Source organism: Streptomyces sp. KPB2 (assembly GCF_003950055.1).
GTDB classification, from domain to species: Bacteria; Actinomycetota; Actinomycetes; order Streptomycetales; family Streptomycetaceae; genus Streptomyces; species Streptomyces salinarius.
In genome coordinates this window covers 5,309,599-5,367,269 of sequence record NZ_CP034353.1, presented here as the reverse complement: position 1 = coordinate 5,367,269, position 57,671 = coordinate 5,309,599, and the positions used below count along the sequence as shown (strand labels likewise).

Annotated in this window: 45 protein-coding genes, 1 tRNA gene and 2 pseudogenes (1 of these 48 running past the window's edge); 29 read left to right on the top strand and 19 right to left on the bottom strand. The window is 74.7% G+C overall.

All coding sequences use genetic code 11. The features are described 5' to 3' along the window. Positions 1-141: 141 nt before the first annotated feature. The 7 genes from D1J63_RS24165 to D1J63_RS24135 all read left to right on the top strand — a co-directional run bounded on the left by D1J63_RS24165 (position 142) and on the right by D1J63_RS24135 (position 11,955). Positions 142-1,515, top strand: coding sequence for a hypothetical protein (locus tag D1J63_RS24165; protein WP_125635758.1), 1,374 nt, complete (start codon positions 142-144; stop codon positions 1,513-1,515). An 83-nt stretch (positions 1,516-1,598) separates the two neighbouring features. Next, positions 1,599-2,642: a glutamate ABC transporter substrate-binding protein gene (locus tag D1J63_RS24160; RefSeq protein WP_125631600.1), complete on the top strand. Its 1,044-nt coding sequence runs from the start codon at positions 1,599-1,601 to the stop codon at positions 2,640-2,642. Positions 2,643-2,719: 77 nt separating this feature from the next. After that, positions 2,720-4,057 carry a hypothetical protein gene (locus D1J63_RS24155; RefSeq protein ID WP_125631598.1) on the top strand — a complete coding sequence of 446 codons (1,338 nt, stop codon included), beginning with the start codon at positions 2,720-2,722 and terminating at the stop codon, positions 4,055-4,057. A 420-nt stretch (positions 4,058-4,477) separates the two neighbouring features. Next, positions 4,478-7,189: a serine/threonine-protein kinase gene (locus tag D1J63_RS24150; protein WP_125631596.1), complete on the top strand. Its 2,712-nt coding sequence runs from the start codon at positions 4,478-4,480 to the stop codon at positions 7,187-7,189. A gap of 3 nt (positions 7,190-7,192) precedes the next feature. Then, on the top strand, positions 7,193-8,584 hold the full coding sequence (locus D1J63_RS24145) for a PP2C family serine/threonine-protein phosphatase (RefSeq protein WP_125631594.1): 1,392 nt from the start codon (positions 7,193-7,195) through the stop codon (positions 8,582-8,584). Between the two features lie 115 nt (positions 8,585-8,699). Then, the gene (locus D1J63_RS24140; protein ID WP_125631592.1) at positions 8,700-10,046 is read left to right on the top strand and encodes a VWA domain-containing protein; all 1,347 of its coding nucleotides are present in this window, start codon (positions 8,700-8,702) and stop codon (positions 10,044-10,046) included. Between the two features lie 46 nt (positions 10,047-10,092). Beyond that, the gene (locus tag D1J63_RS24135; protein WP_125631590.1) at positions 10,093-11,955 is read left to right on the top strand and encodes an FHA domain-containing protein; all 1,863 of its coding nucleotides are present in this window, start codon (positions 10,093-10,095) and stop codon (positions 11,953-11,955) included. A 29-nt stretch (positions 11,956-11,984) separates the two neighbouring features. Here the strand turns inward: D1J63_RS24135 and D1J63_RS24130 are convergent, their stop codons facing one another. Continuing rightward, positions 11,985-12,959: a methyltransferase domain-containing protein gene (locus D1J63_RS24130; protein WP_125631588.1), complete on the bottom strand. Its 975-nt coding sequence runs from the start codon at positions 12,957-12,959 to the stop codon at positions 11,985-11,987. A gap of 99 nt (positions 12,960-13,058) precedes the next feature. On the opposite strand from D1J63_RS24130, the gene D1J63_RS24125 reads away from it, so the two are divergent. From D1J63_RS24125 to D1J63_RS24110, 4 genes are all read left to right on the top strand, one after another. After that, positions 13,059-13,472, top strand: a complete 414-nt coding sequence (locus tag D1J63_RS24125; RefSeq protein ID WP_061444711.1) for a globin — start codon at positions 13,059-13,061, stop codon at positions 13,470-13,472. Positions 13,473-13,629: 157 nt separating this feature from the next. Next, complete coding sequence (locus D1J63_RS24120) at positions 13,630-16,944, top strand: ABC transporter permease (RefSeq protein WP_125631586.1); 3,315 nt, start codon at positions 13,630-13,632, stop codon at positions 16,942-16,944. Positions 16,945-17,365: 421 nt separating this feature from the next. Then, entirely contained in the window at positions 17,366-20,098 is a 2,733-nt protein-coding gene (locus D1J63_RS24115; RefSeq protein ID WP_164712948.1) for an ABC transporter permease, read from the top strand. 125 nt (positions 20,099-20,223) lie between these two features. Beyond that, a complete protein-coding gene (locus tag D1J63_RS24110; protein WP_125631584.1) occupies positions 20,224-21,198 on the top strand; it encodes an ABC transporter ATP-binding protein in 975 nt (324 codons plus the stop codon). Positions 21,199-21,223: 25 nt separating this feature from the next. Here the strand turns inward: D1J63_RS24110 and D1J63_RS24105 are convergent, their stop codons facing one another. From D1J63_RS24105 to ettA, 3 genes are read right to left on the bottom strand one after another with little or no spacing between them, the layout of a single operon-like run. Beyond that, positions 21,224-21,955, bottom strand: coding sequence for a hypothetical protein (locus D1J63_RS24105; protein ID WP_206436783.1), 732 nt, complete (start codon positions 21,953-21,955; stop codon positions 21,224-21,226). Continuing rightward, positions 21,952-22,362: a thioesterase family protein gene (locus tag D1J63_RS24100; protein WP_102931604.1), complete on the bottom strand. Its 411-nt coding sequence runs from the start codon at positions 22,360-22,362 to the stop codon at positions 21,952-21,954. The genes D1J63_RS24105 and D1J63_RS24100 overlap by 4 nt, the downstream gene beginning before the upstream one ends. A gap of 2 nt (positions 22,363-22,364) precedes the next feature. Beyond that, on the bottom strand, positions 22,365-24,029 hold the full coding sequence (gene ettA / locus D1J63_RS24095; protein ID WP_102931603.1) for an energy-dependent translational throttle protein EttA: 1,665 nt from the start codon (positions 24,027-24,029) through the stop codon (positions 22,365-22,367). Between the two features lie 241 nt (positions 24,030-24,270). Here ettA and D1J63_RS37315 point away from each other — a divergent pair. From D1J63_RS37315 to D1J63_RS24075, 5 genes and pseudogenes are all read left to right on the top strand, one after another. Next, positions 24,271-24,470 (top strand): annotated as a pseudogene (locus D1J63_RS37315) (hypothetical protein); the annotation flags it as partial. A 266-nt stretch (positions 24,471-24,736) separates the two neighbouring features. Then, the gene (locus D1J63_RS24085) at positions 24,737-25,669 is read left to right on the top strand and encodes an alpha/beta hydrolase (protein ID WP_125631582.1); all 933 of its coding nucleotides are present in this window, start codon (positions 24,737-24,739) and stop codon (positions 25,667-25,669) included. Positions 25,670-25,685: 16 nt separating this feature from the next. Further along, a complete protein-coding gene (locus D1J63_RS37310) occupies positions 25,686-25,889 on the top strand; it encodes an HTH domain-containing protein (protein ID WP_241235600.1) in 204 nt (67 codons plus the stop codon). Beyond that, positions 25,838-26,404 carry a WYL domain-containing protein gene (locus D1J63_RS24080; RefSeq protein WP_241235599.1) on the top strand — a complete coding sequence of 189 codons (567 nt, stop codon included), beginning with the start codon at positions 25,838-25,840 and terminating at the stop codon, positions 26,402-26,404. Before D1J63_RS37310 ends, D1J63_RS24080 begins: the two co-directional genes overlap by 52 nt. Positions 26,405-26,654: 250 nt before the next feature. Further along, entirely contained in the window at positions 26,655-28,469 is a 1,815-nt protein-coding gene (locus D1J63_RS24075; RefSeq protein WP_125631581.1) for an IS481 family transposase, read from the top strand. Positions 28,470-28,765: 296 nt separating this feature from the next. Here D1J63_RS24075 and D1J63_RS24065 read toward each other — a convergent pair whose 3' ends face one another. The 4 genes from D1J63_RS24065 to D1J63_RS24045 all read right to left on the bottom strand — a co-directional run bounded on the left by D1J63_RS24065 (position 28,766) and on the right by D1J63_RS24045 (position 35,518). Then, positions 28,766-30,172, bottom strand: a complete 1,407-nt coding sequence (locus D1J63_RS24065) for a Cys-Gln thioester bond-forming surface protein (protein ID WP_125631576.1) — start codon at positions 30,170-30,172, stop codon at positions 28,766-28,768. A gap of 263 nt (positions 30,173-30,435) precedes the next feature. Next, positions 30,436-30,927 carry a single-stranded DNA-binding protein gene (locus D1J63_RS24060; RefSeq protein ID WP_125631574.1) on the bottom strand — a complete coding sequence of 164 codons (492 nt, stop codon included), beginning with the start codon at positions 30,925-30,927 and terminating at the stop codon, positions 30,436-30,438. A 223-nt stretch (positions 30,928-31,150) separates the two neighbouring features. Continuing rightward, complete coding sequence (locus D1J63_RS24055; protein ID WP_125635752.1) at positions 31,151-33,223, bottom strand: YfjP family GTPase; 2,073 nt, start codon at positions 33,221-33,223, stop codon at positions 31,151-31,153. Between the two features lie 687 nt (positions 33,224-33,910). Continuing rightward, on the bottom strand, positions 33,911-35,518 hold the full coding sequence (locus D1J63_RS24045) for a dynamin family protein (RefSeq protein WP_125631572.1): 1,608 nt from the start codon (positions 35,516-35,518) through the stop codon (positions 33,911-33,913). A gap of 329 nt (positions 35,519-35,847) precedes the next feature. On the opposite strand from D1J63_RS24045, the gene D1J63_RS24040 reads away from it, so the two are divergent. After that, positions 35,848-35,923, top strand: a tRNA-Arg gene (locus D1J63_RS24040). A gap of 82 nt (positions 35,924-36,005) precedes the next feature. Here D1J63_RS24040 and D1J63_RS24035 read toward each other — a convergent pair. Both D1J63_RS24035 and D1J63_RS24030 read right to left on the bottom strand, forming a co-directional pair. Next, complete coding sequence (locus D1J63_RS24035; RefSeq protein ID WP_125631570.1) at positions 36,006-36,635, bottom strand: DsbA family protein; 630 nt, start codon at positions 36,633-36,635, stop codon at positions 36,006-36,008. 61 nt (positions 36,636-36,696) lie between these two features. After that, a complete protein-coding gene (locus D1J63_RS24030; protein ID WP_125631568.1) occupies positions 36,697-37,551 on the bottom strand; it encodes an NmrA/HSCARG family protein in 855 nt (284 codons plus the stop codon). Positions 37,552-37,660: 109 nt separating this feature from the next. Here D1J63_RS24030 and D1J63_RS24025 point away from each other — a divergent pair, with 109 nt between their 5' ends. Further along, complete coding sequence (locus D1J63_RS24025; protein WP_125631566.1) at positions 37,661-38,578, top strand: LysR family transcriptional regulator; 918 nt, start codon at positions 37,661-37,663, stop codon at positions 38,576-38,578. Between the two features lie 88 nt (positions 38,579-38,666). On the opposite strand, the gene D1J63_RS24020 is transcribed toward D1J63_RS24025, so the two are convergent. Beyond that, entirely contained in the window at positions 38,667-39,881 is a 1,215-nt protein-coding gene (locus D1J63_RS24020) for an MFS transporter (RefSeq protein ID WP_125631564.1), read from the bottom strand. A gap of 121 nt (positions 39,882-40,002) precedes the next feature. Between D1J63_RS24020 and D1J63_RS24015 the strand changes: the two genes are divergently transcribed. Further along, positions 40,003-40,431, top strand: a complete 429-nt coding sequence (locus D1J63_RS24015) for a GNAT family N-acetyltransferase (RefSeq protein WP_125631562.1) — start codon at positions 40,003-40,005, stop codon at positions 40,429-40,431. 73 nt (positions 40,432-40,504) lie between these two features. Beyond that, on the top strand, positions 40,505-41,491 hold the full coding sequence (locus D1J63_RS24010; protein ID WP_125631560.1) for a D-2-hydroxyacid dehydrogenase family protein: 987 nt from the start codon (positions 40,505-40,507) through the stop codon (positions 41,489-41,491). A 7-nt stretch (positions 41,492-41,498) separates the two neighbouring features. Here the strand turns inward: D1J63_RS24010 and D1J63_RS24005 are convergent, their stop codons facing one another. After that, the gene (locus tag D1J63_RS24005; RefSeq protein WP_125631558.1) at positions 41,499-42,137 is read right to left on the bottom strand and encodes a DUF2087 domain-containing protein; all 639 of its coding nucleotides are present in this window, start codon (positions 42,135-42,137) and stop codon (positions 41,499-41,501) included. Between the two features lie 262 nt (positions 42,138-42,399). Here D1J63_RS24005 and chpF point away from each other — a divergent pair, with 262 nt between their 5' ends. Continuing rightward, complete coding sequence (gene chpF / locus D1J63_RS24000) at positions 42,400-42,675, top strand: chaplin ChpF (protein ID WP_125631556.1); 276 nt, start codon at positions 42,400-42,402, stop codon at positions 42,673-42,675. Between the two features lie 93 nt (positions 42,676-42,768). On the opposite strand, the gene D1J63_RS23995 is transcribed toward chpF, so the two are convergent. The 6 genes from D1J63_RS23995 to chpG all read right to left on the bottom strand — a co-directional run bounded on the left by D1J63_RS23995 (position 42,769) and on the right by chpG (position 46,741). Next, positions 42,769-43,635 carry a tyrosinase family protein gene (locus D1J63_RS23995; protein ID WP_125631554.1) on the bottom strand — a complete coding sequence of 289 codons (867 nt, stop codon included), beginning with the start codon at positions 43,633-43,635 and terminating at the stop codon, positions 42,769-42,771. Beyond that, complete coding sequence (locus tag D1J63_RS23990; protein WP_125631552.1) at positions 43,619-44,239, bottom strand: tyrosinase family oxidase copper chaperone; 621 nt, start codon at positions 44,237-44,239, stop codon at positions 43,619-43,621. Before D1J63_RS23990 ends, D1J63_RS23995 begins: the two co-directional genes overlap by 17 nt. Before the next feature lie 119 nt (positions 44,240-44,358). Next, entirely contained in the window at positions 44,359-44,874 is a 516-nt protein-coding gene (locus tag D1J63_RS23985; protein ID WP_125631550.1) for a hypothetical protein, read from the bottom strand. 110 nt (positions 44,875-44,984) lie between these two features. Continuing rightward, positions 44,985-45,287, bottom strand: coding sequence for a hypothetical protein (locus tag D1J63_RS23980; protein WP_102931516.1), 303 nt, complete (start codon positions 45,285-45,287; stop codon positions 44,985-44,987). Between the two features lie 244 nt (positions 45,288-45,531). Then, positions 45,532-46,227, bottom strand: a complete 696-nt coding sequence (locus D1J63_RS23975) for a hypothetical protein (protein ID WP_125631548.1) — start codon at positions 46,225-46,227, stop codon at positions 45,532-45,534. A 274-nt stretch (positions 46,228-46,501) separates the two neighbouring features. Next, positions 46,502-46,741, bottom strand: coding sequence for a chaplin ChpG (gene chpG, locus D1J63_RS23970; RefSeq protein WP_030179666.1), 240 nt, complete (start codon positions 46,739-46,741; stop codon positions 46,502-46,504). Between the two features lie 290 nt (positions 46,742-47,031). Here chpG and D1J63_RS23965 point away from each other — a divergent pair. The 8 genes and pseudogenes from D1J63_RS23965 to D1J63_RS23930 all read left to right on the top strand — a co-directional run. Then, positions 47,032-48,180 (top strand): annotated as a pseudogene (locus tag D1J63_RS23965) (glycosyltransferase); the annotation flags it as partial. Between the two features lie 524 nt (positions 48,181-48,704). Then, positions 48,705-50,201, top strand: a complete 1,497-nt coding sequence (locus D1J63_RS23960) for an exopolysaccharide biosynthesis polyprenyl glycosylphosphotransferase (RefSeq protein ID WP_125631545.1) — start codon at positions 48,705-48,707, stop codon at positions 50,199-50,201. Between the two features lie 5 nt (positions 50,202-50,206). Then, positions 50,207-51,523: an O-antigen ligase family protein gene (locus D1J63_RS23955; protein ID WP_125631543.1), complete on the top strand. Its 1,317-nt coding sequence runs from the start codon at positions 50,207-50,209 to the stop codon at positions 51,521-51,523. Positions 51,524-51,930: 407 nt separating this feature from the next. Beyond that, positions 51,931-53,535: a lipid II flippase MurJ gene (locus tag D1J63_RS23950; protein WP_164713223.1), complete on the top strand. Its 1,605-nt coding sequence runs from the start codon at positions 51,931-51,933 to the stop codon at positions 53,533-53,535. A 49-nt stretch (positions 53,536-53,584) separates the two neighbouring features. Further along, the gene (locus D1J63_RS23945; protein ID WP_125635748.1) at positions 53,585-54,274 is read left to right on the top strand and encodes a polysaccharide deacetylase family protein; all 690 of its coding nucleotides are present in this window, start codon (positions 53,585-53,587) and stop codon (positions 54,272-54,274) included. A 10-nt stretch (positions 54,275-54,284) separates the two neighbouring features. After that, positions 54,285-55,451 carry a glycosyltransferase gene (locus D1J63_RS23940; protein WP_125631541.1) on the top strand — a complete coding sequence of 389 codons (1,167 nt, stop codon included), beginning with the start codon at positions 54,285-54,287 and terminating at the stop codon, positions 55,449-55,451. Next, the gene (locus tag D1J63_RS23935; protein ID WP_125631539.1) at positions 55,448-56,167 is read left to right on the top strand and encodes a lipopolysaccharide biosynthesis protein; all 720 of its coding nucleotides are present in this window, start codon (positions 55,448-55,450) and stop codon (positions 56,165-56,167) included. The genes D1J63_RS23940 and D1J63_RS23935 overlap by 4 nt, the downstream gene beginning before the upstream one ends. Next, positions 56,164-57,315 (top strand): GNAT family N-acetyltransferase, encoded by a 1,152-nt coding sequence (locus tag D1J63_RS23930; RefSeq protein ID WP_125631537.1) that lies wholly within the window; start codon positions 56,164-56,166, stop codon positions 57,313-57,315. Before D1J63_RS23935 ends, D1J63_RS23930 begins: the two co-directional genes overlap by 4 nt. Before the next feature lie 37 nt (positions 57,316-57,352). Here the strand turns inward: D1J63_RS23930 and D1J63_RS23925 are convergent, their stop codons facing one another. Further along, on the bottom strand, positions 57,353-57,671 hold the end of the coding sequence (locus tag D1J63_RS23925; RefSeq protein WP_125631535.1) for a glycosyl hydrolase. 941 nt of this gene lie beyond the right edge of the window; the window shows 319 of its 1,260 coding nt (coding positions 942-1,260); the start codon falls outside the window, past its right edge — the gene reads right to left on this strand; its stop codon occupies positions 57,353-57,355.

The window sequence follows — 57,671 nt, the reverse complement described above, 5'->3', positions numbered from 1 at the left end:
GTCGGTACGGGCAGCGATACTTGCGGCGACGGATGACCATGGGGGAGGTCAGCAGTGACTCAACCGCCGAAGGGCAGCGCGGCACCGCCGCCGGGCACGGGTGCGTCCGGCCCGCCCGCCGTGCCGCCGCCCTCCGCGCCGGTGCCGGCGCAGCGTTCGGGCGGTGCGCCCGCCGCTCCCCCGCCGTCCGCGCCGCCCCGCAGGCGCACCGCGTTCGCCGAGGGTGTGGACCGGCTGCGCGCGGCTGCGGTCACCGAGCCGGGGCGGCTGCGGATCATCGGCGCGCTGCTCGCCGCGCTCGTGATCGCCTTCGGGGCCGTCACCGCCTGGCAGATGAACGAGCGGACCGCGGCGGCCGACGACGTGCTGACCCGCAGCCAGCCGCTCAGCTCCGCCGCGGCCGGCATCTACCGTTCCCTCGCCGAGGCCAACACCGCCGCCTCCAGCGGCTTCCTGGCCGGCGGCCAGGAGACGGAGGACTCCCGCACGCGGTACGACAACGGGATCCGCGCCGCCGCCGAGGGCCTCGTGACGGCCGCCGCCAACTCCGAGCCGAAGTCCCCGGCGGCGAAGACCATCGCCGAACTCAACCGCCTGCTGCCCGAGTACAAGGGCCTGGTCGAGCGCGCCCGCACCTACAACCGGCAGGGCTTCCCGGTCGGCGGCGCCTATCTGCGCTACGCCAACGAGAAGATGCAGAAGGAGATGCTCCCGGCGGCGGAGGACCTGTACACCAAGGAGAACCAGCGGCTGAGCGCCGACTACGCCGACGCCAAGCCCTACCCCTGGGCGGCGATCGCCCTCGGCGTGGTCCTGCTCGCCACGCTGGCCTGGGCCCAGCACCGGCACTACCGGCGCACCAACCGGGTGCTGAACCACGGTCTGGTCGCCGCGACCGCCGCCTCCGCGATCGTGCTGCTCTGGCTGGTCGTCGGCCACGGCGTCGCCCGCTCGAACCTGACCGACTCCTACGAGCACGGCGTGCGCTCCCTCAACGCGCTGAACGAGGCCCGCATCGCCTCCCTCAAGGCCCGGGGCAACGAGAACCTGACCCTGGTCTCCCGCGGCGCGGAGACCACGAAGGTGGACGGCAAGACGTACGACGCCTACGACCTGGCCTTCGGCAAGAACATGGACGCCCTCGGCAAGGCGCTGGCCGAGGCGGGGCGCCTCGCCGACGACGCGGCCGGCGAGCAGCCGGTCGGCACGGCGAACGGCAACATGGCGGAGTGGAAGAAGCGGCACTCCTCGGCCCGTGAGCAGGACGAGAACGGCAACTACCAGCAGGCGCTGGACCTGGTGATCGGCGGCGACGGCGCCACGGTCGAGTGCTTCGACGGCGTGGACGCCGCGCTCGCCACCGCGCTCGACCACGAGAAGGCGGAGTTCGAGCAGGCGGCGGGGGACGGCCTGGACGCGATGGGCTATCTGCCGCAGGGCGCCGGGGTGCTCGCCGGGCTGGGCGCGGCCGGCGCGCTGATCGGCATCGGCCGCAGGCTGTCGGAGTACCGGTGAGACGGGGTGCGGGCCCCGCGGGCCGGTGGGAAGGGGAGCCGGTGCGGCCCATGGAGACAGTGCCCGGGGCAGGGGGCGTGAGGATGCGTGCTGGGCGGTTGCGGACCGGTCTGAAGGGCTGGGGCGGTGTGGCGGCGATGGCCCTCGCCTGCGCCCTCGCGGTGCTGGCGGCCCTGCTCCTGCCGATGGTCCACGCGCACGGCGGGGGCGACGGCACGGACGACGGCGGTCACGGCGTCGCCCACGGCAGTCAGGCGCGGGCCGCGCAGGAGTGCACGGACCCGGAGAAGCAGACCCTGGCCCCCTCCGGCGACGACGGGCCCACCATCGACGAGATCCGCTCCCGCGAGGGCGAGAAGCGCAAGCTGATCGTCGGCGTCGACCAGAACAGCTACCGCTGGGGCTACCGCGACCCGAACAGCGGCGGCGACGCCGAGTTGGAGGGCTTCGACATCGATCTGGCGCACCGGATCGCCGAGGACATCCTGGGTGACGCGGACGCCGTGCAGTTCAAGGCGATCCCCACCGACCAGCGCATCCCCGCCATCCAGGACGGCCGGGTCGACATGGTGGTCCGCACGATGACGATCAACTGCGACCGGCTGGAGGACGTCGCGTTCTCCGCTCCCTACTTCCGGACCGGCCAGCAGGTCCTGGCGCCCAAGTCCTCGAAGATCACCGGCTACGACGGCACCCTGGCCGGCAAGGAGATCTGCACGGCGGCGGGTTCGACGGCGTTGAGCACGCTGGAGCAGGACCGGGCGGACGGCACGCTGCCCGACGGCGTCGACCTGCGCACCACGGTGCCCAACCAACTGGACTGCCTGGTACGGCTCCAGCTCGGCGAGGTCGACGCGGTCGTCACCGACGGCGCCCTCGCCGCCAGCCAGGCCGCGCAGGACCCGACGGTCGAGCTGAAGGGCGACGCCTTCACCACCGAGTACTACGGCGTGGCGATGAAGAAGGACGCCGACGATCTGGTACGCCGGGTCAACCGGGTCCTCGAGCAGTGGCGGGCGGACCGGGCCGGGGGGTGGCAGCACTCGTACGACCAGTGGCTGTCGGAGACCATGGACGACGCGGCGAAGTCGCTGCCGCCGACCCCGCAGTACCTGCGCAAGAACTGAGGAGCGGCGGGCGCGGCGCAGGCCAGGAGAGAGCACACGCACGGCACAGGAAAGTCCGCTACGGCGAGAGGTGATCGATGGGCGACACGGGACCCACCGGGCCGGTGATGGACCGGGACGAGGTGGACCGTGCGCTGGCGCGGCTCGGCGCGGAGCACGAGGCGATCGAGACCTCGCTCCTCGCCCTCCAGGACCACGCGGGCCGCAGACTCCTCGAGGGCGCCGAGCTGACCGGCGTCACCGCCGAGCGCTGGAGTGCCGCGGAGGCGTCGATCACGCTGCTGTGGACCTACTTCGACGCGTACACGGGCGCGTTGCGCACCGCCCGGGAGATCCGTTCCCGGCGGCGCTGGTCCAGCCGCGAGGACCTGGTGGAGCTGACGGAGCTGCTGCGCGGCGAGGCCGTCACGGTGTCCGGCGGCGCCGCGGCCGCCGCCAACGCGCCCACCCTGCACGGCGGTCCGGGCCGGCTCAGCGAGCGGTACACGCTGGCGACGCTGGTGGACCGGATGAACCAGCTCTACGCGACCTCCCTGGACATGGTGGTCGCCGCCGACGCGGTGTGGTCGGCGCTGCCCGCCCGGATCGATTTACTCGCCGCCGAGCTCCGGCGCACCCGCAAGCTGGCGCACTCGGTCGGCGTGCGCCCCGGCGAGCACCCGTCCGGGGACGACCTGGAGCGGATCACCCGCACCCTGACCCGGCTGCGCGAGCAGGTCGTCTCCGACCCGCTGGCCTTCTGGACCCCCGCCGAGGGCAGTTCGGCGCCGGGCGGCGGCCGTCCCGACACCACGGTGTACGACCGGGAGGCGCGGGCGCTGGAGGAGGTGCGCCGGGAGATCGACGCGGTGCTGGCCGTGCGCCAGGACGCGGAGCAGCGGATCCTGCGGCTGCGGGACGTGCTCTCGCGCGCGGACCGCACGCTGGCCGAGGCGCGTACCGCGCGCGGCGAGGTGCTGGCGAAGATCGCCGCGACGGAGGTGCCGGTGGTCGGCGGCCCGCCGATCGTGCTGCAGGAGCAGCTGGCGGCGGCCGCCGAGTACCGCAGACACGCCCAGTGGCACCGCCTGTCGCCGCTCCTGGAGTCCCTGGAGGAGAAGGCGGAGGACGAACTGCTGCGGGCCCGCGAGTCGTTGACGGCGGTCACCGCGCCGCTCGCGGTCCGTGCCGAGCTGCGTGGCCGGCTGGACGCGTACAAGGCGAAGATGGCCCGGCTGGGGCACGCCGAGGACCCGGAGCTGGCCGAGAAGTACGAGAGGGCGCGCCGCATGCTGTGGAGCGCGCCCTGCGACCTGCGCGTCGCCGAACAGGCCGTACTGCGCTACCAGCACGCGGCGGCCGAACTGCTCGCCACCACCGCCCCCCGCGTACCCGGCCAGGCCGGCCCGGCGGACCGGACGGGGCCTGGCACATGAGCGAGAACCGGGTGGGAGCGAGAACCGGCGCGGCGGCGAGGACCGGGGCAGGAGCGACGGCCGGCACGGGAGCGGGAGCCGGCGCACGAGAGGTTGCCGGCGCGGGAGTGAGAACCGGTGCAGGAGCGGGAGCCGGCGCACGAGCGGTGGCCGGCACGGGAGCGGCAACCGGCGCGGGAGCGAGGACCAGCGCGAGAGCGGCGGCCGGCGCGGGAGTGAGAACCGGTGCAGGAGCGGGAGCCGGCGCACGAGCGGTGGCCGGCACGGGAGCGGTGGCCGGCGCCGGAGCGAGGACCAGCGCGAGAGTGGCGACCGGCGCGGGAGCAAGGACCGGTGCACAAGCAGCGGTCTGCGCGGGAGCGGCAACCGGCGTGGGAGTAGTGAGGACCGGCGCGGGAGTGAGCAGGGGGAGGCAGCGTCATGAGTGAGGCAGGGCGGACGTGTCAGCGTCCCGGCTGCGGCGGGACCTACGAGGACATGGGCGGCGGCGAGCTGTACTGCGACACGTGCGGTCTCGCGCCGGTCGTCGCGGCGGGCGGCGCGCTCGGCTCCACGCCGACCGGCATCACCGGAGGCGGGGGCGCGGGCGCGGGCCGGGGTTCGCGCGGCTCGTCGGGCAGCGGCGGTTCCCGCTCCTCCCGCAGTTCCCCTACGTCGTCGCAGTCGTCGAGGTCCCGGCGCTCGGTGTCGGGCCGGCTCTCGCGCGCCGTGTCGGGCCGTTCCACGGGGCGTTCGGTGTCGGTGCGCAGCTCGGGTTCGGGCGCGGGTTCCACCGGGCGCGGGCGCCTCGGCGTCGGTCTGGTCGAGGTGCCGGCGGTGCCGCGGCCCGACCCGCGCGAGATGGTCATGGACCGCCCGGAGGTGCCCGAGCGCAAGCGGTTCTGCTCCCGCTCGGACTGCGGGGCGCCGGTCGGGCGGTCGCGCGGCGAGCGGCCGGGCCGCACGGAGGGCTTCTGCACCAAGTGCGGCCACCCGTACTCGTTCGTGCCCAAGCTGAAGTCCGGGGACGTGGTGCACGGCCAGTACGAGGTGGTGGGCTGCCTCGCCCACGGCGGCCTGGGCTGGATCTACCTCGCCGTCGACAGGGCGGTCTCCGACCGCTGGGTGGTCCTCAAGGGCCTGCTGGACACCGGCGACCAGGACGCGATGGCGGCGGCGATCTCCGAGCGGCGCTTCCTCGCCGAGATCGAGCACGCCAACATCGTGCGGATCTACAACTTCGTCGAGCACCTCGACCAGCGCACCGGCTCCCTCGACGGCTACATCGTCATGGAGTACGTCGGCGGCAAGTCGCTCAAGGAGATCGCCAACGCCCGGCGCTCCCCACAGGGCCGGCGCGACCCGCTGCCGGTCGAACAGGCCTGCGCGTACGGCATCGAGGCGCTGGAGGCGCTCGGTCACCTGCACAGCCGCAAGCTGCTGTACTGCGACTTCAAGGTCGACAACGCCATCCAGACCGAGGACCAGCTCAAGCTCATAGACATGGGCGCGGTCCGCCGCATGGACGACGACGAGTCGGCCATCTACGGCACGGTGGGCTACCAGGCCCCGGAGGTCGCCGACGTCGGCCCGTCGGTGGCGTCCGACCTGTACACGGTGGGGCGCACCCTCGCCGTGCTGACCTTCGACTTCCAGGGCTACACCACCGTCTACGCGGACTCCCTGCCGGACCCCGACAACATCGACGTCTTCCGGCGGTACGAGTCGTTCTACCGGCTGCTGGTGCGGGCCACCGACCCCGATCCGGCCCGCAGGTTCGCCTCCGCCCAGGAGATGGCGGAGCAGCTGACGGGTGTGCTGCGCGAGGTGGTCTCGCTCCAGACGGGCCGGGCCAGGCCCGCCGTCTCCACCCTGTTCGGGCCCGAGGTGCGGGTGACGGACACGGAGCTGTTCCCGCGCCTGGACGGCGAGGTGTCGCGGCTCGGCGCGAGACCGGTCCGTGCGCGGGGCCGCCGGGGCGGCTCGGGTGCGGCACCGGCCCCGGCCGGCGGTCCGGGCCCCGCGCTGCCGGGCGGGACCGGGCCCGCCGTGGGCGCGCCGGGCGGGACCGTCGCACACGCCCCGCCGACCGGCCCCGTGGGCACGCCGGGCACGCCGGGCACGACGACGGGGGCGCCGGGCGGCCCGAGCGCGTCGCTGCCGGGTGCCGTGAGCAGCGTCGGCGGTCTCGGCACCGCGGCCTCCGGCCTGGTCAAGGCGGCCGACGCGCCCACCGCCACGCTCGCGCTGCCGGTCCCCCGGGTCGACGCCGCGGACCCCAACGCGGGCTTCCTGGCGGGCCTGATGGCGTCCGCGCCGGCCGAGCTGCTGACCGCGCTGGCCGCCGCGCCGGCGCCGTCGACCGAGACGCGGCTGCGGGAGATCCGGGCCCGGCTGGAGAACGGCGACGCGTCGGGTGCGCTGGCCGTCCTCCGGGACCTGGAGGACGAGCGCCCCGACGACTGGCGGGTGGTCTGGTACCGGGGCCTGGTCACCCTGGTGACCGGCGCCCACGAGGACGCCGCGCTGGCCTTCGACGCGGTCTACGACGCCTTCCCGGGCGAGATCGCGCCCAAGCTGGCGCTGGGCCTGTGCGCGGAGGTGCTGGGGCAGTTGGACAACGCCGCCGAGTACTACCGGCTCGTGTGGGCGTCCGACCCGAGCCATGTCAGCGCGGCGTTCGGGCTGGCCCGGGTCCAGCTGGCCGGCGGCGACCGGACCGGTGCCGTACGGACGTTGGAGTCGGTGCCGGAGTCGTCCGTCCACTGCACCGGAGCGCGCGTGGCGGCCGTACGGGCGCGGCTGCGGCAGCGCACCGCGGCCGCGGGCGACCTGGAGTTCCTGGACGATCTGGTCGCCGCCGCGCGGCAGGTCGAGGCGCTGGACGTGTACGGTCTGGATCCGGCGCGGCGCGAGCAACTGTCGGCCGAGGTCCTCGGTTGCGCGCTGGACTGGGTACTCTCCGGAGGTCGGGGTTCCGTCCCTCCCGCCGCCGGGGGACGGACGCTGCTCGGCAGCGGCCTGGACGAACGCGGACTGCGCTTCGGCCTGGAGCGTTCGTACCGCACGCTGGCCCGGCTGGCGCGGGGCGGCGAGGAGAGGATCGACCTGGTGGAACGTGCCAATCGTTACCGCCCCCGGACGTGGGTGTAGTTGATGTCGCAGATGCCCCAGCAGGCCGCTGTGTCGAAGTGCCCGAGCTGCGAGGAACCCCTCGAGTCGGGTGACCGTTTCTGCGGTGCGTGCGGATACGACCTGTCCGTCGTGCCCGCGCGGCCCGAGGACAGCCCCACCCTCGCCGTCAACGGCGCGGTGCCCGCACCGGACGGCGTGGACTGGCCCGTGGCCCGGGACTCGGACGGCCACGGCCGGCCCGCCCCGGTGCACGCGGCGGCCGAACTCCCGGGCACCGACTCGGGCGGCTCGCCGCTGCTGCCGCCGCCCCCGCCCGCCCCGCCGGCGGCACCGCCCGCGGCACCGTCGGCCGCCGCGGAGTCCTCCGCGCCCGGCGTGCGCTTCGACCGGCCGGACGAGCCCGACGAGTACCCCCTGCAGGCGCCCGACCCGCGGCTGACCGCCGAACAGGACGCCGCCGCCCCGGTGCCGGCCCCGCCCGCCGGGCCGCCCGCCGCCGAGAAGGTGTGCGTCGCCTGCCGCGCGGGCCGGGTCGACGACGACGGCTACTGCGAGAACTGCGGGCACGCCCAGCCCCGCGAACGCGACCACATGGAGCAGGAGTCGGGCCCGATCGCCGCCGTCAGCGACCGCGGCCTGCGCCACCACCGCAACGAGGACGCGTTCTCGGTGGGCTGCACCGCGCTGCCCGACGGCGCCCCCGCCTCCATGGCGATCGTCTGCGACGGCGTGTCCTCGGCGACCCGCCCCGACGACGCCTCGCTCGCCGCGTCCCGGGCGGCCGGCGAGTCGCTGCTGGGCGCCCTGCCGCGCGGCACGCACCCGCAGCAGGCCATGCACGACGCCATCCTCGCCGCCTCGCACGCGGTCAACGCGCTGGCCGACGAGCCCGCCACCGCCCGCGAGCAGGCCCCGCACCAGAACGCGCCCGCCTGCACCCTGGTCGGCGCCGTGGTCACCGCAGGTCTCCTGGTCGTCGGCTGGGTCGGCGACAGCCGCGTCTACTGGGTGCCGGCCGACCGCTCCACCCCGCCCGCCCGGCTCACCGAGGACGACTCGTGGGCCGCGCAGATGGTCGCCGCCGGTCTGATGAACGAGGCCGAGGCCTACGCCGACGAGCGCGCCCACGCGATCACCGGCTGGCTGGGCGCCGACGCCTACGAACTGGAACCGCACACCGCGTCGTTCAAGCCGGACCGGGCCGGCGTGGTCGTGGTCTGCACGGACGGCCTGTGGAACTACGCGGAGTCCGCCGAGGAGATGGCCGACGCCGTGCCCCTCGACGCCGCCGCCCGCCCGCTGCACGGCGCCCGCGTATTGGTCGGCCACGCCCTGGACGGCGGGGGCCACGACAACGTAACAGTGGCCCTCCTGCCGTTCCCCGCCCCGCCGCAGGGGGCAGGATCGGCCTGAGGCCCCCGCACGGGTACGGGTTTCAGGGGTGGCCTCGCGGACCGCAGGGGGCGGTCCGCGCACAAGGAGCCAGGACCCCCCGCTGGGGGGGACGTAGAGGGGGATGCGATCCGGCATGGCCAATTTCTCGAAGTCGAACGTGCCGCAGTTCGCGGTGGACGTCTACCAGAACGAGTACCTGCCCGAGGGCGGCCGCGAGGTCAACGCCATCGTCACGGTCACCGCGACCGGCGGCGGCACGATCGGGAGCGCGGTCGCCGCGCCCCACCTGTACTCGCCGGGCCAGGGCCCGTCCGCCGCCGTGGCGTTGATGGTCGACTGCTCGGGCTCGATGGACTATCCGCCGACCAAGATGCGCAACGCCCGCGACGCCACGTCCGCCGCGATCGACACGCTGCGCGACGGCGTCCACTTCACGGTCGTGGCCGGCACGCACGTGGCCAAGGAGGTCTACCCGGGCGGCGGCCGGCTCGCGGTCGCCGACGCCACCACCCGGGCGCAGGCCAAGCAGGCGCTGCGCAGCCTCGGTGCGGGCGGCGGCACCGCCATCGGCACCTGGCTGCGGCTGGCCGACCGGCTGCTGGCCACCGCGGACGTCGCCATCCGGCACGGCATCCTGCTCACCGACGGCCGCAACGAGCACGAGTCGCCGGAGGACCTCGGAGCGGCACTCGACGCCTGCGCCGGGCGTTTCACGTGCGACGCCCGCGGCGTGGGCACCGACTGGGAAGTGAAAGAAGTCACAGGGATCGCCTCCGCCCTGCTCGGCACCGCCGACATCGTCGCCGATCCGGCCGGTCTGGCCGCGGACTTCACGCGGATGATGGAGACGGCCATGGGCAAGGAGGTCGCGGACGTCGCGCTGCGGCTGTGGACCCCGGTCGGCACCACGGTGAAGTTCGTCAAGCAGGTCGCGCCGACGGTCGAGGAGCTGACCGGCCGCCGTACCGAGGCGGGACCGCGGGCCGGCGACTACCCCACCGGTTCCTGGGGCGACGAGTCCCGTGACTACCACGTCTGCGTGGAGGTACCGGCCGCCGGGCTCGGCCAGGAGATGCTGGCCGCCCGCGTCTCCCTGGTCATCCCGGAGCCCGGGGGCAGCGTCCAGAACCTCGGCGCGCAGGGTCTCGTACGGGCCGTGTGGACCGACGACATGGCCGCCTCCACGTCGATCAACCCCCAAGTCGCCCACTACACCGGGCAGGCCGAACTGGCACAAGCCATCCAGCAAGGGCTGGATCTGCGCAAAGCGGGAGACATCGACGGAGCAACGGCCAAACTGGGCCGCGCGGTTCAGCTCGCCGGCGCCTCCGGAAACGCCGATACGGCGAAACTGCTTGCGAAGGTGGTGGACGTGGTGGACGCGGCGGCAGGTACTGTGCGACTGAAAGCGAAGGTCGAGGAGGCGGACGAGATGACTCTCGAGACCCGGTCCACCAAGACTGTTCGTGTGAAGAAGTGACGCACACCAACCGCGCGACACTCCCGCAAGAGAGGGAAGCTCCGACATGCCGACCTGCCCGAACGGACACCAGTCGGGTTCCGACGACTGGTGCGAGGTCTGCGGTCACCGCATGGCCGGTGCCGTGCCGCCCCCTCCGCCGCCCCCGCCGCCCGGCGGCGGCTACGGCTTCCCGCCGCCCGCCGGTCCGGGTGGGCCGGGCGGCGGCCCCGGTGGCGGTCCGGGCGGTCCCGGCGGCGAGCCGCAGCTGTGCCCGCAGTGCCGCACGCCGCGTGAGGGCGGTGCGCCGTTCTGCGAGGAGTGCCGGTGGAACTTCCTGACCAACACCGCCACGTCGTACACCCCGGCCGCCCCGCGCCCGCCGGCGCCCGGCCCGGCCCCGCACTTCGGACAGCCGCCGACGGGTCCCTCGGGCCCGTCCTTCGGCGGCGGTGACGCGTACGACTACCAGGGCTCCCGCCCGTCCCAGATGAACCGCCCCGCCGAACCGATTCCCCCGGGCCCGCCGCCCTTCGGCAGCGACCCGTCGGGCCGCGGCGGCCCCGGGGGGCCGGGCGGCGCTCCCGGTGGTCCGGGCGGCGGTCCCGGCGGCCCCTTCGGCCCTGGCGGGCCCGGTGGGCCTGGCGGTCCCGGAGGCCCCGGCGGTTCTGACCGGCCCGGTGGCTCCGGTGGTCCCGGTGGCTTTGGCAACCCCGACGGGCCCAACCGCCCCGGCGGGCCCGGCGGTTTCGGTGGTCCCGGCGGTCCTGGTGCTCCCGGCGGCCCCGAGCGGCCCGGCGGCTCCGGTGGTCCCGGTGGTCCCGGTGGCTTTGGCAACCCCGACGGGCCCAACCGCCCCGGCGGCCCCAACGGTCCCGGCGGTTTCCCGGGCCCCGGTGGTCCTGAAGGGCCCGGCGGTCCGGGCGGTCCCAACGGTCCCGGTGGCTTCGGCGGTCCCGGCGGCCCTGACGGACCCGGTGGCTTCGGCGGCTCCGGCGGCCCTGACAGGCCCGGCGGTTTTGGTGGTCCCGGCGGTCCGGGCGGTCCTGGTGGCCCCGAGCGGCCCGGCGGTCCGAACGGTCCCGGCGGCTTCGGTGGACCGGGTGGCCCCGCCGGTCCCGGTGGTCCGGGCGGTCCCTCCGGTCCGCCGCCCCCGCCCGGTTTCGGTACCGATCCCTCGCGTCCGGTGCCGCCCCCGCCTCCGCCCCCGCCCGGTGGCGCCGGCGGTCCGGGCGGCCCCGGTGGTGCCCCGCAGGGGTTCCAGTCCGGTCCCCCGGCCCCGCCCGCCTTCCCGCAGGAGACCAACCGCCCGCAGCAGGGCGGCCCGGCCTTCGGCGGCGGCGGTGACGACGACTGGGTGCTCTCCCCGCCGACGTCCGGCGGCCCGGGCGGTCAGGCCGGTCCCGGCGGTCCGGGCGGCCCGGCCCAGGGTGGCGGCTACGGCTACCCGCAGCCCGGCGCCACCCAGGCCCCGCCCGGTCCCGGCCAGGGCTTCCCGCAGCAGCCGCAGCGGCCCCAGCAGCCGACCACCTGGTCGGCGACGATCGGCCCGGACCGCGAGTACTTCATGGCGATGATGCAGCGCTCCGGCCCCGAGGCCGCGGGCCTGAACCTGCCCGCGTACTCGCCCGAGCAGCAGCGCACGCTCACCGGCAACCAGATCACCATCGGCCGCCGCCGGCACTCCACCGGCGACACCCCGGACATCGATCTGGCCGTGCCGCCGGAGGACCCGGGCGTCTCGCACCAGCACGCGGTGCTGGTGCAGCAGCCGGACGGCAACTGGGCGGTCGTCGACCAGAACTCGACGAACGGTACGACGGTCAACGGCGGCGAGGAGCCGATCCAGCCCTTCGTGCCGGTGCCGCTCCAGGACGGCGACCGGGTGCACGTCGGCGCCTGGACGACGATCACGATCCGCCGGGGATAGCCACGGCGGTGCGCCCGAGGGGGCCTGCGTCAGGCGAACGGCCAGGCGTACGGCCCCTCGGGGTCGTCCAGCCACGCCCAGGCCCGTTCGCCGCTGACGGTGATGCCGTAGCGCTCGCGGCGCGGGGCGTCCTCACGGTCCCACAGCGCGTACGCCTCCTGCGGGTCGAGGCCGCCCCGGCTCAGCGCCAGCAGGAAGCGGAACAGGTCGTCCTCCCGGGCCCGGCGCGGTACGCCGCCCAGGCCCGGCGTCTCGGGCTCGGCCCGGTCCGCGCCGCGCAGCGGTACGAAGTACGCGGGCGTGGGCAGGAAGCGCCCCTCGGCGTGGTCGGCGTCGCGGACGGTGAGCACGACGAGCCCGGTGGCCAGCGGGGTCAGGATCCGCCCGCCGGGACGGCACTGGGCGGTCCACGCGCGGGGTATCGAGGGCAGCTCGCAGGTGGCGAGGATCCGGTCGTAGGGGGCACGCTCGGGAACGCCGCGGGCGCCGTCGCCGGTGACGACGGCCGGGTGGTAGCCGGCGGCGTCCAGGTGCCGGCGGGCGGACTCGGTGATCTCGGGGTCCAGGTCGACGGTGGTGACCAGGTCGTCGGCGCCGAGCCGGTGGGCGAGCAGGGCGGCGTTGTAGCCGGTGCCGGCGCCGATCTCCAGGACCCGGTCGCCGTCGCGCACGTCCAGCTCGACCAGCATCATCGCCATCAGCGAGGGCTGGCTGCTGGAGGAGAGCAGTTCGCCGTCGCGCATCCGGGTCGCCAGCGGGGCGTCGGCGTACGCGCCGCGCACCCAGTGCTCGCGGGCGGCGGGGTCGGGGTGCTCGCCCCACCGGCGTTCGTAGCCGCCCCGGACGCCGACGTAGTAGTACGGCACGAAGAGGTGGCGCGGGACCGCGAGGAACGCCTCCCGCCACACCGGGTCGGCCGTCCAGGCGCCGCTCAGCTCGATCTCGCGCACCAGCTCCGCCCGCGCGGAGGCGGCGAGGCTGTCCAGGTCCTCGTACCCGCCCATGCCTCCACAGTACGGGCCGGGCGGGGCCTCGGGCAGGGTCCCCGGGCGGGGTCCCGGCCAGTCCTAGGTCTTGAGTCCTATGCCCCCGGGTCTGAGACCATGGACGGCGTGAATGAGATTCGGCGCGGCACGCTTCAGGAGCAGACCTTCTACGAGCAGGTCGGCGGGGAGGAGACCTTCCGCCGCCTCGTCCACCGCTTCTACGAGGGAGTCGCCGAGGACCCGATCCTGCGGCCGATGTACCCCGAGGAGGACCTGGGTCCGGCCGAGGACCGTTTCGCGCTGTTCCTCATGCAGTACTGGGGCGGCCCGACGACGTACAGCGACAACCGGGGCCACCCGCGGCTGCGGATGCGGCACGCCCCCTTCGTCGTCGACCGGGCCGCGCACGACGCCTGGCTGAAGCACATGCGGGTCGCGCTCGACGAGCTGGGGCTGTCCGAGGAGCACGAGCAGACGCTGTGGAAGTACCTGACGTACGCGGCGGCCTCGATGATCAACACTCCCGACTGACGGACTGACCGGCTTCTGGGCTGACGGACGCATTCCGGTCAGCCGACGCCGGATTCCGGTCACGATCCGGTCAAGTCCCGCTCCCGAGCGCTTACTTCGACGTCCCCACCTCTGACAGCATCCCGGCGAGGTCTGGACAACAGCGGCAGGGGGCCGGGTGTCGGGGTTCGGGGGGTTCGGCGGGCTCACGCGGTTCGTGCTGCTGCGGGCGCGGGCGCACCGCCTGCTGCTGGCCGCGGCCCTGCTCACCGTCCTGCTGACCACGACGGTCCTCGCCACCCTGACCGCCTACTCCGGCGCCGTCGGCGACGCGGCCCTGCGGCACGCCCTCGCCGACGCGCGCACCGGGGCCGACGCCGCGCTGGTGGTGAAGGCGGACGTACCGGCCGGACAGCGGTCGGCCGCCGACGCCGCCGTGCGCGAGGGGGCCGCGAGGACCTTCGACGGGCTGCCGCTCACGGTACGGACCCTGGTGCGCTCGGGCCCGTACGCGCTGCCCGGCTCCCTGCGGCCGCCGACCGAGCGGTCCGGCGACCCCGATCTGACGTTCTTCGCGGCGCTCGACCCGACGCAAGTCCGCGTCGAGCAGGGCCGCATGCCCGTGGCGGGGGCCGACGGCGGCACGGTCGAGGTGGCGGTGCCGGTGGCCGCCGCCGAGCGCGTCGGCGTCGGTACGGGTGACCGGCTCACCCTCACCGACCGGCTCGACGGCCCGGCCGTCCGGGTCGTGGTGAGCGGCCTGTACCGGCCGGTGGACACCGGGTCGCCGTACTGGCGTCTCGACGACCTGGACGGCCGCGGGGTGAAGCGGGGCGGCTTCACGACGTACGGGCCGCTGCTCGCCGCGCCGGGCGTGCTGAGCGGCGGCCGGGTCAGCGCGGGGGCGTCCGGGTGGCTGGTGACGGCGGACTACGCGTCGCTCACGGCCGGGCGGACGGAGGCTCTCGGGGAGGCGGCCCGGGACGGCATGGGGTGGCTGCGCGAGCAGAAGGTGCTCAGCGGCACCACCGCGGCGACGACCGACCTGCCGGCGATCCTGGAGCGGCTCGACCGGTCGCTGGCGGTCTCCCGTTCCACGCTCCTCGTCATCGCGCTGCAGCTCGTCCTGCTCGCGGGCGGCACGCTGCTGCTGGTGGCGCGGCTGCTGAGCGTGGAGCGGGCGGGCGAGCTGCGGCTGCTGCGGGCGCGCGGCGCCTCCCGCGCCCGGCTGGCGGCGGGCTCCGCGCTGGAGGCGCTGCTGCTGACCGTGCCCGCGCTGGTCTGCGCGCCGCTGCTGGCGGGACCGCTGGTCCGGCTGCCGGCCGGGCCGGGGGCGTCGGCCCGGAGCGGGCTCGGCTGGGAGCCGACGGCCGGTGGCGGCGGCACGGTGTGGCTGGTGGCGGCGGTGGCGGCCCTCGGGTGCACCCTGGCCGTGACACTGCCGGCGCTGACCCTCGCGCCGCGGGCCGACGGCGGCGGCCGATCCCGGGCGCTGCCGGGCTGGCTGCGGGCCGGCGCGGACGTGGGCCTGCTGGTGATCGCGGGCATCGCCTACTGGCAGCTGGACCGGCAGACCTCCTCCGCCGCCGGGACGGGCGAGGCGGAGGACACGGGCTCCCCGGGGGTCGACCCGCTGTTCGTGCTGACGCCCACGCTCGCGCTGCTGGCCGGGACGGTGCTGGCGCTGCGGCTGCTGCCGCTGGTCGCGCGGCTCGCGGAGCGCCGGGCGGCGAGCGGGCGCGGTCTCGCGGCGGCGCTGGCGGGCTGGCAGCTGAGCCGGCGTCCGATGCGCGGGGCGGGTCCCGTGCTGCTGCTGGTGCTCGCCGTGGCGCTGGGCACGATGGCGATCGGGCAGGGCGCCTCGTGGTCCCGTTCGCAGGACGACCAGGCCGACTTCCGCGCGGGCGCGCCGATCCGGGTGCTGGCCTCCGGCACGGCGGACCCGGGCCGCACCGAACGGATCGCGGGCGTCGCCGGCGTGGGGCAGGTCGCGCCCGCGGCGCGGTCCGAGGTCTCACTGTCCGGCGACCGGACGGCGACGGTGCTCGCGCTGGATACCGCGCACGCGGCGGACACGTTGCTGATGCGGCCGGACCTGGCCGACCGGTCGCCGCGCGGGCTGCTGTCCGGGATGGCGCCCCGGCGGCCGTCGAACGGCGCGCGGATCCCGGCGGGCACGACCCGGCTCGCGCTGACGGCGACCCTGACCGTGCCGGACGCCGGCGCGCCCGCCGCCGGCGCCCGGTCGGCGGACACGACGGTCACCGTCGAGGACCGCTGGGGCACGCCGTACCGGATCGGCGCCGGTGCGCTGGCCGCCGACGGCCGGGAGCACACCCTCGGCCTGGACGTCCCCGGCGGGCCGCTCACCCTGACCGGCGTCGAGTTCACGGTGGTCCAGCCGGCCGACCGGGAGGAGCAACACCGCCTGACCGTACGGCAGGTGACGGCCGGGGACGCCGAGGGCTCCGTGCGGCCGGTGCCGCTGCCGGACGCCTGGACGGCCGGCTCACGACCCTCCTCGTCGTCGGCCGCGCCGGGCACACCGGGCGCGGAGGGCGCCCCGGCCGAGCCGCGCCTGCTGGATGCCGGTCCGCTCGCCGTCGCGTACGCCACGGGCCTGTCGGACGGCTCCCGGCTCTCCACGCTGACCGTGCGGCTGCGGGTCGCGCAGCCGAAGCCGGAGGAGGTGACCGCCGTGGCCGGGGACCGCTTCCTCGACTCTGCGGGCGCCCGCACCGGGCAGCGCGTCACGGTGCCGATCGGCGGCCACGACGTCCCGGTGCGGATCGTGCGCTCCGTGCGCGAACTGCCGGGCACCGGGCCCGAGGCCCCCTCGGCGCGGTTCGGCGGCGCCCTGCTGGTCGATCTGCCGGCGGTGAACCGGTATCTGCAGGGCGAGTACGGCGCCGCCGTCGAGCCCACCGAGTGGTGGCTGAGCACCGGGCCGGGGAAGACCGGTGCGGCGGCGGCCGGCCTGCGGGCGTTCCCGGACACGGCACCGGCGCAGGTCCTGGTGCGCGACGAGGTCGCCGAGCGGCTGCGGGACGACCCGTTCGGCGCCGGTCCCGGGGCGGCGTTCGCAGCGGCGACCCTGGTGGCGGCGGCGCTGGCCGCGGTCGGCTTCGCCGTGAGCGCGGCGGGGTCGCTGCGCGAGCGGGGCAGGGAGTTCGCCGTGCTGCGCGCCCTGGGCGCCTCGCGCCGCGGGCTGGCCCGTACGGTCGCCGTCGAGCAGGGTGTGCTGACCGGCCTGGCACTGCTGACCGGCGCCGCCCTCGGCGCGGTCCTGACCCGGGCGGTGATCCCGCTGACCGTACTGACCCCGCAGGCCACCCGCCCGGTGCCGGACGTCCACGTGACCCTGCCGGCCGACCGGATCGCCCTGCTGCTGGCCGGCATCTCCGTCGTCCCGTTCCTGGTCACGGCCGCCCTGGCGCTCCGCCGCACGGACACGACGGTGACCCTCAAGGACCCTGGAGGTACCGGCCGATGACCCCCGTGACCGCCCCCTCACCACGCAAACGGGCCCGCCCCGGCGACCGCACCGCCCGCCCGGCAGCCGCCGCACCCCGGGCCACCCGGGTCCCGCCCGCACGGCGCCGCACGGACGACGGCGACTGCCAAGGAACCCGGAGGTACCGCCGGGTGACCCCCGGGGCCCGGACCCACCCCCGGCCCCGAGCCGCCCTCCGGGCAGCCGCCTCCGCCTCCGGCCACACCCGCGCCGCGCCGCACAGCCACGACGGTGCCCCTCGGCCGACCCGGGGACACGGGCCGATGCCCCCCGCGGCCAGCCCCTGGACGCCCACGCGACTGCGAGCCGCCCTCCCGACCGCCGCCCCGCCCCCGCTCGTCCCCGCGCCGCCCTGCACCGCCACCACGGCCGCCCCCGCCGTACCCGGAGGTGCCGGCCGATGACCCCCGTGACCGTCCCCTGGGTGCGGACCAGGCTGCGGGCCGCGCCCGGTGCCGCCGTCGCGCTGGCGGTGCTGGTGGCGGTGACCGCGTGTCTGGCCGCCGCGTTCCCCCGGACGCTGGACCGGTACACGGACGCCGGTCTGCGCCGGGCGGTCGAGCGGGCCCCCGCCGACGTGACCGGCGTCCAGGTGTCCGCCGCTCCCGACCCCGGCGCGGACGCGGAGGCCGCGGAGGACAGCCTCCGGCCCCGGCGGCTCACCGCCGCCTACCGGTCCGTCCTCGGCATCGTCGAGCGCCCGCTCGTCGTCGACGAGGAGCAGTCGTCCTACGGCGTCCGCGTCACCGACGGCCTGCCCGCACCGGAGAAGTGGCTGCCCCGGCCCGACGGGCTGCCCGCGCAGATGGTCCTCGCCGCCCCGCAGGGTCTCGACGGCCACGCCCGGCTGCGCTCCGGCCGGCTGCCGAAGGTCCCCGGCGGGCGGGCCGACGCCTCGACCTCGCAGGTGGAGGCCGCGGTGACCGAGGAGACGGCCCGCACGCTGCACATGAAGGTGGGCTCGGTCCTCCACGTGCTCGGCGACCGCGAACTCACCGTGCGCGTCACCGGCATCCTCACGCCCGAGCGGCCCGACGGCGCCTACTGGTCCGTCGACCCCGTGCTCGGCACCCCCTCCCTGCGGCGCATGCCGGGCCCGGCCGGCGCCCCCAGCCCCACCTACTGGGTCGGCGGCCTGCTGCTCGCCCCCGAGGCGGGCCCCGCGCTCCTCGGCTCGGCGCCCGTGGTCCGCTACTGGCACCTCGCGCCCGACCCGGACGCCCTGCACAGCCGCGACCTCGGCCCGCTCGCCTCCGCCGTGGCCTCCGTGGAGTCCGGCCCCGCCCTCCAGCGACTGCACACGACGATCAGCCCGCTGACGGACGTCACGACCGGCCTCGACGACGTCCTCACCACCTACGGGCAACTCGACGACGACATCGGCCCGCTGATCGCCGTCGCCGCCTCGGGCTCGGGCACGGTCGCCGCCGTCGTCCTGCTGATGGCGGGCGGTCTGGCCGCCGGCCGACGCCGCGCCGAACTGGCCCTGCTGCGCGCCCGCGGCGCCTCCGCAGCGGGCCTGGCGGGACGGCTGCTGGCCGAGACGGCGGTCGTGGCGGTGCCCGCGGGAGCGCTCGGCCTCGGCACGGCCCTGCTCGCGCTGCCCGGCGCCCGGCTGCTCCCCGCGCTGTGGGCCGCCGCCGCGGTCACCGCCGTGGCCTGCCTGGCGCTGCCGCTGCGGGCCACCGCCGCGCACCGCCGGGTACGCGTCCACGACGGCCGCCGGGACGCGGCGTCACCCCGTGCGTCCCGGCGCCGTACGGTCGCCGAACTGACGGTCGTGGTCCTCGCCCTCGGCGCGGTCGAGATGCTGCGCCGGCGCGGCGCTACGGAGGGCGCCGGCGACCTGGTGGCGATGGCACCGGTGCTGGTCGGGGTGATCGCCGCCCTGGTGCTGGTGCGCCTGTACCCGCTGCCGCTGCGCGGACTGGCCCGGCCCGCCCGGCGGCTGCGCGGCGCGGTCGGTCCGCTCGCGCTGGCCCGGGCCGGCCGTACCTCCGCCTCCACCGTGCTGCCCCTGCTCGCGCTGCTGACCGCGTTCACCGTCGCCGCGTTCGGCGGCTCGGTCCTCAGCGGCGTGGCCGACGCCCGCGACCGGGCGGCGCTGCTCTCCGTCGGTGCCGACGCCCGGGTGGAGGCGGCCGAGCCGCTGCCCTCCGGCCTGCCGGACCGTCTCGGGCAGGTCCCCGGGGTACGGGAGGTCACCGAGGCCGGCGTCGACTGGCTGGCCAAGACGCCGGACGGCCGCCAGTCGCTGCCGCTCGCGGGCGTGGACCCCGGCGCCTACGCGGCACTGGCGGGGCGGACGGGCCTCGGCGCCTTCCCCGAGGGGCGGTTGACACGGCCGGACGACGCCGAGGGCGGCTCCGGGGAGGCCGTACTGCCGGCGCTGGCCTCCCCCGCGGTCGCCGAACGGTTCGGCAGCCGGGCCTTCCGGCTGCGCCTGGCCGACGGGAACACCGCCACGCTGCGGATCGTGCTGGTGCGCGACCGCACCCCGGCCGTGTACGGCGACGACTTCCTCGTCGTGGACCGGGCCGGCCTGCCCACCGGCTCCGTCCCGCCGAACGTGCTGCTGCTGACCGGCGACGACCTGGACGCGGGCGCGCTGCACCGGGCGGCGGACGACATCGGCACCGTCCACCTGCGGTCCGAGCAGCGCGACACGTACGTGGACTCGCCGCTGCAGTCCGGCGCGGAACGGATCTACACGGCCGCCGTGGCCGCCGGCGCCGGCTACGCAGCCCTGGCCCTGCTGCTGTCCCTGGCGAGCGCCGCGCCCGAACGCGCCGCCCTCCTCGCCCGGCTGCGCACCATGGGCCTCACCCGTGCCCAGGGCCGCCGCCTGCTGGTCCTGGAGTCCCTCCCGCAGGCCCTGCCCGCCGCGCTGGGCGGCATCCTGACCGGCTGGGCGGCCGTACGGCTCCTCTCCCCCGGCATCGACCTGACCACCATCGCGATGTCCACGACGGCCTCCCCGGCGGGCCGCGCGGAACTGCGCGCCGACCCGTGGTGGCTGGCCGTCCCGGCGGTGACGGTGCTGGTGCTGGCGGTGGGGGTGGCGACGCTGCAGGCGTGGTGGTCGGGCCGGCGCGGAGCGGTGACGGAGCTGCGGGCGGGGGATGCCCGGTGAAGCACGACGGGCGACACGGCGGACGGAGACCGAGCCCGGCGGAACACGGACAGGGGCCGGACGCGGCGGAACACGGACGAGGACCGGACGCGGTGGAGCACGGACGGAGACCTGGAGGAGACCCGATGACGACCGACCCCACCCTCGCCGGCCCCACCCTCGCCGACCTGGCCGGCCGCGCCGCCGCGTCCCGTGACCGGCCCGCCTACGGGCACGACGCGCTGATCACCTGCGACCGCCTGGTCCGGATCTTCAGCGCGGACGGGGTGGAGGTGCAAGCCCTGCAGGGGCTGGACCTGCTGGTCCGCGAGGGCGAGCTGATGGCGCTGGTCGGCGCCTCGGGCAGCGGCAAGTCCACCCTGATGAACATCCTGGCCGGACTGGACACGCCGACCGCCGGGGCGGCCCGGGTCGCGGGGCGCGACCTGCTGACGATGACGGCGAAGGACCGTCTGGCCTACCGCCGTACGGTGGTCGGCTTCGTGTGGCAGCAGACGTCCCGGAACCTCATGCCCTACCTGACGGCCGCCCAGAACGTGGCCCTCCCGATGCAGTTGGCCGGCACCGGCGGACGCCGGGCGGCGCGCACCGAACGCGCGCTGGAGCTTCTGGACCTGATGGGCGTCGCCGACTGCCGCGACCGCCGCCCGCCGCAGATGTCCGGCGGCCAGCAGCAGCGGGTCGCCATCGCGGTGGCCCTCGCGGGCTCCCCGTCGGTGCTGCTCGCCGACGAACCCACCGGTGAACTGGACTCCCACACCGCGGAACAGATCTTCGCCGCGTTCCGCACGGCCAACGAAGCCCTGGGCACGACGGTCGTCATCGTCACCCACGACCAGGCGGTGGCCGGCGAGGTCCGCCGCACGGTCGCCATCCGCGACGGCCGTACCTCCACCGAGGTGCTGCGCCGCAGCGAGGTGGACGCCGAGACCGGCCACGAGACGGTGGTGGCCCGCGAGTACGCCATGCTGGACCGCGCCGGCCGGCTCCAGTTGCCCGCCGACTACACGGCGGCCCTCGGCATGCGCGACCGCGTCGCCCTGGAACTGGAGAGCGACCACATCGCCGTACGCCCGGACGACAGCGAGCCCCACCACTGAACCGGTGCGGGAAGGGGGGAAGGGCTCAGCGCACGCTGATGCCGAGGGCTCCGATCCCCGCCCTGCGCAGGGCCACGGACCCGAAGGGCGTGCGCAGCCGCAGCCACGCACCGGACGAGAACAGCCGGGGCGCGTCCTCGCCGGAGCCGGAGCCGGATCCGGAGCCCGTAGCGATCCCGGCCTCGGGACCGGATGCGCCACGCGGCCGCAGGAACCCGAGCGACTGGGCCGCGTGCACGGCCCGCACCGGCAGCCCGGTCTCGCCGACGGTCCGGGACCAGATCTCCCGCCCGATGCCGTCGAGCGCGGCCCTGGTACGGTCCTCGGCCGCGAGCTCCTCCGTACGCGCCCGGAACTCCGCCACCGCGGCGGCGACCAGCGCGCGCAGGGCGTCCGGGGCGGGCAGCCCCGGCTCGGCCCGCCAACCGCCGCGCGGAGGCAGCACTCCGGCCCACGGCGGCCCGGTCACCGCGCCCGGGACGCGGGCGGTGGCCGAACGCTCGTCCACGCTCTCCAGCAGCTCACCGGCGGACACCGTCACGTCCAGCGTGGCGTCGAGCCCGTGCTCGTACGGCTTGGCCAGCCGTACCGTGCGCACGGCCAGCACCTCGAAGGACGGCGGCCGGCCGAAGACGGCGAGGGCCGTGCCGGCCGCCTGGAGGCGCACCGCGGCGGAACGGTCGTAGTGGAGCAGCCGGGAGAGGAAGGCCGCGAGATCCGCGGCCTCCCCCTCGTCCGCGAGGTGGAGCACCGTCATGCGGCGACGGCCTCCTCCTCGGCGTCCGTGTACTCCCGGAGGAACTCCCGCTCGTCGGCGGTGATCCGCCGGGGGCGCTGCGTCTCGAAGTCGAACGGCACGATCACCGTGGAGGCGCGGACGTAGACGACGTCCCCGTCCTTCACCTCGTAGGTGAGGGTGAAGGAAGCCGCTCTGATCTCCGTGACCCACAGCTCGATGTCGACCGGGTGGTGCCGGTGGACGAGCTGGCGCTTGTAGTCGATCTCATGGCGTGCCACCACGGACCCCTGCTTGAAGTCCTTCTCCGGGCGGAACAGGAAGTCGATGCGTGCCTCCTCCAGGTAGCGGAGGAAGACCACGTTGTTGACGTGGCCGTACGCGTCCATGTCCGCCCAGCGCAGTGGGCAGCGGTAGATGTGCCGCAAGATCAGCCCCGGGTCAGCTTCTTGTAGGTGGCGCGGTGCGGGCGGGCGGCGTCGGCGCCGAGCCGCTCGACCTTGTTCTTCTCGTAGGACTCGAAGTTGCCCTCGAACCAGAACCACTTGGACTCGCCCTCGTAGGCGAGGATGTGGGTGGCCACGCGGTCCAGGAACCACCGGTCGTGGGAGACGACGACGGCACAGCCGGGGAACTCGAGCAGGGCGTTCTCGAGGCTGCTCAGGGTCTCGACGTCGAGGTCGTTGGTCGGCTCGTCGAGGAGCAGCAGGTTGCCGCCCTGCTTGAGGGTGAGGGCGAGGTTCAGCCGGTTGCGCTCACCGCCGGAGAGGACTCCGGCCGCCTTCTGCTGGTCCGGCCCCTTGAACCCGAAGGCGGACACGTAGGCGCGGGAGGGCATCTCGACCTGCCCGACGTTGATGTAGTCGAGCTCGTCGCTCACCACGGCCCACAGCGACTTCTTCGGGTCGATGTTCTCGCGGCTCTGGTCGACGTAGGAGATCTTGACGGTGTCGCCGACCTTGATGGAGCCGGAGTCCGGCTCCTCGAAGCCCTGGATCATCTTGAACAGGGTGGTCTTGCCGGCGCCGTTGGGGCCGATGACCCCGACGATCCCGTTGCGGGGCAGCGTGAACGAGAGGTCGTCGATCAGCACCTTCTCCCCGAAGGCCTTGCTGAGGTTGTTCACCTCGACGACGACGTTGCCCAGCCGCGGGCCCGGCGGGATCTGGATCTCCTCGAAGTCCAGCTTCCGCATCTTGTCGGCCTCGGCGGCCATCTCCTCGTACCGCGCGAGGCGGGCCTTGGACTTGGCCTGCCGCCCCTTGGCGTTGGAGCGCACCCACTCCAGCTCGTCCTTGAGGCGCTTCTGCCGCTTGGCGTCCTTCTGGCCCTCGACCTTGAGGCGGGTGGCCTTGGTCTCCAGGTACTTGGAGTAGTTGCCCTCGTAGCCGTGCAGGCGGCCGCGGTCGACCTCGCAGATCCAGCCGGCGACGTTGTCCAGGAAGTACCGGTCGTGGGTGACGGCCACGACGGTGCCCTCGTACTTGGCGAGGTGCTGCTCCAGCCAGTTCACGGACTCGGCGTCGAGGTGGTTGGTGGGCTCGTCGAGGAGCAGCAGGTCGGGCGCCTCCAGCAGCAGCTTGCACAGCGCGACGCGCCGCTTCTCACCACCGGACAGATTGACCACGGGCCAGTCGCCGGGCGGGCAGCCCAGGGCGTCCATGGCCTGCTCGAGCTGGGCGTCGAGGTCCCAGGCGTTGGCGTGGTCCAGCTCCTCCTGGAGCTTGCCCATCTCTTCGAGCAGCGCGTCCGAGTAGTCGGTCGCCATCTGCTCGGCGATCTCGTTGAACCGGTCGAGCTTGCCCTTGACCTCGGCGACACCCTCCTGGACGTTCTCCAGGACGGTCTTCTCCTCGTTGAGCGGGGGCTCCTGGAGCAGGATGCCCACGGTGTAGCCCGGGGACAGGAAGGCGTCCCCGTTCGAGGGCTGCTCCAGCCCCGCCATGATCTTGAGAACGGTCGACTTACCGGCACCGTTCGGACCGACCACACCGATCTTCGCGCCGGGCAGGAAGCTCAGGGTGACGTCATCAAGGATCACCTTGTCGCCGTGCGCCTTGCGCGCCTTGCGCATGGTGTAAATGTACTCAGCCAAGAGAAACCGTCCGGCAGCTTGATCAGGCAGGTGGGCAGATACACCCCATCTTGCCGCACCGCCACCCCTGGGAGGAAACGCGTTCCGGGCGGGGGCTCTGACCTGGGGATTCCTGGATGCCGCCGGACCCTCACCCGTCACTGCCGGTCCCCGTCGATGACCCTCGGGCCCCCTCGCACGGCCCAGGGACGGCCCAGCCCGAGGGCGCCGCTCCCCCGCCGCACGGGGCTACGGTGCTGCCGTGACCAGCTCATCGGAGCGCCCCCTCCTCTTCCTCGACGTGGACGGCCCGCTGATCCCGTTCGGGTCTTCGGCCGGTCGGGAAGAGGTCCCTGCCGCCCCCTCGACGACCGTCGATCAGGGGAACCCGTTGCTGGCCCGACTCCGCGGGGTCTCCACTGGAAAACTCGCCCCATGGTCGAGTGGGCCGCCGACCGACCCTTACAAGGTCAGCACAGTGACTCGGCGAAGCGCCCTCGCCGTGCTCCAGAGCGAAGGTCTCATTCAGTTCGGTGGTCGCAAACTGATCTTGGACGTCCTCGTGCGTGAGCGAGTCGCGACACGAGTGGGTGGCTGCGCAAGCGGGTGCCTTTCGCTGCGGGCGCGGGCACGCTCATGGCGTGGGGCGGGTAGCGGGAGAGGACGTGATGTAGGTCACGGGGAAATGGTGACAGGGTGTTGTCGCAGACAGCTGCGACTGTCGACGCATGACGATCACAGATGAGGACTGCCTCGCCGAAACCCTGGCGTTCAACGCCCAGTTCGAGGCTGCTGCCGCGAGCCGTCCACCTCGTGGGCGAGCGGTGGATGCAGACGTGCTGGCGCTTCTGCGGCGCAATCGGCTCGGTGGCGACACGCCACCGGTGCGACTGCCGCAGGGCCAGGACCGCGTCGTCGCGGGCGGGGTGAAGGTCCGCGCGTTCGTGCCGGATCACGTCGACGGTGTGTATCTGCACATACACGGCGGTGGCTGGGCGTTCGGCTCGGCGGACGGGCAGGACGAGAAGCTGTGGCGGCTTGCTGTGGAAGCCCGGCTGGCCGTGCTGAGCGTGGACTACCGTCTGGCGCCGGAGCACCCGTTCCCCGCCGGCCCCGACGACTGTGAAGCGGCCGCCCGGTGGCTGGTGGACCACGCCGAGACCGAGTTCGGCACGGGGCGGCTGTTGATCGGTGGAGAGTCGGCCGGTGCCCACCTGAGTGTCCTGACCCTGCTGCGGCTTCGCGACCGGCACGGCATCACCGGCCCGTTCCGTGCGGCCCACCTGGCCTTCGGCCCGTACGACCTGACGATGACACCGAGCCAGCGACTGTTCGGCGGTCGGCGGTTGCTGAGCAACTCCGACTCGGTACGGGCAAGTTATGAGCTCTTCACGCCGGGAATGGGCCCGGAGGAGCGCCGCGACCCGGAGGTCTCGCCGCTGTACGCCGGTCTGACCGGCCTGCCGCCCGCCCGGTTCGTCGTCGGCACCCAGGACCCGCTGCTGGACGACTCGCTCTTTCTGGCTCAGCGGTGGCAGGCGGCCAGGGCGCCCGCGCAACTCGACGTCGTCGCGGGCGCGATGCACGGCTTCACACTGTTCCAGTCGACCATCACCGCACGCGAACAGCAGCGGGAGCGGGACTTCCTGGCCGGCGCGTGACGGTAGCGTCGGCCCCATGAACCGAACTCCTCGGCTCTACGCACTGGTGGAAGAGTTGCGCGCGGCGGCGCCGCGAACGTTGACGGTCGCCGCGCTTGCCGCGCGGTTCGAGGTGAGCACACGCACGGTGCAGCGCGATCTCCAGGCGCTGATGGAGGCGGGTGCCCGGTGCGCACCACCACCGGGCGGGGCGGCGGCTGGTCGATCGACCGGGCGATGACTCTCCCGCCGATCCGTTTCACCGCCGAAGAGGCCGCGGCGCTGGTCGCCGCGCTCGCCGTCGCCGACGCCTCCGCCCTCTATGCCGGCGCGGTCCGTACGGCGTCCCAGAAGATCGTGGCCTCGTTGACCGGCCCCGCCTCGACGGCTGCCGAGGAACTCGCCGCCCGGATCGTCGTGCTGCCGACGCGGACAGCGGCGTCGGTCCGGACCGCAGTGGAGCAGGCGCTCACCGACGGCACGGTGCTGCGGCTGTCCTACGTCGGCGCGGCGGGGCAGGAGAGCGACCGCGACGTCGAACCGGCCGGGCTGCTCACCGCCGACGGCAAGTGGTACCTCATCGCCTGGTGCCGCACGCGGCAGGCGGGTCGAGGCTTCCGACTGGACCGAATCACCGCGGCGGCTCCGACCGGTGAGCAGGCGCGACCCCATGAACTGGCTGACCTGCTGCTCGGCTCGGCCGCCGCCGGCGCGGTGCAGCCCACCGCGCTGGCTTCCCTCATCCCCCCGCCATGACAATCGGAACCACTCCTCTAGCTTCCCTCCGGCGCCGGCCGATCCCCTGCCGAGGGCATCTCCTTGTACCCGCGAATGACGTCGCCGTGCGCGGGCCTTGATGACGTAGGGAAAGTCTTATCGAGCACGGCGTGAGAGCGGGTGTCCGGTCCCGGTAGATGCTTGACACTTCGATCCCAGCTGATGGTTGACGGTGGCCGTGATCGGCTTTTCTGTGCACGTCGTTGCGGCGTGTGGCAGGAGGCCGGGATTGGCGCTGGTGGAGTTGTCGGTTGTCGAGCAGAGATACCGGGCTGTGCTTGCGGTGCTGGCGGGCGCGACGGTGACGGAGGTCGCCGCGTCGCTCGGGGTGTCCAGGCAGACGGTGAGCGGGTGGAAGTCCCGGTATGAGGCCTCGGGCCTGGCTGGGTTGGCGGACCGGTCGCGTAGGCCGTCGTCGTGTCCGCATCAGGCCTCTGCGGAGGTGGAGGCGGCGGTGTGTGAGTTGCGGCGTAAGCATCCGAGGTGGGGTCCGCGGCGGATCGCGTTCGTGCTGGAGCGGTCCGGGAACGTGACGCCGGTGCCGTCGCGGATGACCGTGTATCGGATCCTGGTCCGGCATGGGCTGGTGGAGTCGGGGGTTCGGCGCCGGAAGCGGTCGGATTACAAGCGCTGGCAGCGGGACCGTCCGATGCAGTTGTGGCAGATGGACATCGTCGGCGGCGTGATGCTCGTCGACCCCGTGACGGGTGAGTTGACCGAGGCCAAGATCGTGACCGGAGTGGACGATCATTCCCGGTACTGCGTGATCGCGCAGGTGGTGGAGCGGGCGACCGGTCGGGCGGTCTGCTCGGCGTTCGCCGGGGCCTTGCAGCGGTTCGGGGTGCCGGAGGAGGTGCTGACCGACAACGGCAAGCAGTTCACCGACCGATTCGGGCATGGCGGTGAGGTGATGTTCGACCGGATCTGCCGGGAGAACGCGATCGCGCACCGGTTGACCCAGCCGGCCTCGCCGACCACGACGGGCAAGGTCGAGCGTTTCCATCAGACGCTGCGGCGTGAACTCCTGGATGACTGCCCGGCTTTCGAGAGCGTCGAAGAGGCCCAGGCGGCGCTGGACGCGTGGGTTCGGGAGTACAACTCGGTGCGGCCGCATCAGGCCCTGGACATGCAGTCTCCTGCTGACCGGTTCGCCCCGGTGCCCGAGGAGGAGCGGGCCGTGCTGGGGCTGCGGGTGCCTGGGGTGCTGGGGCTGGTGCCGCAGCAGCGGACGCCGGCCGCGGACCGGGCTCCGGCCGAGGCCGAGCCTGCCCCTGCCCCCGTTCCCGGCGTGATGCGGGTGGATGAGGCAGGGGCGGTGGAGTTCGAGCGGGTGGTGCCGGCAAGTGGGAATCTGCAGGTCGCGGGCAAGCAGTTCTGGCTGGGTCCGTCACGGGCGGGGCTGACGGTGACGTTCTGGGCGGACACGCGAATGATCCATGTGCTGATCGCGGGGGCGCGGATCAAGACGGTGCGGTCGCATCTGTCGGTGGTGGATCTGGGGCGGCTGGCGGCCCGGGGCGGTCGTGCGGCCGGCCCTCCGCCGCTTCCCGCCGGTGACAGTGACGGGGCCGCGTTCGAGGTGGACCGGGTCGTGAACAACAGCGGCCTGGTGGGCCTGGGCGGCCACCAGGTGCTGGCGGCGGAGATCCTCGGCGGCCGCCAGGTGGGTGTCCGCATCGACGACGAGACGCTGTCGTTCTTCGATCCGTCCTCACGGGAACTGCTGCGAGTGCGGCCCAACCCACTGAGCGGCGAGGAAGTCCGCAGGCTGCGGGGTCTGCGGCCTGCCGGGCCGCCGCCCCGGCCCCGTGTCGAGCCGGTCCGGGTGCAGCGGAAGGTCAGCGCGGTGGGCACGGTCATGGTCTGCCGCCAGACCGTCTCCCTCGGTCGCCCCTACGCAGGCCAGACCGTGACCGTCCACGTCTCGGACACCACGATCACCGTCGACCTCGACGGCCAGATCCGAGTCATCCGGCGCACCACCGACGTCCCGGTCCGTAACGTGAAAGCCAACAAGCCCCACAAAATTTCCGATGTTGTCTAGGCCCACCGTCAAGCATCAGGTGAGACCCGAACGTCAGGCATCAACTGGGACCCGACACGGCGTGAGAGCGGGAGGTCAACGGAACGCCTCCGGAACTGGGCAGACTTCCAGTGGCTCCTCCGGCCGGTCCGTCCAGCGCCACCAGTTGTGCCGCTCGGCGCACCGCCACAGGGAGCGGCAGGCCCTCCGGCCGTCGTCGTCTCTCTGGACCAGTACGAGACCCCGCGACGTCAAGGGCTGTCTGCACTCGGGGCAGGAGGGAGCGTCGTCGGCCATACGACCAAGCCTGGGCGTGGCTACTGTTCGTTCCTCCGGCGGACGAGCAGGAGGACCGCGCCGCCGATCACGACCAGTCCGATGGCCGCGCCGCCGATCAGGGGGGTCGTGTCGGAGCTGCCGGTTTCGGCGAGGTTGGGGTTGGGGGACGGCGTGACGACCGTGGCGGGGGCCGGTTCGCTGAGGGGGTGGGTGGTGTCCGCGAGGGCGGCGCTCTGGGTGCGGCAGTCGAGGACGCCGGTGAAGCGCTGTTCGAAGCCGGCCGGGCCGCGGATGGTGAAGTCGTAGGGGCGGTCCTCCGGCAGCGGGACCGGCACCGTACGGGTCTCGCCCGGCGCGATGGTGTACTCGGTGTCCAGGAGTTGGAAGGTGAAGGGCTCGTCGCCCTTGTTGAGCGCCGTGATGTCCAGGGTGCCCTCGGTGCAGTTCTCCGTCGCGGACAGGGCCGGTATCGCCCCCTCGGCGGCCCAGGTGGCGGTGGCCGTCGCCGCGACCGTCGACTCGCTGGAGCCGGCCAGGATCTGGGTCTGGCTGCGGCTGTCGGAGGCGAAGGCGCGGCCGACCGGCACGGTCGTGGAGGCCTGGACGGACAGCTGGGCGGTGCCGGCCTCCGCGTCCTCGGGTACGTCGAAGAAGAGCTGGGTGCCGTCGGTGGCCTTGGTGACGGGCCGGCCCTTCTTGTCGACGATCCGCACCGCGTCCTCGTCGGCGGCGCCCACCGGGGGCGTCACCGTGGCGCCGCCCGCGTTGGTGTGGACCGTCACCGGGCCGAGCCGCTCACCGGGACGGCCCGAGACGGCCGGCGGGTCCAGGGCGAGGGATGCCGCGGGCTCGGCCAGGTTGCGGGCGTTCTTCTCCAGGTAGTCGGCGAGCCGCTCGGCCTGCGGGTCGACGGCCTCGACGTCCGTGTCGTCCGAGTAGCGCCAGATGGCGACCTGGGTACCTGCCGCGGCCTCTTCCTCGGTGAGCGCGCGGACGCCCGCCTTCTTCGCGAGCGCGGCGAGGTCGTTGACCTGCGGGTAGCTGTGCTGAAGGATCCACCGCACGCGGCCGGCGTCCTTGTTGGTGCCCAGTGACGTGGCGCTCCAGGACGTTTCCCGGTACTTGGCGTCCTTCTGCGTCGGGTTCTGGATGTCGACGCAGTACGTCTGCAGCATGCCGCCGCCCTCGACGGACATCTCGAACAGGCCGGCCGGGACCTGCTGGTCTCCGTCCTCCCCGTGAATGACCGCGGTGCCGTGCGTCTTCAGGCCGCCTATGGTGGCCGTCGCTCCGCCCTGCCCCCGTGCCGCCCCCTCCTGGGCGGCGGTGGCGGGAGCCGTGCCGGCCGCCACACCGGCGACGGCGAGCGCGGACACCAGCGCACCGGCGGCGAGACGCACCGCCCCTCGGCCGGGCAGAGACGGCACAGCGAGCGAAGAAAACACCAAATTCCCCTTCGAGCAGGACCCGTTGGCGTGGGGGAACGGTCCCACCAGCAGAATCAGCAGCCGTACAAGGCTCGTTCGGCATCCTAAGGACGTGACGGACCGGGGCCGCCGGTGATCGTCACCCTCACGGTGATCCGAATCGGAATCGTTATCGCCGACAGCCTTCTTGAGCAGGGCTTATCGACAAATCCACCCGGGGCCGTCCGGGACGCATGGGCCGATAAGCCGTGCTTCGGGCGGTTCCGGCCGGGGGCTCGGTGTCACGCCACCGCGACAGGTTCCGGTTGCCGTTCGGGGGCCGGGGCGGCGGGCTCCCCGGCCGCTTCCCCGGCCGGGTCCGGCACCGGGGTCTCCCAGTTGGGTTCCGGCTGGGGCGGGGAGGTCGACGCCTCCGTCCTGCCGGTGCGCCGGAACGCCGCCGTGCCGCGGGCGAGATCGTGGCCGATCGCCACCGCGTCGATATCGGCCGAGGTCCGGCTCTGCCCCTCGCGGACATCGGTGCGCACCTTCAGCCTGCCCTGCACGACGACGGGGTCGCCCACCGCCAGGGACGCCGAGGCGTTGGTGGCGAGCTGCCGGTTGGCCCACACCGTGAAGAAGTTGGTGTGGCCGTCCGTCCAGGCGCTCTTCTCACGGTCCCAGTAGCGCGCGGTGACCGCGAGCCGGAAGCGCGCCGACGGTCCGTTCGCCAGGTCCCGGAAGACCGGCTGGGTGGCGACGTTGCCCACGGCGCAGATCATCGTCTCGTTCATCGCGAGTCCTCCCTCCCGTACGGGCACCTCCCGTACGGCGCCTTCCGTACGGGCATCTCCCGTACGACGGCCGGGGCGACCGCGTCCCTCGCGATCGCCGCGAAGGCCAGACTGCCCGCGATCGGGCCGGTCCGCCGGGGGCTGTGGACCGGTCCGGCGGCTGTGGACAACTCCGCCACCCGTGAGGGTGACCGACGGCCCGTCGAGACCGCGGCCGCGTCCCCTACCTCGGCACGGCCCCCACCCCTGTGACCCGCGCGTACTGCTCCCGCACCTCCCGGTACCGCAGCAACTCCGCTGCCAGCGGATCCAGCACCCTGGCCCGGCCGCACCCCGCGGCCGCCTCCCGCAACAGGCGTTCCGCCTCGTGGCCGTAGCGTCTGGCGGGGCCGCGAGCCGCCATGCGACAGCTCCACTCGATGAGGGGGCCGCCGACGATGCCGGCCACCATCAGCAGGACCGGTACGCCCAGGTTCGGCGGCACGATGCCGATGATCTGGCCCAGCAGCCACAGGCCGCCCACCACCTGGAGCAGGGTCATGGTCGCCTGGGCGAGAACGGCCACCGGCCACCAGCCGGGCCGCGGCGGACGCCCCGGCGGCGGCGCCGTGCGTCCCGCCAGTTCGTCGAGGGCCTCGGGCAGCCCGTGGGCGCCGCGGAGGGCGGCCTCGCGCATCGCCTGCGCCCACGGCGCGGGCAGTCCGGCCGACGCCCGCTCCGAGACCGTGCGCACCGCGTGCTCGACGCGCTGACGGGCGGTGGCCTCCTCGTCCGCCTGGGTGCGCGACGGCAGCCGTCCCGTGACGGGGTCGCGCCGGTCGTGGTACCAGCGCCACAGCCGCAACCAGGGTGTTCCGCACGCGCGGTTGGCGTTGCGCAGCCAGGCGCGTTCGGCGGCCTCGCCCGCCGCGGTGGCGCCGACCGCGTCGGCCAGCCGGTCCGCGAACTCCTCCCGTGCCTCCTCGCTGAGCCCGGTGCGCCGACCGGTGACGTACACGGGGCGCAGGTGCCGTGCGGCGGCGTCCACGTCGGCCGCGATCCGGCGGGCCGGGGCCTGCCGTTCGGCGACGAACTGGCCGAGCGCCTCGCGCAGCTCGCCGACGCCTTCGCCAGTCAGCGCGGACAGGGCGAGCACGGTGGCGCCGGGTTCGCCGTACTCGCCCAGCGCGATGCCGTCCTCGTCGAGCAGGCGCCGCAGGTCGTCGAGGACCTGCTCGGCGGCCTCGCCGGGCAGCCGGTCGACCTGGTTCAGGACGACGAAGGTGACCTCGGCGTGGCCCGCCATCGGCCGCAGATAGCGCTCGTGGATCAGGGCGTCGGCGTACTTCTCCGGGTCGACGACCCAGATGACTGCGTCGACGAGCGCCAGGATGCGGTCCACCTGCTCGCGGTGCTGCACGGCGGCCGAGTCGTGGTCGGGCAGGTCGATCAGGACGAGGCCGCGCAGCGGCGACTCGGAGTCCGGGTGCTGGAGCGGACGGCGGCGCAGCCGGCCGGGGATGCCGAGCCGGTCGAGGAGGCTGGCCGCGCCGTCGCTCCAACTGCACGCGATGGGCGCGGCGGTGGTCGGCCGGCGGACGCCGGTCTCGGAGATCGTCACCCCGGCGAGGGTGTTGAACAGCTGCGACTTGCCGCTGCCGGTGGCGCCCGCGACGGCGACGACGGTGTGCTGCCCGGAGAGCCTGCGCCGCGCGGCGGCCTCGTCCAGGACCCGGCCGGCCTCGGCCAGGGTGCCGCTGTCGAGCCGGGTCCGGGAGAGTCCCACCAGCTCGCGCAGGGCGTCGAGGCGTGATCTGAGGTTGCCGTCGTAGGCGAGCGGCATCAGGGCGGCCGAGGAGGCGGGGGGCCTGCTCGGCAGGACGGCGTACGGCTCGGCCCCGCCGTTCTCGTCCACCCGCCGTGCGATCAGCCCGTCGCCCCAGGCGCCCTCTCCGTCCCCGGCGCCGGACGGACCGTCGGGCGAGGCCGCCCCGGCACGGTCCGCGCGGCGGTGCCCACCGGCGGTGTCGTCCCGCACGCGCGCATGGGAGGCGCCGGGGCGGTCGCTCCCGTGCTCGCGCGGACGCGTACCGCGCCCGGCGTCCCCGGCCTCCCGGGCGCCCCGACGGTCCCCGGCGGGGTCCTCGCGGTCGACGTGCGCACGCGCGACGCGGTCACTCGGGGCGTGGTCGCGGGGGGCCGCCTTCTCTGCAGGGACGCCCTGACTGCGACCGGCCCGGCCGGCCCGGTCATCCCGGCCGACCCCGCCATCCCGGCCATCCCGGCCGACCCCGTCAATCCGGCTGGTCCCGCCAATCCGGCTGGTCCCGCCATCCCGGCCATCCCGGCCGACCCGGCTGGCCCGGTCATCCCGGCTATCCCGGCTCTCCCGGTTGTCCCACTGGACAGCGGCGGCCCGGGTGCCCCGCTCGTCCCGATGGCTCGGACGGTCCCACAGGCCTCGCGGTTCGAGGTCGTCCCGGGGGTCCTCGCCGTCCCGAGCGTCCCCGCCGTCCTGGACGTCCCGGCCACCCCGGGAGTCCCGACCGTCCCGGCCACCCCGAAAGTCCCGGGCGTCCCGGGCGTCCCGGTCGTCCCGGGCGTCCCGGTCGACAGCAGCGCCCCGAACGCCTCGCTCCTCCCGGGCACCCTGCTCTCCCCCGGCGTCCGGCTCTCCCCGGTCGGTCCGGCGGTCCCAGGCGCCGCCTCGCGGTTCGAGGTCGCTCCGTCCGTCCCCGGCGTCTGCCACTTCCCGACGCCCCCGACGCCCCCGACGGCCCCGGACAGCCTGCTCCTCCCGGGCAGACTGCTCCCCCAGGGCGTCCTGCTCCCCACGGGCATCCAGCTCGCCCCGGGAGTCCAGCTCGCCCCGGTCTTCCCGATGGCCCGCGTCGCCCCCGTCGCCCCGGTCGTCGCCGGAGTGGGAAGCGTCGGTGGGGTTCGTCCGTGCTGCCTCCTTCGTCGTGTGCTCGGTGGGGTCCTGGTCAGTGACGGCGGTCACCGGTCACCTCTCCTTCTGCAGTACGGACAGCGCGGCGATGAGCTCTGCCTGTGGCTCGGGGTGCACCTCCAGGGCGTCGAGCGGAGCCAGCCTGCGCTCGCGCTCGGCGTGCATGACCCGGTCGACGTGCTGGTCGAGCAGCCGTCCGCCCCGGTCGCGCAGCCGCAGCGCGCCGTGGGCGCCGATCCGCTCGGCGAGCCGTTCCCCGGCGGCACGCGCGCGTCGGCCGCCCAGCAGCACGGTGGCGACCAGGCCGGCCACCACCCCGGGGTCCGGTGCGAGGTTGCGGTCCAGCTCGCGGACCTCCTCCTCGGCGTACTCCTCCAGCTCGCGCCGCCACCGCCGTACGGCCAGCCCGATGCGGTGCTCGGCGCTTTCCGGCGCGGGGGCGGGGGCGGCGAGTTCGGGGGCCTCCGCCGCCGGTTCCTGGCGCCAGGCCTCGTCGACGCGTTCGTCGGCGGCCGTGACGGCGCACAGCAGCAGGGCGCTCAGACTCTCCACCAGCGAGTCGAGGAGTTCCTCCGGGGTGCAGTCGAGGGGGAAGGCCCGCCAGCGCTTGAGCGCGTCCCCGGCGAGCACGGCGCCCGCCTGCAACCGGCCCCGTACGCGCGCGTGCTCGCCGTCGTAGGCGCCGTCGACGGCGGCGGTGAGCCGCAGCGCGGCGGCGTACTGCGCGGCGGTGGCGCCGGCCAGTTCGGGCATCCGGGACTTCAGCGAGTCCAGGATGCCGTGCGCCGTACGGGCCATGGCGTGGTGCCGGGCATCGAGTTCCTGGGCCCGCTGGACCAGCCAGGTCCGCAGCGGCGCCACGGCGCTGGCCGGGAGCAGGCCGCCGCCCCAGGCCGACTCGGGCAGTTCGGGGACGGTGAAGCGGGGGACGTCGCCGAGCCCGGCCTTGGTGAGCAGGGCCGCGTACTGCCGCGACACCTCGGACACCACCTGGTGCGGCACCCGGTCGAGCACCGTGACCAGGGTGGCGTCGTACTCCTTGGCGGTGCGCAGCAGGTGCCAGGGCACCGCGTCCGCGTACCGGGCGGCCGTGGTGACCATCACCCAGATGTCGGCGGCGCAGATCAGTTCGGCGGCCAGGACGCGGTTGTCGGCGACGAGGGAGTCGATGTCGGGCGCGTCGAGGAGGGCGATGCCCGGCGGCAGGGTGTCGGCGGTCTCGACGCGCAGCACGCGCGCGGGGTTCTCGCCGGGCAGCAGCAGGTCGTCGTCCGGGTCACGGTGGGGCACCCACACGCGCGTGAGGTCGGGCAGCACCCGCATGCCGCTGAACCAGTGGTGGTCCTCCGGGTGGCACACCAGGACCGGCGTGCGGGTGGTGGGCCGCAGGACGCCCGCCTCGCTGACCCGGCGTCCCACCAGGGAGTTCACCAGGGTGGACTTCCCGGCGCCGGTGGATCCGCCCACGACGGCGAGCAGCGGCGCCTCGGGTTCCTTCAGGCGGGGCACCAAGTAGTCGTCGAGCTGGGCAAGCAGTTCGTCGCGGTTGGCACGCGCGCGTGGGGCCCCCGGCAGGGGCAGCGGGAAGCGTGCGGCCGCGACACGGTCGCGCAGGGCGGAGAGTGCGTCGAGCAGCTGAGGCCGTACGTCCAAGGTCACCACATGTGAAGAATGCCCAATTTTGAGGGAATTCTGAAGCATATGAGCATGATGAGCATGTCTGCGCGCCGACCGGACACTCCGGACGGAAGGGACTACCGGGACACGAGGACAGTCCAGGCATAACGAGTGGACAACACCCGATGCGCGAGGAGCCAAAAGCGATGCACGATTCGTAACTGCCTGCGATTATCAGGACCGCTTCACCGAACCTCCACATAGAGCCACGGAGGGGAAGCATCCGGGACATGGAGCCGGGAGCCCTATCCTTGTCCCCGGCGACGTCAGGGACCGGCCACACCCGGATCCCACGACCGAGGCCACCACATCAGGCCCCCGTAGCTCAGTGGATAGAGCAGGCGCCTTCTAAGCGCTTGGCCGCAGGTTCGAGTCCTGCCGGGGGCGCCACGGTGCTGCCGTCGGCGGCACACGTCGTTCCGACAGCAGCGCCCGGGCGGTCGAACGGAGCGGGGCGGCCCGACGGGCTGTCTCAGTCGAAGCGGAGTGAGCCCGTACGGGTGCGCTTCAGCTCGAAGAAGTCGGGGTAGGACGCCAGGGCGCGGGCGCCGTCGAAGATCCGCGCGGCCTCCTCGCCCCGCGGGATCGAGTTGAGCACCGGGCCGAAGAAGGCCACACCGTCGATGTGGATCGTGGGTGTGCCCACGTCCTCGCCGACCGGGTCCATGCCCTCGTGGTGGCTTCTGCTCAGCGCCTGGTCGTACTGGTCGCCGTCCGCCGCGGAAAGCAGTTCTTCGGGCAGTCCCACCTCCGCCAGCGCCTGCCGGGCGACCGCGGCGAAGTCCTTGTCGCCGCCGTTGTGGATACGTGTTCCCAGTGCCGTGTAGAGGTCCGGCAGCACCCCGTTGCCGTGCTGCTGCTCGGCCGCCACGCAGATGCGCACCAGTGCGAGCGACTTGTCGACCAGTTCCCGGTACCAGTCGGGAAGTTTGCGGTTCTCGTTGAGCAGGTACAGGCTCATCACCCGAAAGGTCAGGTCCAATTCGCGCTGCTCACTCACCTCCAGGATCCAGCGGGAGGTGATCCAGGCGAACGGGCACGCCGGGTCGAAGTAGAAATCCACCTTCGCGACGGAGCCGGCCTGCGTGGAGGAGTCGGTCATGTGGTGCCTCCAAAGAGCTGTGGTGAGCGGGTGGTTACCCCTGGAGCGAGGTTGGCTACTGCTACCGGCTACCGGCCAGCCACGCGTCCAGGGTCAGCAGCCCCGGGTGGCGCCGCCGGAGTGTGGGGATGTCGACCTGGTAGCCGGTGGCGCCGAGCCAGTCGAACATCGCCGCCAACTCCGGTGCGAAGCGACGCAACTCGTCGATCGGCTGCCGCTCGAAGCGGGTCGGCACACCGTCGGAGGCGGCGAAGGCCGCGGCGATCTGCCGGGGGGTCAGCTCGTCGCCGGCGATCTCGGTCTTCCGGCCGATGTACTTCTCCGGGGCGCCGAACGCCTCCGCCGCGATCCGGCCGAGGTCGCCCAGAGCGATCATCTGCAGCGGGGTGTCCGCGTCCAGCGCGAGCGAGGCCACCCGCTCGCCGTCCTGCGCCGGCGGCATCATGGAGTGCCAGTTCTCCATGAAGAACGTCGGACGCAGCACGGTGACGGGCAGGCCCAGGGAGTCGAGGTGGGCCTCGATGCGCTCCTTGGTCCCGAAGTGCCGGACGCCGGAGCCGTGTCCGACGGCCGCGACGGAGCCGTAGACGAAGTGGGCGACGCCCGCGGCCTCGGCGGCGTCGGCGATGTTCGTCCCCTGCCGCACTTCGGCGTCGGGGTCGGGGTTCGTCAAATCGGCGGCCTGCACGCTGTAGACGCCGTGCACGCCCCGGGTGGCCGCGATCAGTGAGTCGGGTTCGTCGAGGTCCCCCGTGACGGGTTCGGCGCCGAGCACCCGCAGAGCCTTCGCCGCCGGCTTGTCCGGGTCGCGCACGAGCGCCCGTACGGACCATCCGCCGGCGAGCAGTGCGCGGGCGACCGCCCCGCCCTGGCCCCCCGTCGCTCCCGTGACCAGAACCGTCCTGTTCTCCGGCACCGAACGTCCCTTCGCGAGTCCCCCCAACGGTTTTTCGAGTATCACGGCCGCGCATTGATGAGTCCAACGCAGTTTTGTCATCGGATCGATCGCGTCGCATCATCGATCGATGGAGCTCAAGCAGATGCGCTACGTCGTCGCCGTCGCCGACACGGGGAACTTCACCCGGGCCGCGGAACAGTGCCTCGTCGTCCAGTCGGCGCTCAGCCATCAGATCGCCCGCCTGGAGCGCGAGTTGGGGGCGAGGCTGTTCGACCGCACCAGCCGGCGGGTACGGATCACCCCGGCCGGCGAGGCGTTCCTCACCGCGGCGCGCCAGTGCCTGGAGGCCGCCGAACGCGCGAGCGCCAACGTCGCCGCCGCCGTCGGCGAGGTCCGGGGCCGGCTCGCGGTCGGGCTGATCCCCACCGTCGCGGCGGTCGACATCCCGGGCGCCCTGCGGGACTTCCGCCGGCGATATCCGCAGGTGCGCATCAGCCTGCGGGTGGGGGCCAGCGACGATCTCGTCGAGCAGGTGGTGCAGGGGTCCATCGAGACCGCGTTCCTCGGGCTGCCGATCACGGCGCGGCCCGAGGGCGTACGCGTACGGGAACTGGCCCGGGACCGGCTCGTCGCGGCGGTGTCGCCGGAGCACCCGCTCGCGGGCGAGAAGTCGGTCGCCCTCAGCAGGCTCGCCGCCGAGGTGTTCGTGGACCTGCCGGCGGGGACGGCCGGGCGCGTCCAGTCCGACCAGGCGTTCTCGGCCGCGGGCATCGACCGCGAGGTCGCCTTCGAGGTGACGACCGCGGAGTTCATGGTCCGGCTGGTCTCGGAGGGTCTGGGAGTGGCCATGCTGCCCGCCAGCTACGTCCCCCGGCTGAGCGGGATCACCACCATCGAGGTGACGGACGCCCCGGCCCGCGTGGAGTACGCGGTGTGGAACCAGGCGGGCTGCACACCCGCGGCGAAGGCCTTCCTGTCCCTCCTCGGCATCGCCGGCGACACCGAGGACACGGCCGGTCGCCCGCCCCGCTCCCGGGCACGGTAGGACCGGGCACGGGGAGCGGGCTTCAGGCACGGCGGGGACCGGCCCCACGCACGACAGGAACGGGCTTCAGGCACGGCGGGGACCCGCCTCAGGCACGGTAGGGACGGGCGGCGGCGATCAGGCCCACCGCGGCGATGGCGCCCGCCAGTGCGCACACCCCGTTCCACCCGTAGGCGGACCAGACCGGCGGGGCGAGGGCACCGCCCAGGGCGCCGCCGGCGAAGAACAGGGTCATGAAGACGGCGTTGATGCGGCTGCGCGCCTCGGGCCGCATCTCGTAGCAGGTGTTCTGGGACGCGTTCAGCATGGCCGTCTGCCCCAGGTTAATCATGATCATGCCAATAATGAGCCAGCCGACCTCCCCGTTCCGCGCCGGCAGCATCACCAGCCACGCCAGGCCCGACAGCAGCAGTCCGGCCAGGAGGACGGCGCGCGGGTGCCCGCGATCGACGTAACGTCCGGCCAGGGGCATGCACAACGGGCCCACGGCACCGACGAGTCCGACCGCGCCGATGGTCGACGTGCTCCAGTCGTAGGGCTCCTCGACCAGCAGCAGCGTGATCGTGACCAGGTGGACGGTGTAGCCGGCCATGGCCAGCGAGGCGACGGCGACGGGCCGGCGCAGCGCCGGCACCTCGACGAGCAGGGCGGCGGTCGAGCGCAGCAGGCTGCCCGGGCGGGTCTCGTCGGTCCTGTCGCCCCGGGACTCCGGCAGCACGCGCCGCACGGCGAAGGCGGTGGCCAGCAGCAGTACGGCGGTGACCCAGTACACCGAACGCCACCCGGCGACGTCGGCCAGGGCGCCGGAGAAGGCGCGGCCGATCAGCCCGCCGGCGAGGACTCCGGCCATCACGGTGCCGACGTTGCGCGCCCTGCTGTCCGGGGCGCTCAGCTCGGCGGCGAAGGGCACGAGGACCTGGGCGCCGACGGAGGTGACGGCGACGAGTCCGGTGGCGGCCAGTAGCAGGGGCCCGTTGGGGGCGACGCCCGCCAGCAGGAGCAGGACGCCGGTGGCGGCCAGCAGGGACGCCGCGAGGTCCCGGCGCGGGTAGCGGTCGCCGAGCGGGACGAGGAAGGCCAGTCCGAGCGCGTAACCGATCTGGGAGACGGCGACCACCATGCCCGCGGTGGTGGTGGTCATGTGCAACTCGGTGCGCAGGAGGCCGAGCAGCGGCTGCGCGAAGTAGTTCCCGGCGACGGACAGGCCCGCGGCCAGGGTCATCACGGGCAGGACGCGCGACGTGCGCGGTGCGCCGGCGTTCCCGGGAGCCGACGCACCCGGGGCGGCGGAGGTTTTCGACATGGCCCCATGTTCGAAGACCGGTTACCCATGCGTCCAACTCATTCTTCTCATAGGATCGATCTCGTAACGAGATGGTCATGGCAAGAGCCGGCAGCACGAAACGGGAAGGGACGGCAGGACGTTGGGGAACTACGCGTGGAGTCACCGCCTCGAGGACGTGGACCTGGAGGAGCTGTCGCGCCTCTACCGGATCGCACCGCTGGGCGACAAACCCCCCGAGCGGCTCGCCACGGTGTTCGGCAACAGCCGCTTCACCTGCTTCGTCCGCGCCGGTGACACGCTCGTCGGCGCCGGGCGGGCGCTGGCCGACTGCGCCTACATCGCCGATGTCGCCGTCCACCCGGACCACCAGGGACAGGGTCTCGGGTCCGACATCATCCGCAGGCTGCTGGAGCTGGCGCGGGACCACAAGAAGATCCTCCTCTACGCCAGTCCCGGCACCGAACCCTTCTACCGGAAGCTCGGCTTCCTGCCGATGAACACCGCCATGGCGGTCTGGGCCGACCCGGACCGCGCGGTCGACATCGGTCTGCTCCGCCGGGAGCCCTGACGGACCCCGGGACCTCGGACGTCGGTAGACTCGGCGCCCGCCACTGCCCCTTCGGCGAGAGGGACCGACGACCGTGCGACTGCGCTGTGCCGTACTGGACGACTACCAGCGGGTGGCGACCGAGGTCGCCGACTGGTCGCCGGTGGCCGACTTGGTGGACGTCGTCCCGCACGACACCCACTTCCCGGACGAGGACGCCCTCGCCGCGGCCCTGGCGGACGCGGACATCGTGGTCACCCTGCGCGAACGCGTCCCGTTCCCCGGCTCGTTGATCGCCCGGCTGCCCCGGCTGAAGCTCATCGTCGCCTCCGGCATGCGCAACAGCGTGATCGACTACGCCGCCGCCGAAGCCCACGGTGTCACCGTCTGCGGTACGGCCTCCTCCTCGACCCCGCCCGTCGAGCTGACCTGGGCCCTGCTGCTCGGCCTGGCCCGCGGCATCGTCCAGGAGGCCAACGGGGTGCGCGAGGGCGGCCCCTGGCAGCAGACGGTGGGCGCCGACCTGCACGGCCGCCGGCTCGGACTGCTGGGCCTGGGCAAGATCGGCGGCCGGGTCGCCCAGGTCGGTCTGGCCTTCGGCATGGAGGTGAGCGCCTGGAGCCAGAACCTCACCCGGGAGCGCGCCGACGAGGTCGGCGTCGAACTGGCCCCGTCCAAGGAGGAGCTGCTGCGCAGCGCCGACTTCGTCTCCGTCCACCTGGCGCTCGGCGAGCGCACCCGCGGCCTGCTCGGCCCGGCCGAACTCGCCCTGCTCAAGCCGACCGCCTACCTGGTCAACACCTCGCGCGCGGCGATCGTCGACCAGGAGGCGCTGCTCACCGCGCTGCACGAGGGCCGCATCGCGGGCGCGGGCGTGGACGTTTTCGACACCGAGCCGCTTCCCGCCGGCCACCCGATGCGCACCGCCCCGCGCCTGCTCGCGACCCCCCACCTGGGCTATGTGTCGCGCGCCAACTACGCCACGTACTACGGCCAGGCCGTCGAGGCGATCCAGGCCTACCTCGCGGGCTCCCCCGTGCGGCGCCTGCCCGTTCCCGCGGCCGCGCCGAGCCCGGTGTAGGGACCGCTCAGGCGGTGCCCGCCCGGTCGGAGTCCACCGGGCGGCAGTAGACGCCGTCGCTCCGGCACAGGTGACCGAGGTCCACCAGATAGCGCCGGAGCGTCACATGGTCGACCTCGCCGTCCTCGCACCAGGCGCGCAGCTTCTCGTCGACGGTGCGCTCCGGGTACTCCACGCCGGGTGCGAAGGTCTGCTCGGCGATGTGCCGCAGCACCACCTTCTTGCGCGTCCAGCGCGCGGGCAGCCGGACCAGCCGGCCGTCCCTGACGAAGGTCCGTACGACGATGCCGGCCGGGCCGTCGTCGCCCGCCGCACCGGAGTCCCGGGCCGCCTGCGGCGCCGGGCGGCCGGCCCGGGCCAGCTCCCGGAAACGGTCGTGGGCGACGGCGAGTTCGCCGTCGGCGCCGGTCGTCACCACGCCCTGGTCCCGCAGTCGGCGCAGCGCACCGGCCGCCTCCTTCGCACTGAGGCCGGCCGTCCGGGCCACCTGTGCGGTGTCGCCCGCGCCGAGCGCCACGGCCGCGAAGGCCCGCACCCGGCTCTCCTCGGCGAACAGAGCGGGCAGCGCGGCCAGTGCGGACGCCTGCGCGGGATCGGACGGCGGCTCGGAAGCCCTGACGGACGTGTCGGATCGGTCGTTCGGCATGCCGGGAGGCTAGTGGACCCACGGGCGCGCACGGCAACGGTTTTCCCGCCGGAGACTGCCCGCCCGTCGCCGCAGACTGCCCGCTCGCCCGCCGGAGACCGTCCGCCCACCCGCCGGAGGCCGTCCGCGTCGCCACCGGCCCACATGTCCAAAAAGGGTGATCCGCACATTCTCCCCGTGACCGGCTGCGACCGGCCGCGTTGAACCGGCAGTGCGGCGGCGCGTCCTGCCGCCGCGCTCCCCGAGTCAGAAGGAGAACGTGATGTCTCGCATCGCGAAGGCCGCCGGTGTCGCCCTCGGCACCGGTGCCGTGGTGCTCAGCGGCACCGGCATGGCCATGGCGGACGCGGGCGCGGCGGGCGCGGCCGTCGGCTCGCCCGGTGTCCTGTCCGGCAACGTCGTCCAGATCCCGGTGCACGTGCCGGTCAACGTCTGCGGCAACACCATCGACGTCATCGGCCTGCTGAACCCGGCCTTCGGCAACAGCTGCGAAAACGGTGACGACGAGGGTGACAAGAGCGGCGGCTACGGCGGCTGAGTCGCCAGGCACCGAGGAGCCCCGGCCCACCCGGCCGGGGCTCCCGCCGTTTCCCGGGGAGGACGTGCTTGGCCCGCCCGGGGTCGGCCCCGTCTAGGCGTACCGGTAGATCCGGCCCACGTCCTCCAGCTCGTCCGGCGTCACGTCCCACGGCGGCAGCTTCTCGTGCCGTGCGACGATCCGCCCGCGCTGCGCGCTGCCCCGGCCGGGCGGCTCGGCGGGCAGGTAGCGGGCGCCGCGGTGGCGGGCCTGCCAGCGGGACCACTGCAGGTCGATGAAGGCGTGGTGCAGCCAGAACACCGGGTCGTTGACGGAGGCGCCGCCGACCATGGCCCCGCCGACCCAGCGGTGCACCCGGTTGTGGTTGCGCCAGGAGACGCTGCCGCGCCCGGTCCCCCACCCCTCCAGCTTGTTGCGGAACCCCTTGCGGACCGTGGAGTCGTACGGCGAGGTGTCGTACTTCGGGTCGTCCAGCGCCCACTCCAGGTCGCTCTTCGAGGGCAGGTCGAGGGGGTTGCCGGCGCGTCCGAGGTCCCGGGTGAGGAACTCGGTGTCGGTGACGTTCTCCTTGATGGTCCAGTTGCCCTCGGCGTGGGCGAAGGGGCCGGTGGTGACCCGGTGGTCGGAACGCCGCCCGGTGCCGCCCAGCAGGTCGGCGGTCCAGGGCGTGGACTTGGTGCCGCGGTCCTTCGTCCAGTCCCAGTACGGCACGGTGACCGAGTCGTCCACCCGGCGCAGCGCCTCCTCCAGGTCCAGCAGGAACCGGCGGTGCCAGGGCAGGAAGGACGGCGCCATGTGCGCCGTACGCAGTCCGTCCTCGCCGTCGGAGACGTAGTACTCGATGTGGGTGCGCACGAACTCGTCGTACTCGCCGCGTCGTTTGACCTCCAGCAGCGCGCCCACGAACCGCCGCTTCTCGCTGCGGGTCAGCGTGCTGACGTCCTTACGCGTGTACGCCATGCCGCCCCCCGGAGTGCTGGTCGTGGCCGGTCGACGGGGTGTCGCGCAGGTGCTCGCCGGGGCCGAGTTCGTCGACGGCGCCGCGGGCCGCGGCGAGCGGGGTGGGGTACGACCGGTAGTGGTCGACCATGCTCAGCCAGCTGCCGTCGGCCCGCCGCATCAGGTGCAGCGGGCGGCCGTCCACGGTGACGTGCCAGGTGCCGGCCCCCAGGGCCCGCCCCGCGGCGGAGCGGATGCCCCGGATGCGCCGCCCGCGGTAGGTCTCGTCGAAGGCGGCACCGTCGCCGAACCCGGCGGACTCGCCGTCCCGGACGGACCCGGCGGAATCACCGTCCCGGACGGGCCCGGCGGAATCACCGTCCCGGACGGACCCGGCGGTGTGCGGCCCGGGATGCGCGGGCGCCGCCGCGTCCCGGTTCCCGGCGGGCCGGGAGGCGCCGATCAGCGGCGCCAGGCCGACGGCGACGGCCGGTCCGAGCAGCCCCCGCATCAGCTGCCGCCGGGAGGCGGACGCCGGCCCGCCTCTCGCCGCACCCTCACCCCGCACCGCGTACCGCGGCTCGCGCTCCGCGCCGTTCGCTCTCGTGCCCGCGTCGACCACCATGGCTCACTCCTCGTCCGGTTGCGTCGGTCCGCACCGCTAACCGCACGACGGGCCCCGCGGTCACCGTACGCAGGGCCAGTCGGAGCACGGCCGCTCCCGGAAGCGGGGTCGCCGCAGGGCTACAGGCCCGGTCCCACGCCCAGGTCGGCCACCGGAACCGTCTGGACCACCGGGGCGAGCACGCCGGCCTCGGGCAGCTTCGGCGACGGCAGGCCCAGGGCCTCGGGGTTCGGCGCGGTGAGCGGGGCGTCCAGGGACAGGCCCGGCGCCAGGGTGCGCACCTCGGCGGCGGGCGCGTCGACGCCGGCGTGGTCGAACTCGTCCCCGAGGACGTGCGGCACCGGCTGGCGCAGGTCCACGCCGGGCAGCCCGCCGTGCACCGGCAGCTGCGGCAGGGTCCGCTCCGGCAGCAGCCGGCCCTCGACGTACCGCGGGCCCTCCGGGGCGCCCGCGGTCGGCACGGGCAGCTCGCCGGCCACCTCGGGCAGTTCCATGCCGAGGGCCGTCTCCGCACCGTCCAGCGGCACCGGCACGGGGATCGCGCCGGCCGCGGCGGCGGGAGTCACCGCCGCGCCCACGGCGGCGGCCACACCGGTGACGACGGCGGCCAGGGTTCGTCTGGTGGTCGGCTTCATGACAGGCACGGGTCCCTTTCGAGAAGGCGGGGGTACGGCTTTCCGGGAGGACGGAAAGGCGGGAAGGCGGGACGAGGGGGTGCGGCGAGGGGCGAGGGGCGGGACGGCGGTCAGCCGCCCAGCGGGAGACCGCCCAGCAGGCCGTTCGCGGAGTTCAGTTCGGAGGTCGCGCCCTTCACGGTGTGCAGCACGGAGTCCTTGTTCTCGGTGTCCAGGGCGTTGGATCGCGCGTCCGACTGGTGCTTGATCGGCATGATGTCGATGGGCTCCGCGGTCAGCGCGTTCACGGCACCGTTGAGGCTGGTGGGAGTGAGGGCGGCGGCGTCGGAGGCGTCGTAGGCGAAGGCGGGCACGGCGGAACCGGCGGCGACCAGGGAACCGGCGACGACGGCGGCGGCCTTGAGGGACTTCATCGTGTTCCTTTCCTCGGCGACCCGTGTCACCGGTGGGATTGCTGACGCCCTCCCTAACGACCTGCGGCGGACCCGGAAACTCCGCCGTCCGGAAGACATATGAGATCTCCGGACCCGGATGAGGCCAGCGGACATGGGGATGAGGCCCGCGGGCACGGAGATGAGGCCCGCGGGCACGGAAAGGGGCCGCCGCGCCTCCACGACGGGAGGTGCGACGGCCCGGGACGCCGGGGGTCGGTCGGCGTCAGGAGGGGTCCGCCGGTACGGCCGCCTCGGGAGTCGTGGCCTCCGGAGTCGTGGCCTCCGGCGCGGTGGGCACGCCGGGCAGGCCGGCCAGGTCCGCGGCGGGCAGCCCGCTGCCGACCATCGTGGCGGCGACGACGTTGACGATGCCGGTCATCACGTCCTCGACGGCGGGGCTCACCTGGTCGGCGGTACCGGAGGTGGTGGCCTTGACCAGGGCGTCGATCTGCTTCTGCAGCTCGGCCTGCGCGGTCGCGGACAGGTCGGAGGCGGCCGCGGTGCCGTCCTCGTTCTGCGCCGTGACGGGCGCCGGCAGCGTGACCGGGGTGTCGGTCCCGGCCTCCGGCGCGGTCACGGCCGCGTCGTCGGCGTCCGTGTCCGCGGCCTCCACCTTGGCGAGGGCGTCCTCGACGGCGGCGGAGAGCTTCTCGGCGTCCGCGGCGGAGAGTTGGCCGTTGTCGGCCTTGAGGACCGCGGTGAGCATGTCGGTGACGGGCGTGAGCACTCCGCCCAGCCCGGCCAGGCTGCCGACCTGGCTCTGCAGTTCGTCGGCGTCGGGCAGGGGAGCGCGGGACGCCGCGTGGGTGCGTTCCCGGACCGAGTCGCCGTCGGCCGCCATCACCGCCGGACCGGAGAGGCCGATCAGCAGGCCGGCGCAGAGAGCGGAGGTGGCGATTCGCCGTGCGGGCAGACGCATGGGGGGTTCCTTTCGGTGGTGCGTCGGATGTTGTGCCCACCGTGGAAGTGCCCCTGGCGCTCTGCAACCGAGCGGTGACCCGGCCGGCCCGCCCGTCGTTGCCCCGCTCGGCGTCCTGCCTGCTGAGACGCCCTGTCAAGGTCCGTGCGCCGTGTCACCGCGCGGTCCCCCCATTCGGGGCAGCGGGCGCCGTCCGCGCGGCAACGCGAACCGGCCGCCCGCTCGCGGAGGAACCGCGGTGCGGACGGCCGGTGCGGGGAGGTGCCAGCCGACGTCAGTCGTTCTCGCACTCGTTGCCGAACGCCGGGTTCAGCAGGCCGATGATGTCGATGGTGTTACCGCAGACGTTGACCGGGATGTGGACCGGGACCTGCACCACGTTGCCGGACAGGACGCCCGGGGAGTGGGCGGCGGCGGCCTGCGCGCCGCTGTCGGCGGCGGCGACACCGGCGGTGCCCGCCACCGCGGCGGCGGCGACGGAGGTCAGGGCCAGGCCCTTCGCGATACGCGACATGGAGAAGTGCTCCTTGGGGTTGTCACACACATCCGGGCGGCTGCCCGGCGCAGTGTCAACGCGTGGCAGGGCCCCGAGTTGTGCCGCCAAAGGGGTGATCTCGCAAAAACGCGGGATTCACAAATCCAACACACTTACCCGGTTTCGCCGTATTAGTACGGATAGCAGCTAGAGTCCCACACCGTTCGACGCACCCGTATGCCGCACCCGTATGCCGCGTCGCGACCGGCGCCCCGCGGTCGGGCGCGTTCCCGCCGTCCCGAGCATTCTCCGTGAGCGAGGAAACGCGCATGCACCTGCCACCGACCGGTTTACGGCCACGCGTTCTGCACCTCACCCAACCGGTGGACGGCGGGGTCGCCCGGGTGGTGACGGACCTGACGCGCGCTCAGCTCGCCGCCGGACTGCGCGTCGCCGTCGCCTGCCCCGGGGGGGGCTTCGCCGACCGGCTGCGTGCGCTCGGCGCCGACGTGCGGAACTGGCCCGCCACCCGCTCGCCGGGTCCGGCCGTGGTGCCGGAGGTACGGCGGCTCGCCCGCGTGATCGAGGAGGTACGGCCCGACCTGGTGCACGCGCACAGCGCGAAGGCCGGTCTGGCCGGGCGGCTCGCCGTACGGGGCCGGATCCCGACCGTGTTCCAGCCGCACGCCTGGTCGTTCGAGGCGGTCGGCGGTGCCGCCGGGCTCCTCTCGCTCGGCTGGGAGCGGTGGGCCGGGCGGTGGGCGGCACGGACGGTGTGCGTGAGCGAGGCGGAACGGCTGCGGGGTGTGCGGGCCGGGCTGCGCGGGCCCTGGGCGGTCATCCCGAACGGCATCGACCTGGCCCGCTTCGAGGCCGACGCGCCCGCGAACGCCGCCGAGGACCCGGCCGACCCGACCGCCCCGGCCGGGGTGAGGCGGCGGCACGGCATCGCTCCGCACGCGCCGTTGGTGGTGTGCGTGGGCCGACTGTGCCGGCAGAAGGGGCAGGACCTCCTGCTGGGCGCGTGGGAGCAGGTTCTCGCCCGGGTGCCCGGCGCCCGGCTGGTCCTCGTCGGTGACGGACCGGACCGCGCCCGGCTGGCCGCGCGGGCCCCGGCGTCCGTGCTCTTCGCCGGGACCGTGGCCGACGCCGCCGTCTGGTACCGGACCGCCGACCTGGTCGTCCTGCCCTCGCGCTGGGAGGGCATGGCGCTGGCGCCGCTGGAGGCGATGGCCTGCGGCCGGCCCGTGGTCGTGACCGACGTGGACGGCGCCCGCGAGGGCCTGCCGCCCGCGCTCGTACCGCACTGCCTGGTCCCGCCCGGGGCCCCGGCCGCCCTGGCCACCGCCGTCACCACGCTCCTCGTCGACGCGCCGCTGCGCACGTCGCTCGGCCACCGGGGGCGCGCGCACGTCCGCACGGCACACGACGTACGCCACACGACGGCGTCGATCACGGCCCTGTACAACGACCTCCTCGACGCCGCCCGGCCAGCGGCCGGTGGGGGGCTCGCGGCCGACACGAGGCCCACGGCCAGTACGAGACCAGCGGCCGGCACGGGACCCACAGTCGCCGCAGGGCCCACAGCCAACGCGGGGCCTGCGACCGTCACAGGACGCACGGCCGCACCCAGGGCAACGGCCGGTGCGGGACCTGCGGCCGACGCGGGGCCCACGGCCGGTGCGGGGCTTTCGGCCGACACGAGGCCCACGACCAACGAGGGACCTGCTGCCGACACGGAACCCACAGTCGCCGCAAGGCCCACAACCAACCCGAGGCCCGCGGCCGGCATGAGGTCTACGGCCGGCGTAGGAACCACCGCTGACGCAGGGTGTGCGGCCGGGGCGGGGGCCGGGGGTGTGGTGTGCGCCGTCGTGGTCGTCGGCGGACTCGGCGACGGCGCAGGTCCGTCCGCCGTGCCGCGCGCCCTCCCCGGCGACCGGCTCACAGCAGCGGGCCGTTCGGCCGTCGTGCCCATCGAGTGCAGGGAGTCCACCCACCCGTGACCGCGGAAAGCACCGTCCCCTCCCCCGCCGGCCAGTCGCGCGACCTCGGCTCCTCCCCCGTCGCGGTGCTGCCCCAGCGCGACGGCACCGGGAGCCCTCGGCTGCCCTCCGGGCGGCCCGCACCGCGGCCGGGTTCGCCGCTGCCGCTGCTCGTCGTGGACGGAACGGCGGCCGTGCCCGGCACGCTGGTCCTCACCGGTGCCCCGCACCAACCGCTGCTCACAGGCGCGCTGGTGGCCGCTTCGCTGCTGCTGCGCCCCCGCCCGCGTCCGGGCCGGCGGCCGTCCGGTGCGCTGGACGACCTGCCCGCCCTGTGCGGCCGGATCACGGTGGTGTGGTTGGTACTGGCGGCGCTCGTCGCGGCGTACGCCCCGGCGCACGCGCTGTCCGCGCGCACCCTGGTCGCGGGCGTCCTGCTGCACTCGGTGACGGGCTGCGCCGGCCGGGCCGCCGTGCACCACCGACACCGCACGGCGCTGCGGAACCACCCCCGCGCCGCCCTCGTCGTCGGGCCCGCCGCGACCGCGCAGCGGGTGGCGTCGGCGCTGCTGCGTCACCCGCGCTGCGGGGTGCACCCCGTCGGGATCGTCACCGGCGACCCGGGCGGCACCGCGGGCCTGCCCGCACTGTCCACGGGTGAGGAGGTGCGGCGGGCGGTCGTGCAGAACGGCGTACGGGACGTGCTGGTCGTGAACCCCTCCGTGCGGCCCTCCCTGGAGGTGCGGCCCTCCCCGGACGCCTCCGTGGATCCCTCCGTACGGTCCCGGCAGGCGGCGTTGCTGCGGACGCTGGCCGAGTCGGGCTGCGCGGTGTGGGAACTGGACGCCGGGACCCCGGCCCACGCCCCCTCCCACCCGGCCGGGGACCGGATCGCCGCCTTCCCCTGCCGGCGTATGGAACCGGCGGCGCGGCGGCCCGGCGGCGCGGGCAAGCGGGTGCTGGACGTGACGGTGTCCGGGCTGCTGTTGCTGCTGCTGAGCCCCCTGCTGCTGGCCTGCGCGGCGGTGCTGCGGGTGGTGGGCGGCCCCGGTGTGCTGTTCCGGCAGGAGCGCGTCGGGCAGGGCGGCAGACCGTTCACGCTGCTGAAGTTCCGCACGCACCGGCCCGCCGACGAGCACGAGTCGGCGACCCGGTGGAGCGTGGCGGACGAACACCGGATGCCGTGGTTCTGCCGTTTCCTGCGACGCACCTCGCTGGACGAGCTGCTCCAGCTGTGGAACGTCTTCCGGGGCGACATGAGCCTGGTCGGCCCGCGCCCCGAACGCCCTTACTTCGTCGCCCGGTTCAGCCAGGCCTACCCCGGTTACGCCGCCCGCCACCGGATGCCGGCCGGCATCACGGGCCTGGCCCAGATCAACGGGCTGCGCGGCGACACCTCCATCGAGGACCGGGCCCGCTTCGACAACGCGTACATCGACGACTGGTCGCTGTGGCGGGACGTGTGCATCCTGCTGCGCACGGCTGCCGCGCTCGTGCGCCCCACGGGGAGCTGACCCAGGTGGCCCTCGCCCTGCCCCTGCGGCCGACGGCACGCCTGCGGCGGCTGCCGCCCGTGCTGGCCGTGGTCGCCGTCGTCGCGCTGCTCGCGCTGCCGTTCGCCCCGGACGACGGGGGCGGCGCGCACCCGGCCGACGCGGTGTCGGCGCTGGCGGTGCTGTACTGCGTGCTGCGGCTGGTGCGGGACCGCCGGCGCCCGCTGTCCCGTACGGCGGCTACGGTGCTCGGGCTGCCCGTGCTCGGGCTGGCCGTCGCGGCGGTGGGTGCCGTGTCGGCGGGGGCGGGAATGGCCGGCCTCGGCCGCTACCTCCAGGTCTTCGTCCTGGTCCCCGCCGCCGTACTGCTGCTCGTCCGCGACCGGGCCGACGTGCGGCTGCTCACCTGGTCGATGGTGGGGCTGGCGCTGTGGCAGGGGGCGGTCGGCGTCCACCAGTACGTCACCGGAACCGGCGCCTCCTACCAGGGGGAGACGGTCCGGGCCGTGGGCACCTTCGGGCCGCAGGACGTGATGGGGATGGCGACCGTGGTGTCCCTGGGACTGGTCTGCGCGGTCGGGCTGGCGCTGGGAGGGACGCCGTCGCGGCACCGGCTGCTCGCCGCCGGGTGCGCGTGCGCCCTGCTGCTGCCGCTGGCCCTGTCGTTCAGCCGTGGGGCGTGGATCGCGACGGCTGTGACCTGCGCGGTGCAGATGCTGCTCGCCGGGGCGCGCAGGGCGCTGGCGGTGGGGGCGGCGACGGTCGCGGCGGCGGTGGTGCTGGTGGGCGGCTTCGGGGTCGGTACGGCGATGCTCCAGGAGCGGGTCGGCAGCATCACGCAGGTGACCGACGCCCCCGACCAGTCGGTGACCGACCGCTACACGATGTGGGCGGCGGCGGCCGGCATGTGGCGGGAGCGGCCGTTGACCGGCGTCGGGCTGAAGGGCTTCCCCGAACACCGGGACGCGCACGCCTCCTTGTCGCTGTCCTCGGGCAGCGAGACCGATGGCGCGGGCGCCGGGTACCGCAGGCAGCCGCTGCTGTCCCCGCACAACATGTATCTGCTGGTGCTGGCCGAGCAGGGGCTGATCGGGCTGCTCTGCCTCGCCGGGAGCTGGCTGGCGCTGCTGGTGCTGGGCCTGCGCAGGCTGCGCGCGGCCCGGCGGGCCCGGGGCTCGGCGCCGGACTGCGCGTTCGTCGCCTGCGGGCTCCTGGTCTGGCAGCTGACCGACTTCGCGTACGCCGACATCGGCGGGCCGTCGACCGTCCTGACGGCGGTGTGCTTCGGGCTGGCGGCCTGGTGGGCGCTGGGTTCCGCCGCGCGAGAGGTGCCGCAGCGGTGACGACGACCTCACCGCACGCGACGAGCGCGGCTCGCGGCGCGGCCCCGGACGCCGCCCACGACGTGGGCGTGACGAGCACGCCGCACGGCCCGGAGACACCGGGCGCCACGACCACGCCGCCGCACACCCCCGCCTCTGCCTCAGCACCGCACCCCGACACCACCGCCTCCGCATCCCCGCCGCACCCAGCCCCCCAGGGCGCGCCGCACTCACGCCCCCCGGCCGAGGCCCGGCACGCGGGCCCGGGGGCCGAGACGACGCCCCCCGGCTTCGAGGCCGGCCCCCCGCCCGCCGACGCCCGAACCGCCCCGCCGCTCCCCGAAGCCGCGCCCGCCGCCGACGCCCGGACTGCCCCGCCGCTCCCGGAGACCGCGCCCCCCGCCGACGGCCGGTCCTCGGGGCGTTTCCTGGCTCGGGCCGCGCTGGTCACCGCCGTGCTCTCGGTGGCCGGGTCGGTGCTCGGGCTGGCCCGGGACCAGGCGCTGGCCCGGCTGTTCGGGGCCGGGGGCGAGACGGACGCCTTCCTGGTGGCGTGGACGGTGCCGGAGTTCGCGGCGACGCTGCTGATCGAGGACGGGCTGGCCTTCGCACTGGTCCCGATGTTCAGCCTGGCCCTGGCCCGCCGCGCGCGGGGCGTGACCGGCGACCCGGTGCGTGCGCTGGTCGCCTCGACCCTGCCCCGGCTGGCCCTCGCGTTCACGGCGGCCGGCGCGCTGGTCGCCGTCGCCGCGCCGGCGCTGGTGCGGGCCCTGGCGCCGGGGCTGGCCGACCACGCCCTCGCCGTGGACTGCACCCGGCTCACCGCCACCTGCGTCGTCAGCTTCGGGCTCGCCGGGTACTGCAGCGCCGCGCTGCGGGCGCACCGGCGGTTCCTGGCCCCGGCGGCGATCTACGTCGCCTACAACACCGGCATCATCACGGTGATGTTCGTGCTCGGCGGGCGCTGGGGGGTGCGCTCGGCGGCGGCCGGGGTCGCGGTGGGCGGGGTCCTGATGGTGGCGGCGCAACTGCCGTCGCTGCTGCGGCGGTTGAGGCGTCACGAAGGCGAGCCGCCCTCGGTGGTGGCGGACGAGGCGACCCGGCCGCTCGCCCTCGCCCTGTTCACCACCGTGCTGCTGTTCGCCCTGTGCCGCCAGTCCCAGGTCCTCATCGAGCGCTTCCTGGCCTCCGGGCTCCCCTCCGGGGCCATCTCGCACCTGAACTACGCGCAGAAGGTGGCCCAGATCCCGATGACGCTGTCGCTGATGCTGTGCACGGTCACCTTCCCGGTGGTGGCCCGCGCGCTGGCCGACGGCGACACCGTACGGGCCCGCGACCGGGTCGAGCGGGACGTGGCGCTGGCGGCCTGCCTGGTGCTGCTCGGCGCGGCCACCGTCGTCGCGTGCGCGCCGCAGATCGTCCACCTGCTCTTCCAGCGCGGCGCGTTCACGGCCGCCGACACCGCGGCGACCGCCGGTGTCATGCGCGTGTACGCGCTCGGGCTGCTCGGCCAGACGGTGGTGGGCGCGCTGGCCCGCTCCTACTTCTCGGCGGGCCGCGCCTCCTGGTATCCGTTCGGCGCGATGGCCGTCGGTGTCCTCGCCACCGCCGTCGTCGGCGCCTCGGCCGTCGGCCCGTGGGGCGTGCGCGGCATCGCCGCCGCCAACGCCGCCGGCATCACCGTCACCGCCGCCCTGCTGCTCGCCGGGATGGGCCCGCGCAGCGTGCCGGTGCGCGTCCGGCGGGTCCTGGGCGACCTGGGCTGCCCGCTGCTCGCGGCGGCCGTGGCGACCGGCGCGGGCGCCCTGGCCGCCGACCGGGTCACCGGTGCCGGTGCCGCCGTCTCGCTGACCGTCGGCGCCGCGACCGTCGGGGGCGTCTTCGCAGTCCTCTGCCCGGCCCTGCGCGTCCGGGGCCCCGGCACCGTCCTGCGCTCGGTCCGCCCCGTCCGTTCCCCTTCCCCCCGCCCCGTCACACAAAGGCACCCGCATGGCCGTTCCCGCTTCCGGTTCCCCTTCCGCGCCGACCGCTGACCCCCGCCCGGGTACCGGCACCGCTCCCGCGCCCGCCCCCTGGGTCGCGATGTACCACTCGGTCGGCGACTGCTCGGACGACCCGTACCGCATCACCGTCACGCCCGGCCGGCTGGACGCGCAGCTGGGCTGGCTGCGGCGGCGCGGGCTGCGCGGTGTGCCGGTCGCCGAGCTGCTGGCCGCCCGTGCCCGGGGCGGCGGCCGGGACCTGGTGGGGCTGACCTTCGACGACGGGTACGCCGACTTCGTCGAGCACGCGCTGCCGTGCCTGCGCCGCTGGGGCTGCGGGGCGACCCTCTTCGTGCTGCCCGGGCGGCTCGGCGGCGACAACGCCTGGGATCCGCTGGGCCCGCGCAAGCCGCTGCTGACCGCCGACGGCATCCGCCGCGCCGCCGCCGAGGGCATCGAGATCGGCTCGCACGGCCTCACCCACGTCGACCTCACCACGGCGGACGACGCCACGCTGACCGCCGAGACCGCCGGGAGCCGGGCCCGGCTCGCGGAGTTGACGGGCGCCCCCGTCACCGGCTTCTGCTACCCGTACGGCACCGTCGACGCCCGCGCCGCCGACGCCGTGCGCGCCGCCGGGTACGGCTACGCCTGCGCCATCGACCCGGGCCCGCTGACCGGCCCGTACGCACTGCCCCGCGTGCACGTGGACCAGCGCGACACCCCCGTACGGCTGCTCCTCAAAACGCGCCTGCACCGCCTGCGCCGCCGGGCCGCGGCGGGGGTGTGAGGTGACGGACGTGAAGGCCCTGCACATCATCACCGGCCTCGGCGTCGGCGGCGCCGAGCAGCAACTGCGTCTGCTGCTGCGGCACCTGCCCGTCGACTGCGACGTCGTGACGCTCACCAACCCGGGACCGGTCGCCGACGGCCTGCTGGCCGACGGCGTCAACGTCGTCCACCTGGGCATGACCGGCAACCGCGACCTGGCCGCGCTGCCGCGCCTGGCCCGCCTCATCCGCACCGGCGGCTACGACCTCGTGCACACCCACCTCTACCGCGCCTGCCTCTACGGCCGCCTCGCCGCCCGCCTCGCCGGGGTGCGCGCGGTCGTCGCCACCGAGCACTCCCTCGGCGACTCCCAGATGGAGGGCCGCCCGCTCACCCCGGGCGTCCGCGCCCTGTACCTGGCCGGGGAGCGCCTCGGCAGTGCCACAGTCGCCGTCTCCCCCACCGTCGCCGACCGGCTGCGCCGCTGGGGTGTGCCCGCGCCCCGCATCGAGGTCGTCCCCAACGGCATCGACCTGGACCGCTTCCGTTTCGACCCGGTCCGGCGGCTGCGCACCCGGCGCCGTCTCGGCCTGCCCGAGGGCGCGTACGTCGTCGGCGGCATCGGACGGCTGACGGCGGCCAAGCGGTTCGAGGTGCTGGTCCGCGCCCTGGCCCTGCTGCCGCCGGACTGCTGGCTGCTGCTGGTCGGCGGCGGCCCCGAGGAGCACCTGCTGCGCCGCACCGCCCGCGAGGCCGGCGTCGCCGACCGCGTCCTGCTCACCGGCGAGCGCCCCTACCACCCCGACGGCTCCCCCGGCCCCGACCTGCCCGCGCTCGCCGCCGCGATGGACGTCCTCGCGTCGCCGTCGCCGGAGGAGGCCTTCGGCCTGGCCGCCGTGGAGGGGCTCGCGTCCGGCCTGCCGGTGCTGTACGCCTCCTGCCCGGCGATCGAGGACCTGCCGCCCGGATCCGCGCCCACGGCGCGGCGGGTCGACGGCGACGCCGCGGAGTTCGCGCGCGCCCTCGCCGAGACCCGCGCGTCCGGCGGCCCGGTCCCCGGCACGCGCGGCGCGCCCGAGGCGGCCCGCCACTACTGCGTCACCCGCAGCGCCGCCCGGCTGATGGACGTGTACGCGTCCACCCTCACGCATCCGCTGCCCCCGTCCCCGGCATTCCAGGGAGTTGGTTCCGCATGACCGAGCCCCTCACCCAGTCCCCGCCCGAACCCGCGACGGACCCCGAGCCCGCCCCGCCCGCCCGCCGGGCCCGGGTCCGGGCCGCGCTGCGCCGCTCGCTGCTCGGCCTGCGCTCCCTGCCGCCCTGGTCCCCGCTCGCGGCCGGTGTCCTGGCCGGCGGTCTGATCGGCGCCGGGTACGGCCTGCTCGCCACCCCGCAGTACACGGCGACGAGTTACGTCGTCGCCGTGGCCGCCGACGAGTCCGACCCCGCGTCCGCGCTGGGCTTCGCGCAGGCCTACGGCCGGGTCGCCACCCAGCTCGCGGTGCTCGGGGACGCGCAGATGTGGGCCCACGTGCCGGTGGCGACCCTGGAGAGGAGTGTCCGCACCGCGACCTCGCCGGACGCGCCGATGGTCTCGGTGACGGCCACCTCCGCCGACCCGGAGGAGGCCGCCGACATGGCCAACGCGGTCGCCCGCGCCCTGACCCGGCACGCGGACGCCGCCGCCGACGACACCCGGGTGGAGCTGCGGCAGTTCGCCCGGGCCACCGAGCCCACCGAACCGTCCTCGCCGTCCGCCGCCGTGACCGGTCTGGTGGGCGCGAGCGCGGGCGGGCTGCTGGGCGGCCTGGCCCTGCTGGTCCGGCCGCGCCGCACCGGCCGGGAGCCCGGCCGCACGGCGGCGGCCGTACCCGGACCGGCGTCGGCGGCCGACGGACGCGGACAGCTGTGACGCGGCCCGGGCCGTCGCGGTCGCGCGCACTCCCGCCCGGCCACACGATCGAACTGGTCACCGACCAGGCCGCCTTCGCCGAGCTGGCCCCCGAGTGGGAGCGGCTGTACGGCCGCTGCGCCGCCGCCACACCGTTCCAGAGCCACGCCTGGCTGCACTCCTGGTGGCGTTCGTACGGCTCGCCCGGCCGGCTGCGGGTGGTGCTGGCCCGCGAGGGCGGCGAACCGGTCGCCGCCGCGCCGCTGATGCTCGTACGGCGTCCGGTGCCGGCGCTGGTGCCGCTGGGCGGGGCGATCTCGGACTACGGTGACGTCCTGCTGGACGACGAACGCGGTCCGGACGCCGTGGCCGCCCTCACCGCGGGCCTCGCGGCGGCGTCCCGCACCGCTCTGGTCGACCTGCGCGAGGTACGGCCGGGCGCCGCCGCCGAGCGGCTGTACGCGTGCTGGCGCGGGCCCCGGCGCCGGCTGGCCGATTCGCTCTGCCTGGAACTGCCCGCCCTCCCGTTGGACGAGCTGGCCGCCCGGCTGCCCTCGGCCAAGGCCAGGCAGCGGGTCCGTGCCCAGCTGCGCCGGCTGGACGCGCTCGGCGTCAAGAGCCGGCCCGTGCTGCCCGACGAGGCGGAGGCGGCCGTGCGGCGCCTGCTCGAACTGCACCGGCTGCAGTGGCGTGGGCGGAAGGTCACCGGCGAGCACCTGCGGCCCCGCTTCCGCGAGCACCTGGTGCGGGCGGTGGGGCCGATGGTGCGGTCCGGGGACGCGGTGGTCACCGAGTTCCGGATGGCCGACGAGGTGGTGGCCGTGGACGTGACGCTGCTGTCGCGCCGGCTGGCCGGCGGCTATCTGTACGGCGCCCATCCCCGGCTGCGGGAGGCGAAGGCGGACGTGGCGGTGATGCTGCTGGACGCGTGCGCCGGGTACGCCCGCGCGCCGGGACGCTCCACGCTGAGCCTGCTGCGGGGCGACGAGCCGTACAAGCACCGCTGGCGCCCGGCGCCGGTGCCGAACCAGCGGCTGCTGCTGGCCCGCCGCCGCACGGCCCCGCTGCTGGCGGCGGCCCTGTGCGACGCGGCGGCCCGGCGGCGGGGCAAGGAGCTGCTGCGGTGGAGCGCGGAGCGGAGGGGGTCCGACGGTGACGGAACCACCTGACCGGCCCCCCGCGCGCGACCGCCTCCGCCGCGCTCCGCTACTCGTTGCGCGAGTACCAGTCCAGCCGCATGCACAGTTTCCCGCCGAGCCAGTACTCGACCCAGTCGCCCAGCTCCAACGGCGAGCAGTCGGCGGGGGGCTCGGGCGCGGTGGACGGCACCGGGGGCAGCGGCGGCGCGGTCGGCGTGCCCGGTTCCTCGGGCTTCGGGACCGTCGGCTCGGGCTCATCGGTGCGGCCGAAGAGCACGGACCGGTAGACGGCGGTGGACCGGGGATTGTCGTCGCACTGCCAGACGCCGTGCGGGCAGTAGTCAGTGACCGTGTTGTAGACGGGCTTGTGCTCGTCCATCCAGGCG

Bases quoted from the DNA above. Each gene is read 5' to 3' on its own strand.
- D1J63_RS24160 (WP_125631600.1), top strand. From the start codon at position 1,599: ATGCGTGCTGGGCGGTTGCGGACCGGTCTGAAGGGCTGGGGCGGTGTG.
- D1J63_RS24155 (WP_125631598.1), top strand. From the start codon at position 2,720: ATGGGCGACACGGGACCCACCGGGCCGGTGATGGACCGGGACGAGGTG.
- D1J63_RS24150 (WP_125631596.1), top strand. From the start codon at position 4,478: ATGAGTGAGGCAGGGCGGACGTGTCAGCGTCCCGGCTGCGGCGGGACC.
- D1J63_RS24145 (WP_125631594.1), top strand. From the start codon at position 7,193: ATGTCGCAGATGCCCCAGCAGGCCGCTGTGTCGAAGTGCCCGAGCTGC.
- D1J63_RS24140 (WP_125631592.1), top strand. From the start codon at position 8,700: ATGGCCAATTTCTCGAAGTCGAACGTGCCGCAGTTCGCGGTGGACGTC.
- D1J63_RS24135 (WP_125631590.1), top strand. From the start codon at position 10,093: ATGCCGACCTGCCCGAACGGACACCAGTCGGGTTCCGACGACTGGTGC.
- D1J63_RS24130 (WP_125631588.1), bottom strand. From the start codon at position 12,959: ATGGGCGGGTACGAGGACCTGGACAGCCTCGCCGCCTCCGCGCGGGCG.
- D1J63_RS24125 (WP_061444711.1), top strand. From the start codon at position 13,059: ATGGACGGCGTGAATGAGATTCGGCGCGGCACGCTTCAGGAGCAGACC.
- D1J63_RS24115 (WP_164712948.1), top strand. From the start codon at position 17,366: ATGACCCCCGTGACCGTCCCCTGGGTGCGGACCAGGCTGCGGGCCGCG.
- D1J63_RS24110 (WP_125631584.1), top strand. From the start codon at position 20,224: ATGACGACCGACCCCACCCTCGCCGGCCCCACCCTCGCCGACCTGGCC.
- D1J63_RS24105 (WP_206436783.1), bottom strand. From the start codon at position 21,955: ATGACGGTGCTCCACCTCGCGGACGAGGGGGAGGCCGCGGATCTCGCG.
- D1J63_RS24085 (WP_125631582.1), top strand. From the start codon at position 24,737: ATGACGATCACAGATGAGGACTGCCTCGCCGAAACCCTGGCGTTCAAC.
- D1J63_RS37310 (WP_241235600.1), top strand. From the start codon at position 25,686: ATGAACCGAACTCCTCGGCTCTACGCACTGGTGGAAGAGTTGCGCGCG.
- D1J63_RS24060 (WP_125631574.1), bottom strand. From the start codon at position 30,927: ATGAACGAGACGATGATCTGCGCCGTGGGCAACGTCGCCACCCAGCCG.
- D1J63_RS24035 (WP_125631570.1), bottom strand. From the start codon at position 36,635: ATGACCGACTCCTCCACGCAGGCCGGCTCCGTCGCGAAGGTGGATTTC.
- D1J63_RS24025 (WP_125631566.1), top strand. From the start codon at position 37,661: ATGGAGCTCAAGCAGATGCGCTACGTCGTCGCCGTCGCCGACACGGGG.
- D1J63_RS24020 (WP_125631564.1), bottom strand. From the start codon at position 39,881: ATGTCGAAAACCTCCGCCGCCCCGGGTGCGTCGGCTCCCGGGAACGCC.
- D1J63_RS24005 (WP_125631558.1), bottom strand. From the start codon at position 42,137: ATGCCGAACGACCGATCCGACACGTCCGTCAGGGCTTCCGAGCCGCCG.
- chpF (WP_125631556.1), top strand. From the start codon at position 42,400: ATGTCTCGCATCGCGAAGGCCGCCGGTGTCGCCCTCGGCACCGGTGCC.
- D1J63_RS23995 (WP_125631554.1), bottom strand. From the start codon at position 43,635: ATGGCGTACACGCGTAAGGACGTCAGCACGCTGACCCGCAGCGAGAAG.
- D1J63_RS23990 (WP_125631552.1), bottom strand. From the start codon at position 44,239: ATGGTGGTCGACGCGGGCACGAGAGCGAACGGCGCGGAGCGCGAGCCG.
- D1J63_RS23985 (WP_125631550.1), bottom strand. From the start codon at position 44,874: ATGAAGCCGACCACCAGACGAACCCTGGCCGCCGTCGTCACCGGTGTG.
- D1J63_RS23980 (WP_102931516.1), bottom strand. From the start codon at position 45,287: ATGAAGTCCCTCAAGGCCGCCGCCGTCGTCGCCGGTTCCCTGGTCGCC.
- D1J63_RS23975 (WP_125631548.1), bottom strand. From the start codon at position 46,227: ATGCGTCTGCCCGCACGGCGAATCGCCACCTCCGCTCTCTGCGCCGGC.
- chpG (WP_030179666.1), bottom strand. From the start codon at position 46,741: ATGTCGCGTATCGCGAAGGGCCTGGCCCTGACCTCCGTCGCCGCCGCC.
- D1J63_RS23945 (WP_125635748.1), top strand. From the start codon at position 53,585: ATGTACCACTCGGTCGGCGACTGCTCGGACGACCCGTACCGCATCACC.
- D1J63_RS23935 (WP_125631539.1), top strand. From the start codon at position 55,448: ATGACCGAGCCCCTCACCCAGTCCCCGCCCGAACCCGCGACGGACCCC.